Below are 56,624 nucleotides of genomic sequence, written 5' to 3' on the forward strand. Positions count from 1 at the left end.
AAATTAGCATCTAGTAAACTTAAAATTTCGGCAGCAAAAAAATAGCAAACTAAAAGTGCACACACACTTACAACAGAGAAGAAAAGCATGTAACTTTTAATATAATTTAATATGTATTTTTTATCAAATATTTTTTCTGTGAAGGCAACAAAATCCGTAGAAATAAAAACTCTTGGTAAAAATAATAAGCTAAAAGGTATTATAGAAATGTATCTGTAATTGGTTATCATTTCTTTATCATCTAATAAATAACCAATTAAAATAATATCAATTACAAAAAGTAGTTGTGTAACAACGTTAGATAAACTTGCAAAAAAACCATATTTCCAGAAAGAAAAATTAGTGATGGCTAACTTAATTTCTGAGTTAAAATTAATATTTAATTTTTTTATAAATAAGATTGATGTTAAAAGAGGAGTAATTAAAAGTGCAATTGCATAACCTGTACCTTTAAAAAAATAACTCAACCCCAAAACACTTATTAATAAAATAATACTATTGGTAAATTCTGTATAAGCAAAAGATTTATTGTTGTGTTTTAACCTAAATTGGGCTCTAATAATTTCGAAAATAAAAGAAGGTAAAATTATAAAAGACAAAATAATTACATAAAATTGTGTGTTTTCAAATTTAAAAGTGATAAAAAAACTACTAATAATTATAAGTGCTATTATAGCTAAAGAAGCCCATAAACCTTTTTTAAATACATAGATGAACAAACTATTTTTTTCGTCATCATTTTTTAGCAAAGCACCATATCTTATTAAACTTTGGTGTAATCCAAAACCACTAATAGGAATTATAAAAACCACAATATTATAAGCAAAAAGTACAACCCCTAATTCGTCATTAGAAATTAGTTTTAAAGCTAACCAAGAAGCAAGAAAAGAAAACAATCTTGCAATTATAGTTGCAGAAAAAACATAGCTGCCAGATCTACTTAAAAAATTTAATATGTAGTTTTTTAATAATTTCAACTTAGCTGTTTATAGATTTAAAATATAATTCAGAAAATTGTTTAGCAATAACATCTTTGCTAAATTTTAGTTTGATAAAATTATGCATTTCATTTATATCTAAATCAGCAAAAATGGTTTTATGATTTAAAATGGAGCTTAAGAGAGCGTCTTCATCTTTAATATTAATAACTTTACAGAAATTTTCATTTTTAAAACTAGTAGAAATACCTGTATTTGTTGCAATAACAGGCGTTCCACAAGAAATAGCTTCTGGTATTACAATACCAAAAGTTTCGTAATTACTAAAAGAAACACAAACAGTTGCTTGTTGTAAATCGTTTACAATTTCATGATGGTTTTTATGTGCAGCAAAAGATATTTTAGCATTTTTAATGTTTAAACTTTGTAAGAATTCTTGGTATTCTAAACCATTATTTCCAATAAAATTCCATTCAAAATAATCTATTTTATTACTTAAACGTGCTGCAACACGTAACATTCCTTTTATGTTTTTGTGTTCATTTTTAAGTGATGATATATGGATTATTCTTAAAATTGAATCTTCTTTTTTTTGAGGGATAAATAATGTTGAGTTCACCACATTTGCAACCACTTTGTAATTACCTTTAAGGTCTAAATCTTGTAAGTTTTTGGCCAAATAATTACTTACAGCACAAATAGCTACTGCATTTTTTGTAATAATTTTAGAAATTGATTTCTCTAAAAAATTAATTGATTTTTCTGCTTTTTTTAAATAGCCTGTCCAATGTTCAGAAATTATATAGGGTGTTTTTTTAAACCATTTTAAATAGAGGCTGAAAATTCCGAAAGGAAAAATTTCATTTAAATGAACAACATCAAAAGGTTTAATTTTATTTAAAAGCAAACGAAAAGCATTAAAAAACAAGATTGCTTTTTTTAATGGATTTTTAGAAAACTTAGTATAAGCTATAAAAGTTTCAACACCATTAATTGTGTTTTCGGTAATTATAATGTTTTTAGTCGCTTTTTTATCAGAAATTATATGAACAACAGTAACATTATGTTCTAAAAATACAGTTTCTGCATGTCTTTGGATAAAATCTCCATTTGTAGCAGAAATTTTTGAAGGATACCATCCACATAAAAATAAAACTGATAATCGCTTTTTCAAAAAATATTATTTATAACAAATATAACAACTTAAACAATTTTCATAAGCATAAAAATTTTACATTTATTGCTATGAAAATACAGCACATCTTTTTCGATTTAGATCATACCCTTTGGGATTTTGAAAAAAACTCAGCTTTGGCACTACAAAAAGTATTCGACAAGCAAAATATAAACTTAAGCTTAGATAAATTTTTAGAAGTTTATAAGCCAATAAATTTAGAGTTTTGGCGACTGTTTAGAAATGAGGAAGTAACCAAAAGTGAGTTAAGATATGGCAGACTCAAAAACACTTTTGATGCTTTAAATTATACTATTTCAGACGATTTGATAGATACAATAGCCATAGAATATATAGAGTTTTTACCTCATTTTAATTTTTTGTTTGATGGCACTTTCGAAATTTTAGATTATTTAAAAGCCAAATATAAACTGCATATTATTACCAATGGTTTTGAAGAGGTACAGCTTCTAAAGATGAAAAGTTCAAATATTATAGATTATTTTGATGTAATTGTTACCTCTGAATCTGTGGGAGTTAAAAAGCCAAATCCTAAGGTTTTTACTCATTCTTTAGAACTTGCAAATGCAAAAAAAGAAAACTCTATAATGATTGGTGATAGTATAGAAGCAGATGTTTTAGGTGCAATAAATGTAGGTATGCAAGCCATTCATTGTAATTTTGATTCTAAAGTTATAAACGCTAAAAACTTTAAAAGTGTTACCAATTTATTAGAAATAAAACAATATCTTTAGCTTTAAGTTCGTTTTGTTTTAAACACAACATTTAGAAATTTCCCCTAAAATTTATGAGATTCTCCAAATTAATATACTTTATATTAAGTTTTTTTGTCTTTACTTCTTGTGCAGAAAGTCTAGATTTTAATCAGTTAGATGATTATGTAGTTAAACCTGTTTTAACATCTTCCTTAACCTATTTTAAAGTTTCACCTATACAATTTTTTGATGAAAATGGAGTGCAACAAAATAGCAGAGAAGATATTACAGATTTTATTGTTTTTGAAAACTCTTTCTTTAGGAAGAATGTAGTTAAAATGGTTTTTAATGCAGAATTTAAAAATGAGTTTGATAGAGATGCAATGATACAAGTAGATTTTTTGGATGCTAATAATATCGCAATTTACTCATTTGCACCAATAATTGTAGAAAGTGGAGATGTAGATCCTCCACCTTACGAAGAAGATATTGTTATTGCGACCAATCCAAATATTTTAAGTGCTACAAAAGTACGGTTTAGAGCTTTTTTAGAAGATACAGGTACTCAAATGAATCCTTTAGATACAAGTGAGTTTGAGTTTAAATCTTCTGTAACCTTATTTGTAGAATCAGATTTTTAAAGATGAAAAAACTTTTATTTTTTTTACTGATTTTATGTATTCATAAAACTGTAGCTCAAAACAAACAAGTCTTGTACAATTTTGCAGAGTTGCCACAAACTCAACTATTAAATCCTGCAGCAGAAACCAATTATAAATATTATGTAGGTATTCCATTATTATCTGGTTTTTCTACAGATATTGGGTCTACAGGTTTAGTTTTAACAGACCTATTTGCAAGAGATAATATTAATATAAATGATAAAATTGCATCAGCCTTTAATAAATTAACGACACAAGATTTTGTAAAAATAAACACACAACTAGAAGTTTTTAGTGGTGGTTATCGTTTAAATGATAAAATAAATTTAAGCTTTGGTTTTTATGAAGAGGTTGATGGTATTGGGTATTATGCTAAAGATGTATACGATTTATATAGCCAAGGTAATAGTGCTCATTTGAATAGAAGTTTTAGTGTATCTCAAATTCAATACAAATTAGATGTTTTGGGAGTTTTACATTTTGGAATATCAAAAAAAGTAGATGAAAAATTAACCATTGGTGGTCGATTTAAAATTTACTCAGCCTCATTAAATTTAGAATCTAATAACAATGCAGGTACTTTTACTACAGTAGAGGGTGCAAATAATTTATATACCCATTACTTTAATAGCATAAATGCTACCTTCAGAACTTCTGGACTTGTAAATGCAGAAACAGATAGGTATAATAAAGATATAGATGAATACGTTAAAAATACTTTTTTGGCAGGTAATTTAGGTCTAGGTTTTGATGCTGGTTTTACATACAAAGTATCCCCTCAATTAGAGTTTTCTGGTAGTATTTTAGATCTTGGGTTTGTTTCTTATTCTAAAAATGTTAAAACAACTAATGTAGAAGGCGATTTTGTTTTTGAAGGTGTTAATTTTCTTTTTGGTGATGATAACGTAAATTATTGGGGAGAAATTGATGAACGTTTTAATGAAGAATTACCAAGAACAGATAATCAAGATACTTATATTTCCTGGAGACCCACTAAATTAAATGCTGCTGTAAAATATAGTTTTGGACAGAGAAGAAGTAAAGTATGTTATGATAATCGTTACAAAGATTTTTATACAGATGCAATTGGTGTACAACTTTTTAGTGTCTTTAGACCTCTAAGACCACAGTTGGCGCTAACAGCATTTTATGAAAAATCATTGTCTAATAAAATACACACTAAATTTACATATACTGTAGATGATATTTCATATGCTAACCTTGGAGCAGGACTTTCTATGCAATTAGGTAAAGTTAATTTTTATGGCATGTTCGATAATATTTTATCTTACAAAAACCTCTCATCATCAAATAGTGTATCTTTACAACTAGGTATAAATTTAATATTTAATTAAAAATGATAAAAAAAATAAGCTTTACTATTCTTTTATTTATAAGTATTTCTATTTATAGTCAAGAATATAATTTTGATCAATATCAATACATTATTGTTCATGAAAAGTTCGAAGGTTTAAAAGAAGTAGATGAATATCAAACCAGTTCATTAACTAAGTTTTTGTTAAAGAAAAAAGGATTCAAAGTTTTTTTAAGTAATGAATCTATTCCTACAGAAGTTAGTCAAAATAGATGTTTGGCATTGTTTGCAACAGTAAAAGACGAGTCTAATATGCTTTCTACCAAAAGTTATATAGAAATTAAAGATTGCACAAACAAAGTGGTTTATAAATCTCAAGTTGGTAGAAGTAAGTTAAAAGATTTCAAAAAAAGTCATCAAGATGCCATAAGAAAGGCTTATGAATCTATGGAAGATTTTGAATATACTTATAATCCAAATTCAGTTTTAACACCTAAAGTAATTCAACCAGCTCATCATCCTGTAAAAGAAGTATCAAAACCAGTAACAGTTGTGCCTAAAGTTGTAAAAAAACCGAAAGAAGAAAAAATAATTAAAGTTGATAAACCAACAAAAGCAGAAATTGTAAAAACTGCTAAACCAGCACCAGTTTTATACGCTCAGCCAAAAAATAACGGATTTCAATTGGTTAATTTGAAACCAGAAGTTGTTTTTATCATCTTAAAAACCAATAATAGTGATGTTTTTATCATTAAAGGGAAAGATGGTACACTTACTAAAAAAGGTGATAATTGGGTTGCAGAATATTATAAAAATGATCAATTAGTAAAAGAAGAATACCTGGTTAAATTCTAATAATTATATTTCGTTTTCCATCTATTTTTTAAAGTTTCTCTAAATTGATTTTCTCTAGAATTGTTACCTGGTTCGTAAATTTTTGTTCCAGAAATTTCATCAGGTAAAAATTCTTGAGCTACAAAGTTATTAGGATAATCGTGCGAATATTTATAGTTTTTGCCATAATCTAAATCCTTCATCAATTTTGTAGGCGCATTTCTTAAATGTAAAGGAATAGATAAATCACCTGTATTTTTAACCAAATTTAAAGCATTATCTATAGCAAGATAAGAAGCATTGCTTTTTGGTGAGTTTGCCAAATACACAGCACACTGACTCAAAATTATTCTAGATTCTGGATTACCAATAACAGAAACAGCCTGAAAGGTATTTGTCGCTAAAATTAAAGCTGTTGGGTTGGCATTACCAATATCTTCGGATGCAGAAATTAATAACCTTCTTGCAATAAATTTTACATCTTCACCACCCTCAATCATCCTTGCTAACCAATATACAGCTCCATTTGGGTCACTACCACGTATCGATTTTATAAATGCAGAAATAATATCATAATGTTGTTCTCCAGTTTTGTCGTAACGAACTGTATTTTTCTGTATTTTTTCTAAAACCAGTTTGTTGGTAATTTCAATTTCATCATCACTAGAAACTAACAATTCGAAAATATTTAGAAGTTTTCGAGCATCTCCACTAGAAACTTGTAAAAGTGCATCTGTTTCTAAAAGTGTAATTTTTTTGGTTGATAAAATTTCGTCTTTTTCCATTGCTCTATGTAATAAAGCAACTAAGTCATTTTTATCAAAAGAATTTAAAATGTAAACCTGACAGCGAGAAAGAAGGGCAGGAATCACCTCGAAACTCGGATTTTCTGTGGTAGCCCCAATTAAAGTAACCCAACCTTTTTCTACAGCTCCTAAAAGCGAATCTTGTTGCGATTTACTAAACCTATGAATCTCATCTATAAATAAAATAGGGTTTTTTGTAGTAAACAATCCTCCACTTTTTTTTGCTTTTTCTATTACTTCTCTTACATCTTTAACTCCAGAACTTATAGCGCTTAAAGTGTAAAAAGGTCTGTTAGATTCTTTAGCAATTATGTTTGCAAGTGTTGTTTTGCCAATTCCTGGAGGTCCCCATAAAATCAAAGACGGTATAATGCCTTGTTTAATTAAATTGGTTAAAACACCATTTTTACCTACCAAATGTTGCTGACTAATATAATCATCGAGCGTTTTAGGTCTTATTCTTTCTGCCAAAGGTTCATTCATAAAGTAAAAATAATAAAGATTTCTGACAGAATTTGCAAAATTAGTATTTGGTTAGATTATTGTTATTTTTATTTTGATGAACGAAGAGAATCAACTTAAAATATCAAAATCAATTTTTTTAGTACCAGTTGTATATGTGGTGTTTATTTGGTTTATTTATTGGGTAGAAATTCAATTTGATTTCAATTTTAATAAATTAGGTGTTTATCCTAGAACTTTAGAGGGTTTTAAAGGGGTTTTTTTAACACATTTCATCCACAGTAATACAAGTCATCTTTTTAATAATTCTATACCTCTTTTTGTGCTATTAACCAGTCTTTTTTACTTTTATAAAGATGTTGCTTTTAAGGTTTTGTTATTAGGTGGTTTTTTCTCTGGATTTTTAACTTGGTGTATTGCCAGAGAATCTTATCATATAGGCGCAAGCGGAATTGTGTATTTACTGTTTAGTTTTGTTTTTTTTAGTGGAATGATAAAAAAACACTTTAGATTGGTAGCACTTTCTTTAATTATTATTTTTCTCTACGGAAGTATGATTTGGTATGTTTTGCCAATTAAAGATGGTATGTCTTGGGAAGGACATTTATCGGGTTTTCTTGTAGGATTAGTTTTTGCTTTTTTATTTAAAAATAAAGGAATTGTTAAACAAGAACATCAATTTACAGAAACTGAGTTTGATACTATGTTTGATGAAAATGGAAATTTTGTTCCGCCAGTTTTAGATGATGAAAACGAAAAATTAGAAGAGTAGAATAGTGGTACTAAAAAAAGGACATCTTGATTGATGTCCTTTCTATTTTTATTATACTATTGCTATTTACAAATTCGGCTGAGGTGTTAACCTTAAATAAGGTTTAACTTCTTTGTGTCCTTTAGGGAACAATTCTGGAATTTGCTCATTACTTACAGCAGGAGAAATTACACAATCTTCACCGTTTTTCCAGTTTGCTGGTGTAGCAACTTTATGATAAGCTGTTAATTGTAATGAATCTATTACTCTTAATAATTCTTCGAAATTTCTACCTGTTGATGCAGGATACACAATTATCAACTTTACCTTTTTATCAGGATCAATAATAAAAACAGATCTTACAGTTAAGTTGTTATCTGCATTGGGATGAATCATATCATACAAAGTAGAAACTTTTTTATCTTCATCTGCAATAATAGGAAAATCTACTTCTGTATTTTGTGTTTCGTTAATGTCTTTGATCCAACCTTGGTGAGATGAAACACCATCTACACTTAATGCAATGGTTTTTACATTTCTTTTTTCAAATTCTGATTTATATTTGGCTACTGTACCTAATTCTGTTGTACAAACAGGAGTATAATCTGCTGGATGCGAAAATAAGATACCCCAACTATCACCTAACCATTCGTGAAAATTTATTTCTCCTAAAGAAGACTGTGTAGTAAAATTTGGTGCTGTATCACCTAATCTAATAACGCTCATATTTTTATTTTTTAAGATTAAAATCTAGTATAAAACTACAACTTATTGAATCACTTAATCAATTTTAAGCGCTAAATAGCTGTTAAAAAATTAATAAAGAAGTGTTAATGCTTAGATATAAATAGGTGTTATTAATTTATTGTAATCTTTGTCTTACAGTTTCGTACAAAAATGCACCACAGGCAACAGAAACATTTAAAGAAGCTATTTCGCCTAAAAGAGGAAGTTTAGCTTTATAATCGACCATTTTTAATATTGATGGATTTACACCTCTATGTTCAGACCCCATAATAATAGCTATAGGTTGTTTAAAGTCAATATCAAAGATAGAATCTTCTGTTTTTTCAGTAGCTGCCACAGTTTTTATTTCTGATGCTTGTAATAGAAATATAGCATCTTTTATATGATCAACTTTACATATTGGTATTTTAAAAGCGGCACCTGCAGAAGTTTTAATAGTTTCTGCGTTTACTGGTGCACTTCCATTTTTTTGAATGATAATCCCATTTACACCTGTACATTCTGCTGTTCTAATAATTGCACCAAAATTACGTACATCAGAAAGTTGATCTAACAATAAAAATAGGGGAGTACCACCTTTTTCTAAAGTAGATTCAATTAGTTTTTCTAAATCATAAAATTCTACTGGAGATATTTGAGCAACTGCACCTTGATGATTACTGTTTTTAGATAATCGATTTAATTTTTCTACAGGAACTGTACTTGTAGCAATTTTATTTTGTTTTATTAGTTTGTCTAATTCATAAAATAAGTTTCCTCTTAAGCCTTTTTGTAAATATACCTTGTTAATTGTAGATCCACTTTCTATGGCCTCTATAATTGCTCTAATACCAAATATGTTTGTAGTTTCTGTAATCATATTGCAAATGTAAGGTATTATATAATAAAAAAACCACCTCAAAAAGAGGTGGTTTATAAAAATATATATTAATATATATTTATTTATGGACAAACTACTGTAGTAGTATAAACTACACCAGCAGGAGGTATAATGCTATAAGTAAAATCACCTACACTATAAACAGTGTTTCCAGAAGCATCAAATATTGAATAAGATATTTCTTCATCATAATCTCCAGATACAAATGTAACTGTCATATCATAACCAACAGGAGCTGAAAATGATTCTAATTTATAACCTGCATCAGCTTCAGTTAAAGCCATTACAACTGGAGCTAAATCAACAGCGCCATCAAAAGTTATTTGTAACTCTGCACCATTCCAGCTATCACCCCAAGTATCGTTCATTTCTACACTCCAACTACATAGTTGTAATACATCTACATTTTGAGAAGAAACTTCAGAAGTTGATCCGTTAGCAGCCACTTCATAAACAGATACTGTTGCAACACCAATTTGGTTGTAGTTCACATTAATTTTGTGAGTAGCACCTTCAATAACCTGCATTTCTGCACCTGTTACTTCCCAAACAAAAGTAGATCCTGCTCTAGGTGTCACAGAAAATTCATCTACTTCATCCAAACTTACTAAAGTCGGTCCAGAAAAATCGAATATTTTAGCAACTATCTTGTCAGCATCAGTTCCAAAATCTTCATCATCATTACAAGCAACTAAAACAACTAAACTTAATGCTAATATTGCTAATGATTTTATATTTAAAAATTTATTAATCTTCATAATTTATATATTTTATTTTTTTATTATCTCCAACCACCAGTTGAATAATCTTCACCAGCTACACCTGTAGTACCTCCAAAAGTATAAATTTCAAAACCTCCAGATTGTAATACTTCTCCAGGAACTGGGAAATGTAAAGGAGTACCAGTTTGTAATAAATCTTTACCTCTCATTTCAAAAAATGCTAATCCCATACCAGAATTCATTAATTCAATAATTCTTTCATAATGAATAGCTTCTTCAATTTCTGATGCAGTTGCACCAATTGCAGGTAAATTACCTCTTAAAGATCTACTACCAGCATTAATTGTAGCTGCAGCACCAGCTAAATCTCCTGTTCTGTATTGTGCTTCTGCTTTATACAAATCATTTTCTGCTTTTAACATTTCTGGTGTAGCACCTGTCCAGTTAGAACCATGTGCTTGTGCATCAAATCTAGAGTGTCTATAAGTAGAGTAGTGGTAAACCCCTCTAGAAGCAATAAAATCTTGACTTGTTAAGTATTCAAAATCTGTTGCTAATCTGCTGTCATCACTAGAGCTTTCTGGGTAAACTCCTGAAGCTTCTGTAAAATAATCAGGAGTATTAGGGTCTAACATATTAATAACTCTCATGTCAGTTCTACCCCAACCTGGGTAAATTTGATAGTACACCCATTCTGTAAACCAAGTTGTCCAACCATCAGAAGTAACATTTAAATCATAACTTAAACCTTTGTTCGTGTATGCTAAAACTTTAGCCCAATCTACAGCTGCTCTTTCTGTTGCGTTTCTTGGCATATTTACCATTAAACGTGCAGCAAAAGAGTTTAAAAATTGTGCCCACTGAGTACTAGTTAAAGTCAGTCCATTTACAAAATTAGTTGGTACTTCAAAACTATTACTTTCAGCAATTGCAATTGCTAAGTCTATTTTTTCTAGACAAAATTCTAAAGCAACCTCTGGAGTTACTGAGTTTCCTTCATTTATTGGGCCATTTTCATCTTTTAACCAAACTTGGTCAAAAACCAAAGCTACAGAACCTATAGTAGCTGCTTGAGAAAATCTTGTAATAGATTCAGTTCTTCTTGGAGAAGGATCATTTGGATCATCTCCATCAGCTATAGTTTTAGCCATTAAAGCATTAATATCATTAATGTTATTATATAATGAATTAAAGTAGGCTGTAGTAGCTATAGCATTACCATAAGTAGTTTCATTGTTCCATGCTACTCTTGGTTCACTTGAGGTATCTCTCATACCTTGGTTACCCCAAGAACAAGTACCAGCATCTGCCATACCTGTTAATGCTAAACCAGGTCCATTGTATGAATTTACTGTATTATACCAATTCTGAAAAAAGGTATTAGCTGCTCCGTAAGTAGCTAATTCTGCAGAAGTAGGGTTTTCTGTATAATCTACTGCTACGTCTGTGCTTAAATCCTCACAACTTGAAAAAACAATTGTGAAAACTAGCATTATGTATAAATTTATTTTTTTCATTTTTCTAAAAATTTAAAATTTTAATGTTACTGATAATGTATAAGATGTACTTACAGGATATACACCATAGTCTACTGCATAATATTGGAAAGTATCACCATCATAAAGTTGAACTTCAGGATCCCAACCAGAATAGTCTGTAAAAGTTAAAAGGTTGTTACCTGTTAAACCAATTCTTAAAGAATTAAAGAAACCGTTTGCAACATTCTTTAATTTGTCACTATCAAGAGTATAGAAAATTGAAGCTTCTCTTAGTTTAACAAAACTAGCATCTTCTACCCAAAAACCATTGTTCTGATTTACATCATATAAACTTTGATAGTAGTTTACAGTTTTTTGTTCACCAGCTGCTTTACCACTTTGGTCTATCATTGCGTGTCTATTATCTCTTGTTAACCATTGGCCATTTCTGTTGTATAAATCACCACCTTGTTTCCAGTCCCAAAGCATATAAAAATCAAAACCTTTATAAGATATAGTGTTTCTTAAACCGATGTTAAAATCAGGAGTTGAATTACCAACATCTCCTACCCAAGTAGAACCGTCTTCGTTTTCTTTAAGAATTGCACTTTCATAAACAGTACCAATTGTAGAAGCTTCTACAACAACACCATCTGCATTAACTACATAATCACTAATATCCATACCTGTAGGTAACTGTGCAGCCATTTGATCTAAACTTCTTACAAAATCTCTACCATACATAGTACCAAATTCTACACCTTCTTCTAGTCTAAAAATTTCACCATCTGTTGGTCCTTCAATTCTTGGACTAATATCTAATTGAGTAACCTCATTAGTTGTTGTAGAGAAAACTACACCAGTATTCCATTTAAAATCTGCAGTATTAACGATTTTAGCATCTAAAACAAGTTCTAGTGTGCTAAATTCTACTGTACCAATGTTTTGAAATTGATTCGAACCAGCGCTAGATGGAGCAAATAAATCTACTAACATAAATTGATCTTCTGTTTTTGCATTAGAATAAACTCCTTCTAAATGAAATCTATCTAAAAAGTCAACATTTAAACCAAATTCTTTTTCAGTAGTTGTAGATGGTCTTAAATCTGGATTACCAACTGTTTGAGAAGTAGAAGGTATACCATTAGAGATATTTCTTCTAGTGTATTGCCAGTTATACTGAGGTCTTTGACCTGCAGTACCATAAGCAGCATGTACTTTTAATTCTTGAATACCAGGAATATCTACATCTTTAGAAATACGATAAGCTGCAGATGCTCTAAAGTAGTCATTTGTTCTATGGTTTTCACCAAATAATGAAGATTGGTCAATACGATACATTCCATCAAATATATATCTATCTTTATAATCGATTCCTAAAATAGCAAAGTAGTTGTTTGTTACTGCATTATTTTCATCAGAACCTACAAATGTATCTGTGTAATTGTCTAAAGATATTGTTCTACCACCTGCAACAGCTGTGTTACCTTGTCCATAGTAATATTCATAATCAGAATTCTCTAATAAATAACTTAATTTACCAGTAAGTGTTAAGTCATCACCAAAACTTTCTCTAAAATTAAGAGTTGTTTGTAATTTTTGAGAAGTATTTCTATAAGAACTAATAAAATAACTACCTACAGAGTAAGTTGCAAATAAGTCAGCTCTAGTTCCACCACCTGTCCAAGTTGTTGTTGGTGTATAATCTTTTAATCTACTATCTACAGATTCAATAGCATATTCGATGTCTAAATTTAACCAATCTGTAAATTTAACGTTTGTTAATAATGCACTAGAAAATTTAACATCGTTTCTGTTTTCTGGATTTGCATATAATGGGTATAATGGATTTGTTACAGTAGAAGCCCAAGTATTAGGAGCATATAAGTAAGGTTGTCCATCAGGGTTAAGAGCATTTAAATTTACATCTGGATCCATAACAGATACATCAAAGAAAACACCTGTTCCTCCACCTGGAGTGTTGTCAAAAGAACGTACAAATTGGTTTCTAGAACTAATTTTTAACCATTCATTAATTTTAAATTCACCATTAAGTCTTACCCCATTTCTTTCATAACCACCAGTGTTCTTTAAAATACCAGCTACATTATTTTTTTCAATAGATAAAAATAAATTTGAACTTTCTGTTGCTGTAGATACAGAAGCGTATAAATTTTTGTTTATACCAGAATCAAAGAATTGATCTTGATTATTGTAGTAAATTCCATAAGGGTTGTCTGCAATTCTGTCATCTTCTTCTAATCTAGCTCCAGATACATTTTGATAATTAGAACCATTATAATCACTTGGGTAAGTTACTCCAGCATATTTAGTGTAAACACCCTGTGCACTTTGCCAATCTGATGCTAACTGATAGTGATGTGAGTTATTTAAGTCGATAAAACTATTTAACTTTGAAATACCAACTTCACTTTTTAAAGTAACTTGCATTTTACCAATTTTACCTTTTTTAGTTGTAATTACAATTACACCATTACCTGCTCTAGAACCATAAAGTGCAGAAGCAGAAGCTCCTTTTACAACTTCGTAAGAAGCAATATCATCAGAGTTAATGTCTTGTAAACCATTTTCTACAATTACACCATCTACAATTACTAACGGAGATTGACTACCAAAAATATTTGTAGCACCTCTTAATTGAATTGTTGCTCCTTGACCAGGTTGACCAAAGTTTGTTACAGTAACCCCAGCTACCTTACCTTGCAAAGCATTTGCTGCAGAAGTAGTAGGAATGTTCTCTAAGTCTTTTTCACTAATTTTATTTACAGTTACAGAAAGTTTTTTTCTGCTAGTTGCACCAGCAACCCCTGTAATTACAATCTCATCTAATATCTCACCACCTTCTGTAAGAGTTACATTAATAGTGCTATTAGATCCAATTGTTTTTTCTACAGACTCATAACCTAGGTAACTAAAAACTAAAACATCACCAGTGTTCGCTTTAATAGTATACTTACCGTCAAAATCTGTGTCTGTACCTTTATTGGTACCCTTAATTAAAATACTTACTCCTGGTAAAGCACCTGATTCATCAGAAACAGTTCCAGAAATAGTTTTTTCTTGCGCAAAAGAAATTTGCACCACCAACGCTAAAAAAAGCGTTAAAATTCCATTAAACTTTGTCTTCATTTGTATAATTATTTGAATTAATTAGTGCCAAAAGTCTTAAATTAAACTTAAAAAAACAATTAATTAACAGAAAAAAACCAATATTTTGTTAATTAATGTTAATATACCAATAAAGTTCTGTTAATAATATCATTTTAATTTTTAAGACAGTTTAAAAAGAATTTTTCTCTTTTTTTTAACTTTTTTAGAGAAAAGTTAAAAATTGGTTTTCCAATTAATAATGATTTTACTTTCATTAATATTCAGGTTTTGTTGGGGTTTTTTGCCTATAGCTGTGCTTATTTTTATCTGAGATTTATTAATAGTAAACAAATAACCTAGACCTATGCTTAAGAAATTTTGGTAAGTAGAATTTAACTTTAAATAACCTAAATCAGTTATTGTATATAAATAGGATTCCTTATTTGTTAAAAATCTATATTCTGTGTTAAAAAAACTAAAACTAGGTGAAAAAATACTCTGTTCGTTAAAACCTCTTATTGAGTTTGCGCCTCCTAGTCTAAAAAATTCATTGTCTAGATAGGTGTTAGAGTTTAAATGTCCTGATGTGTTTTTTATGTAGAAACTGTTTCTTTGGTTTATGTCCCAAATATAAGTGGCTGATGTTTTAATCTTTATTTGATTTGTTGAAGTATTATCATACTTCCTTGTCCCAAACGTGGGGTTAATTTTAAAAGAAAACTTATCATTAAAAAAATAATCATTTTTTGCGATTCTGTAATTGATTTCAATACCGAAAAAAACACTTTTAAATGTTTCTATGTTATTGTTTGTTGATTCAATTAGGTTTTCCGATGATTCTGAGTAATATGTTGCAGCAATTTTAACGTTTGGGTTGATGTTGTAGAATAATTTTGAGTCAAAATTTGTGTTTAAAAAAGTAGAGTCTTGTTTGTAAATGGATAGAGATATTAAAGGTGTTAATTTAGAATTGAAAATGAATGGTATTTCTGTACTAAGTTTTAATTCTTGTCTTTCATCTCCAATACTATTCCAAAATAGTTCAAATTTTTCTCCACTGTTTAAAATATTATGTAGTTTAAAGTCTATGTTACCATTAAGTAAAACACCACCATCTTCTTGAGATGCAAAATTTACAATACCGTCAAAACTGTTTTTTTGCAATTTTTTAAGATACATATATATATAAGTAGAATCTTTTGTAAATAAAACTTCAGGAGGGTTTACTTCTTTTATAAAGTCTAGATTTTTAGAGTTGTTTGATATTTGTTTTAATTTTTTTTGATTGAATAGAGTGTTGGTTTTGATTTTAAAATAATTTTTCAAATAAGATTTAGGGAAATCTTCATATCCTTTTATAATTATTTTATTGATGGTTCTTTTTTTAGTTTGATTAACATCTAAATCCGCATATAAGATGTCTTTTTTTATTACAATATTTTTTAATTGAACTTTTGAAAATGATTTGCCATCTTTTTCAAGTTTCTTAGTAATATTTGAAAGTACGGTTTTTAATTCTCTAATTTGAATTGAAATAGTTCCACTATCTATATTATTGTCTTTTAAAACTAAATCAGAAAATTGATGTGTTTTTATAATCACCTTTTCGATTTTAGTTTTTAGAGAAATGCAAACTGTGTAGTGTTGTTTTTCTTTTTTTATACTGTCTATGGTATTTGTAAAATATCCAATATTTTTTAGGTGTTCAGATATTTTATCAATCTCTTTAAAAATGGAAACTGAATCATCGTGTTTTTTTTGATATTCTAATTGTTGTATTGTTGAGAGTTCTCTTTTTTCTATAGGAATAATTTTTATTAATAACTCTTGTGCTAAAAAATCATTTATTATAAGAAAAGTAAAAAAAGTTATTAAATATGTAGATTGTTTTAGTTTCAATATGATTGTGATATGTAGTTCAAATGTAATTTAAATTCATAAAAAACTATGAATAAAAAATCATTAACAAAAAATAACTCACTGATATTTGAATAATTAGAAAATATTCGTACATTTGCGGACTCTTAAAAAAGAGCAAAGTTTAATTATAAACGAAAAACAGTAATTATTTAGTATGCCAACTATTCAACAATTAGTTCGTAAAGGAAGAACCAAAATAACTAAGAAGAGTAAATCGGCTGCTTTGTCGTCTTGTCCTCAAAGACGTGGAGTTTGTACTCGTGTTTATACTACAACACCAAAGAAACCTAATTCAGCAATGCGTAAAGTTGCCAGAGTTAGATTGACAAATGGTAATGAGATAAACGCATACATTCCAGGTGAAGGACATAACTTACAGGAGCACTCGATAGTATTAGTTAGAGGTGGAAGGGTAAAAGATTTACCAGGTGTTAAATATCACGTGGTACGTGGAGCATTAGATACAGCAGGTGTTGAGGGAAGAACTCAGCGTAGGTCTAAGTATGGTGCAAAACGCCCAAAAAAGTAAAATTAGTAACTTTTTTAATGTAAAGACATGAGAAAAAGAGCAGCAAAAAAAAGAGTCTTATTACCAGATCCAAAGTTTAATGATCAGTTAGTAACACGTTTCGTGAATAACTTGATGTGGAGTGGTAAGAAGTCAGTAGCGTTTAAAGTATTTTATGATGCAATGGATATCGTAGAGGAAAGAAAAGGTGAAGGAGAAGAAAAAACAGCCTTAGAAATTTGGAAAGAAGGTTTATCTAATGTAATGCCTCATGTAGAAGTAAGATCTCGTAGAGTGGGTGGTGCAACATTCCAGATTCCAATGCAAATTAGACCAGATCGTAAAGTATCTATGGCTATCAAATGGATGATTTTGTATACTCGTAAGAGAAACGAAAAAACTATGGCACAGCGTTTAGCTGCTGAAATTTTAGCTGCGGCTAAAGAAGAAGGAGCTGCTGTTAAGAAAAGAGTAGATACACATAAAATGGCAGAAGCCAATAAAGCATTCTCACACTTTAGATTTTAATAATAATGGCTAGAAATTTAAAATTTACTCGTAATATAGGAATTGCAGCACATATTGATGCTGGTAAAACTACAACTACAGAGCGTATTTTGTATTATACAGGTGTTTCTCATAAAATAGGAGAAGTACATGATGGTGCAGCAACTATGGACTGGATGGAGCAAGAGCAAGAAAGAGGTATTACAATTACTTCTGCAGCTACAACTTGTACGTGGGAATTTCCAATTGAAAATGGAGCAAAAACACCAGATACTAAAGGGTATCACTTTAATATAATTGATACTCCTGGTCACGTTGATTTTACTGTAGAAGTAAATAGATCTTTACGTGTATTAGATGGTTTAGTTTTCTTATTTTCAGCTGTTGATGGTGTTGAGCCACAATCTGAAACTAACTGGAGACTTGCAGATAACTACAAAGTGCCAAGAATTGGTTTTGTTAACAAAATGGATCGTCAAGGTTCAGACTTTTTAGGTGTTTGTCAACAAGTAAAAGACATGTTAAAATCAAACGCAGTGCCAATCGTTTTAAATATTGGTGACGAAGATGAGTTTAAAGGTGTTATTGATTTAGTAAAGAATCGTGCTATTGTATGGCATGACGAAACTCAAGGAGCAACATTCGATGTTATCGATATTCCTGAGGATATGAAGGAAGAAGCTCGTAAGTATCGTGCACTTTTAATTGAAGAAGTAGCAAGTTATGATGAGAATCTTTTAGAGAAATTTATGGAAGATGAAGATTCAATTACAGAAGAAGAAGTGCATGCTGCACTTAGAGCTGCTGTAATGGATATGGCTATCATTCCTATGATTTGTGGATCTGCGTTTAAAAATAAAGGTGTTCAGTTCTTGTTAGATGCTGTTTGTCGTTATTTACCATCTCCTACAGATAAAGAAGGTATTGTGGGGACAAACCCTGATACTGGTTTAGAAGAATTGCGTAAGCCGGATGTAAAGGAGCCGTTTGCTGCTTTAGCATTTAAAATTGCAACTGACCCTTTTGTAGGTCGTTTAGCATTTTTTAGAGCGTATTCAGGTCGTTTAGATGCAGGTTCTTATGTGCTAAACAATCGTTCAGCTAAAAAAGAACGTATTTCTCGTATATATCAAATGCATGCTAATAAGCAAAATGCAATTGATTATATCGAAGCTGGTGATATTGGTGCTGCTGTAGGTTTCAAATCTATTAAAACAGGAGATACTTTAACTGATGAAAAGCATCCAATTGTGTTGGAATCTATGGATTTTCCAGATCCAGTAATTGGTATCGCTGTTGAACCTAAAACGAAAGCCGATGTTGATAGATTAGGTATTGGTTTAGGTAAATTGGCTGAAGAAGATCCAACTTTTACAGTTCGTTCTGACGAAGCTTCTGGACAAACTATTATCTCTGGAATGGGTGAATTACACTTAGATGTAATTGTAGATCGTTTAAAGCGTGAATTTAAGGTAGAAGTTAACCAAGGTCAACCTCAAGTAGAATATAAGGAAGCTATTACAGCTGCTGCAGATCATAGAGAAGTTTATAAGAAACAATCAGGTGGTCGTGGTAAATTTGCTGATATTGTATTTACAATGGAGCCAGCTGATGAAGGTGTTCAAGGATTACAATTTGAATCTATTATTAAAGGTGGTAATGTTCCTAGAGAGTTTGTGCCTTCTGTAGAAAAAGGATTCAAAGAAGCAATGAAGAATGGTCCTTTAGCAGGTTATGAGATGGATTCAATGAAAGTAACATTAAAAGATGGTTCTTTCCACGCAGTGGATTCTGATCAATTATCTTTTGAGTTAGCTGCAAAATTAGGTTACAAAGCTGCTGCAAAAGCTGCTAGAGCTAAAATTATGGAGCCTTTGATGAAGTTAGAAGTATTAACTCCTGAGGAAAATATGGGAGATATTGTTGGAGATTTAAATAGAAGAAGAGGGCAAGTTAACGATATGAGTGATCGTAATGGGTCTAAAGTTGTGAAAGCATTAGTGCCGTTATCAGAAATGTTCGGTTATGTTACTGCTTTAAGAACTATGTCTTCTGGTAGAGCAACTTCTACAATGGAATTTTCACATTATGCTGAAACTCCTTCAAATGTATCTGAAGAAGTAATTGCAAAATCTAAAGGTTAATCGACTAAATAATATAAGATGAGTCAAAAAATTAGAATAAAATTAAAGTCTTACGATTATAATTTAGTAGATAAATCTGCTGAAAAAATCGTAAAGACCGTAAAAAGTACTGGTGCTGTTGTAAACGGACCAATACCTTTACCAACACATAAAAAGATTTTTACAGTTTTACGTTCTCCACACGTAAACAAAAAATCTAGAGAGCAATTTCAATTAGCTGCGTACAAAAGATTGTTAGACATTTATAGTTCTTCTTCGAAAACTATTGATGCTTTAATGAAGCTTGAGTTACCAAGTGGTGTTGAAGTTGAGATTAAAGTTTAAGTATTAGAATATTAACTTTCGGTTTAATTTTGTTAAACCGAAAGTTTTTTGTACTTTTGCAACCCGAAATAGAGTAGGGTACCCTATTTTTTGATGTAAAAATCAATAATAGATACATGTCCAGAGCGTTTCGCGAAGGAAAAACGGAAAAACAAAATCAGCGTTGAATTTGTTTGCGCTGTTTTTTTTTAAGTGAAATTTTACGGATTAAGAGTGAAACAATTGTTTCAAAACAAATAATTATTAATAATAGACGCGCTGGATAAATATATCTATCGTCTAAAATTTTAACTAAATGTCTGGGTTAATAGGTAGAAAAATTGGAATGACCAGCTTATTCGACGAAAATGGGAAGAATATTCCTTGTACAGTAATCGAAGCAGGTCCTTGCGTTGTTACCCAAGTCAGAACCGAAGAGGTTGACGGATACAATGCGTTACAACTTGGTTTCGATGACAAAAAGGCGAAGAGTTCTAACAAAGCGTTAGATGGTCACTTTAAAAAAGCTGGCACCACTGCTAAGAAAAAAGTCGTTGAATTCCAAGGGTTTGAAGAGGAGTATAAATTAGGAGATGCTATTACAGTAGAGCATTTTGAAGAAGGCGAATTCGTTGATGTATCAGGTGTGTCTAAAGGTAAAGGTTTTCAAGGTGTTGTAAAACGTCACGGTTTTGGTGGTGTTGGTCAAGCAACTCACGGTCAGCATAACCGTTTAAGAGCTCCTGGTTCAATTGGTGCTGCTTCTTATCCTGCAAGAGTATTCAAAGGAATGCGTATGGCAGGAAGAATGGGTGGAGAAAAAGTGAAAGTACAAAACTTAAAGGTATTAAAAGTAGTTGCTGAAAAGAACTTACTTGTTGTTAAAGGAGCTATTCCTGGACACAAAAATGCTTTTGTAACTATTCAGAAATAATGGAATTAGCAGTTTTAGATATTACAGGAAAAGATACAGGTAGAAAGGTTGAGCTTTCTAATGATGTATTTGGTATTGAGCCTAATGATCATGCAATTTATTTAGATGTTAAACAATACTTGGCTAATCAACGTCAAGGAACTCATAAATCTAAAGAAAGAGCAGAAATTACTGGTTCTACAAGAAAGATAAAAAAGCAAAAAGGAACTGGTACTGCAAGAGCAGGTTCTATCAAGTCTGGTGTTTTTAGAGGTGGAGGTCGTATGTTCGGTCCAAGACCAAGAAATTATTCTTTTAAATTGAATAAAAACTTAAAGCGTTTAGCACGTAAGTCTGCTTTAAGTATTCAAGCAAATGATAAGAATTTAGTAGTAATCGAAGATTTAAACTTTGAGACTCCAAAGACTAAGAACTTTGTAGATGTTTTAAAAGCTTTAGAATTAGATACAAAAAAATCTTTATTTGTTTTAGGTAATGATAATGCAAATGTGTATTTATCATCACGTAATTTAAAAAATTCTAAAGTTGTAAAAGCTTCAGAAATTAATACTTATGGTGTTTTAAATGCTAATAAAGTTGTGATTACTGAAAGTTCTTTAGAGGGAATTAACTTAAATTTAAGCAAATAGGGATATGAGTATTTTAATTAAACCTATTATTACGGAAAAAGCTACAAACGATAGTGAAGTATATAATCGTTATACATTTGTAGTAGATAAAAAAGCTAATAAAATAGAGATTAAAGATGCTGTTGAAGCAGCTTATGGAGTTTCTATATCAAGCGTAAAAACTTTAAATTACCCTATTCAAAGAAACACTAAGTTTACTAAAAAAGGTTTAGTAACTGGTGTTAAGAGCGGGTATAAAAAAGCGATTGTGCAGTTAGCAGAAGGAGAAAGTATTGATTTTTATAACAATCTTTAAGAAAAGACAGAATGTCAGTTAGAAAATTAAAACCAATAACACCAGGTCAGCGTTTTAGAGTTGTAAATGGGTTCGACACCATAACAACTGATAAGCCGGAAAAGTCATTATTGGCACCGAAAAAAAGATCTGGAGGTCGAAACAATCAAGGTAGAATGACAACTCGTAATATTGGAGGTGGTCATAAACAAAGATATCGTATTATCGATTTTAAAAGAGATAAGAATGATATGCCTGCAACAGTTAAAACTATAGAGTACGATCCAAATCGTACTGCATTTATTGCTTTACTTAGTTATGCTGATGGTGAAAAACGTTATATAATTGCTCAAAACGGTTTAAAAGTAGGTCAAACTATTGTATCAGGTAGTGGTGTTGCTCCGGAAATTGGAAACGCTATGCCTTTAAGTGAAATTCCTTTAGGAACTACAATTTCTTGTATAGAATTACACCCAGGCCAAGGAGCTGTTATGGCTCGTTCTGCTGGTTCTTTTGCTCAATTAATGGCAAGAGATGGTAAATATGCAACAGTTAAGTTACCTTCTGGTGAAACAAGATTAATTCTTTTAACTTGTTCTGCTACTATAGGAGTTGTATCTAACTCAGATCATCAATTATTAGTATCTGGTAAAGCAGGTAGAAGAAGATGGTTAGGTAGAAGACCAAGAGTTAACGCTGTAAGAATGAATCCAGTTGATCACCCAATGGGTGGTGGAGAAGGACGTTCTTCTGGAGGTCATCCAAGATCTAGAAATGGTATTCCTGCTAAAGGATTTAAGACTAGGTCTAAGACTAAAGCTAGTAATAAGTATATTATAGAACGTAGAAAGAAATAATAAGTTATGGCAAGATCATTAAAAAAAGGACCTTACGTTCACTATAAGTTAGAGAAAAAAGTGTTAGCTAATGTAGAGGCTGGTAACAAAACTGTAATCAAAACTTGGTCAAGAGCAAGTATGATTACTCCAGATTTTGTAGGACAAACTATTGCTGTTCATAATGGACGTCAGTTTGTACCAGTATATGTTACAGAAAACATGGTAGGGCATAAATTAGGCGAATTTTCACCAACTCGTTCTTTTAGAGGACACGCTGGTGCAAAAAATAAAGGAAAAAAATAGTAGGAAATGGGAGTTCGTAAAAAAAATATGGCAGATCAGTTAAAAGCAGATAGAAAGCAACGTGCTTTCGCTAAGCTTACTAACTGTCCTACATCACCAAGAAAAATGCGTTTAGTAGCAGATCAAGTAAGAGGAGTAGAAGTTGAAAAAGCTTTACAAATCTTAAAGTTTAGCCCTAAAGAAGCATCCATCAATTTAGAGAAATTGTTATTGTCTGCAATTGCAAACTGGCAAGCTAAAAATGAAGATGCAACTATTGAAGACGCAGGTTTATATGTGAAATCTATTTGTGTAGATAGCGCAGGAATGTTAAAAAGATTAAGACCAGCTCCACAAGGTCGTGCTCATAGAATTCGTAAGCGTTCTAATCACGTTACTTTAGAGTTAGGTAGCAAAAAATTAAGTAATTAATCAAAGTAGAAATGGGACAAAAAACTAATCCAATAGGAAATCGTTTAGGAATCATCAGAGGTTGGGAATCTAACTGGTATGGTGGAAATGACTACGGAGATAAAATTGCTGAAGATGATAAGATAAGAAAGTATATTAATGCTAGATTATCTAAAGCAAGTGTTTCTAGAGTAATTATTGAGCGTACGCTTAAACTTGTAACTGTAACTATTACTACTGCACGTCCAGGTATCATTATTGGTAAAGGTGGTCAAGAGGTAGACAAGTTAAAAGAAGAGCTTAAAAAAATTACTGGTAAAGAAGTTCAAATTAATATTTTTGAAATTAAACGTCCAGAATTAGATGCAAAATTAGTTGCAACTAGTGTAGCACGTCAAATTGAAAATAGAATTTCTTACAAGAGAGCTATCAAAATGGCTATCCAAGCAACTATGAGAATGAATGCTGAAGGGATTAAAATCCAAATTTCAGGTCGTTTAAATGGAGCAGAAATGGCACGTTCAGAACATTTTAAAGAAGGTAGAATTCCTCTATCTACTTTTAGAGCTGATATTGATTATGCACTTGTTGAGGCTCATACTACTTACGGAAGATTAGGTATAAAAGTATGGATCATGAAGGGTGAAGTTTATGGTAAAAGAGAATTATCTCCATTAGTTGGCTTGTCTAAAAAACAAGGTGGTAAAGGTGGTGACAGATCTAAACGTGGACCTCGTAGAAGAAAATAATTTTTAAAATTAGAAATTAAAAATGTTACAGCCAAAAAGAGTAAAATACCGTAAGGTACAGAAGGGCAAGGGAAATATGTCTGGTAATTCTCAAAGAGGAAATCAACTTTCTAATGGGATGTTTGGTATTAAATCCATAGATCAAAACTTATTAACTTCTCGTCAGATAGAGGCAGCTCGTATTGCAGCAACTCGTCATATGAAAAGAGAAGGTCAGTTATGGATTAAAATATTTCCAGATAAACCTATTACCAAAAAACCTTTAGAGGTACGTATGGGTAAGGGTAAAGGAGCACCAGATCATTTTGTTGCAGTTATTAAGCCAGGTAGAATTTTGTTTGAGGTTGGTGGTGTACCAATGCACGTAGCAAAAGAAGCTTTACGTTTAGCTGCTCAGAAACTTCCAGTAAAAACGAAGTTTGTAATAGCAAGAGATTTTGATATTAACGCATAATTCTAAATAAAATGAAACAATCAGAAATAAAAGAATTATCTATAGCAGATCTTAATGAGAAATTGGGAGCGTTGCAAAAGAATTATACCGATCTTAAGATGGCTCACGCAATAACTCCAATGGAGAATCCATTGCAATTGAGAAGCTTAAGAAGAACTGTAGCAAGAATTGCAACAGAATTAACAAAAAGAGAATTACAATAATTCTATAGTCAGTTTTAAAGATGGAAAAAAGAAATCTTAGAAAAGAGAGAATTGGTGTTGTTTCTAGTAGCAAAATGGAGAAATCTATTGTTGTATCTGAAACTAAAAGAGTTAAGCACCCAATGTACGGTAAATTCGTTTTAAAAACGAAAAAGTATGTTGCACACGACGAACAGAATGATTGCAACGAAGGAGATACTGTAAGGATAATGGAAACTAGACCTATGAGTAAATCTAAACGTTGGAGATTAGTAGAAATCCTAGAAAGAGCTAAATAATATGTTACAGACAGAATCAAGATTAAAAGTAGCAGATAATACTGGAGCTAAAGAAGTTTTAGTAATTAGAGTTTTAGGAGGAACAAAAAAACGTTACGCAAGTATTGGAGACAAGATTGTTGTATCAGTAAAAGCTGCAACTCCTAACGGAACTGTAAAAAAAGGTCAAGTATCTAGAGCAGTTGTTGTAAGAACAAAAAAAGAAGTTAGACGTAAGGATGGATCATACATTAGATTTGATGATAATGCTTGTGTACTTTTAAATCCTACTGAGGAGATGAGAGGAACACGTGTATTTGGTCCTGTAGCTCGTGAACTTCGTGAGAAACAATTCATGAAAATAGTATCATTAGCACCTGAAGTGCTTTAAATCATTATATAAGATGAAGAAGTTCAAATTAAAATCAGGAGATACTGTAAAAGTAATTGCAGGAGACAACAAAGGATCTGAAGGTAAAGTTTTACAAATTATCAAGGATAAAGATAGAGTATTAGTAGAGGGTGTAAACTTAGTATCTAAGCATACAAAACCTAGTGCTCAAAATCCTCAAGGAGGTATTGTAAAAAAAGAAGCATCTTTACACATCTCTAACGTTATGTTAGTAGAAGAAGGTGTTGCTGTAAGAGTTGGTTATAATGTTGATGGAGATACTAAAACTAGAATCTCTAAAAAAACTAAAAAATAGTAGTAATCATGAGTTACGTACCAAGATTAAAAGCAGAATACAAAGAAAGAGTTATAAAGGCTCTTACTGATGAATTCAGTTATAAGAATGTAATGCAAGTGCCTAAATTAGAAAAAATAGTTGTTTCTAAAGGTGTTGGTGCTGCTATTGCAGATAAGAAATTAATAGATTATGCTGTAGAAGAATTGACTAAAATTACTGGTCAAAAAGCAATTTCTACTATGTCTAAAAAAGATGTTGCATCATTTAAATTACGTAAAGGTATGCCTATAGGTGTAAAAGTTACGTTAAGAGGTGATAAAATGTATGAGTTTTTAGATAGATTAGTTACTGCATCTTTACCACGTGTTAGAGATTTTAACGGTATAAAAGCTAATGGATTTGATGGGAGAGGTAATTATAATTTAGGTATTACTGAACAAATCATCTACCCAGAAATAAATATTGACCAAGTTAAAAAAATTAACGGTATGGATATTACATTTGTAACATCTGCAAATACTGATAAGGAAGCAAAGTCACTATTAGGAGAATTAGGTTTACCATTCAAAAAAAATTAAGAAATGGCTAAAGAATCAATGAAAGCTCGCGAACGTAAAAGAGCAAAAACAGTTGCAAAATATGCAGAAAAGAGAAAAGCTTTAAAAGAAGCTGGAGACTATGAAGCATTGCAAAAATTACCAAAAAACGCTTCACCAATTAGAATGCATAACAGATGTAAGTTAACTGGTCGTCCAAAAGGATATATGAGACAATTTGGTATCTCTCGTGTAACGTTCAGAGAAATGGCAAATCAAGGATTAATACCAGGTGTTAAAAAAGCAAGTTGGTAGAAATTTTAAATAAAGCTTAAAAATAAAAATAGAATGTGTATCTTTGCACGCTCTATTTTTTTTGAGTATAAGAATTTTAACTGATTATAGGTTCATTTATCACAGAGAAATCTGTAGCATAAATAGAGGTATTTGAAAACCGTAATCGCAATTTTATATTAATATGTATACAGATCCAATCGCGGATTTTCTTACTAGAGTAAGAAATGCAATCGCAGCAGGACACAGAGTAGTAGAAGTGCCAGCTTCTAATTTGAAGAAGGCAATGACTAAAATTTTGTTCGATCAAGGGTATATTTTAAGTTACCAGTTCAATGACAATAAAGTGCAAGGAACTATTAAGATAGCTTTAAAATATGACAGAGACACAAAAGAGTCAGTAATTAGAAAAATTCAACGAATCAGTACACCAGGTTTGCGTAAGTACGTGGGGTCTTCAGAGATGCCAAGGGTATTAAACGGACTTGGAATTGCTATTGTTTCTACATCTAAAGGTGTAATGACAAATAAAAAAGCACGTCAAGAAAATGTTGGAGGAGAAGTTTTATGTTACGTTTATTAAACCTTGAAAGATGAGTAGAATTGGAAAAAACCCAGTTAGCATCACACAAGGTGTAGATGTAAACATTAAAGAAAACGTAATCACTGTTAAAGGGAAATTAGGAGAGCTATCTCAAACTATTTCTAACGGAATTTCAGTGAAAATAGAAGATGCAACTATCACTTTAGAGAGAGCATCAGAAAGTAAAGACCATAAAGCACAACATGGTTTAATGAGAGCTTTAATCGCTAATATGATTGAAGGTGTTTCTAAAGGATGGACTAAAGAATTAGAATTGGTTGGTGTAGGTTATAGAGCCTCTAATCAAGGGCAAAAATTAGACTTAGCTTTAGGTTTCTCTCATAATATTGTTTTAAACTTAGCTCCAGAAGTAAAAGTTGAAACTGTATCAGAGAAAGGGAAAAACCCAATCATTAAATTATCTTCATTTGACAAACAATTAGTAGGTCAAGTTGCTGCAAAGATTCGTTCTTTCAGAGCTCCAGAGCCATATAAAGGTAAAGGTGTGAAGTTTGTTGGTGAAGTATTAAGAAGAAAAGCAGGTAAATCTGCATAAGATATAGCACTATGGCATTATCAAAATTACAGAGAAGAGCTAGAATTAAGCGTAGAATTAGAAAGATTATTTCTGGTACAGCTACTAAACCAAGATTGTCGGTTTATAGAAGTAACAAAGAAATTTACGCTCAATTAATAGATGATGTAAACGGAGTAACATTAGCTTCAGTTTCATCAAGAGATATAAAAGCAGCTACTAAAGCTGAAGCAGCAACTGAAGTTGGTAAAACAATAGCAGAAAAAGCTGTTAAAGCAGGAGTAGAAACAGTTGCTTTCGATAGAAATGGTTATTTATACCATGGTAGAGTTAAAGTATTAGCAGATGCTGCAAGAGAAGCTGGTTTAAAATTTTAAGAAATTATGCAAGGTTATAAAAACGTAGAAAGAGTTAAACCAAGTGGATTAGAGCTTGTAGATAGATTAGTTGGTGTACAACGTGTAACCAAAGTAACAAAGGGTGGTAGAGCATTTGGTTTCTCTGCTATTGTTGTTGTTGGCGATGGTAATGGTGTTGTTGGTCACGGATTAGGAAAATCTAAAGATGTTTCTTCTGCTATTGCAAAAGCAGTAGAAGATGCTAAGAAAAATTTAGTAAGAATACCAATTTTAGAAGGTACTTTACCTCACGAACAAAAAGGTAAATTTGGTGGTGCAAAAGTATTCATCAAACCAGCTTCTCCTGGTACAGGGGTGATAGCTGGTGGTGCAGTTCGTGCAGTGTTGGAGTCTGTAGGTGTACATGATGTATTATCTAAATCTCAAGGATCTTCTAACCCTCATAATGCAGTAAAAGCAACTTTCGATGCTTTATTACAATTACGTAGTGCAGCTGCAATTGCGAAACAAAGAGGTGTTTCTTTAGAAAAAGTATTTAACGGATAAATCTAAGAACGATGGCAAAAATTAAAGTTACACAAGTAAAAAGTCAAATCGGGCGTCTTAAGAATCAAAAGAGAACTTTAGAGGCATTAGGTTTACGTAGATTAAACCAGACAGTTGAGCATGAGGCAACTCCTTCAATTGTTGGTATGGTAAATAAAGTTTCACATTTAATTTCTGTAGAGGAATTAAAATAAGATATTTAAAATGAGTAGTTTACATAACTTAAAACCAGCAGAAGGATCTGTTAAAAAAGAGAAAAGAATCGCACGTGGTGAAGGTTCTGGTCATGGAGGTACTTCTACAAGAGGTCACAAAGGGGCAAAATCTCGTTCAGGTTATTCTAGAAAAATTGGTTTTGAAGGTGGGCAAATGCCACTTCAAAGACGTGTTCCAAAATTTGGTTTCACTAATATAAACCGTAAAGAATATCAAGGTATCAACTTAGACAAGTTACAAGCTTTAGTTGATAGTGGTAAGATAACTGATACAGTAAATTTAGATATTTTAATTGCTAATAGATTAGCAGGAAAAAACGACCTAGTTAAAATTTTAGGTAGTGGAGAGTTAAAAACTAAATTAAACATAACTGTACATAAATATACAGCATCAGCAAAGGCAGCTATTGAAGCAGCTGGAGGAGAAGCTGTAACTTTATAACATTCCGTAAATGATGAATTTAATTAATAAATTAAAAGAGATTTTTAGTATTGAAGAATTAAAAAATAAAATTCTTCTGACTATCGGTTTAATTGCTGTATATCGTTTTATGGCATCAGTTCCTTTACCAGGGATTGATCCATTACAGTTAGCAGCTTTAAAAGATAGTGCTTCAGATGGTCTTTTAGGATTATTGAATGCATTTACTGGAGGGGCATTTGCACGAGCGTCTGTTATGGCTCTTGGTATTATGCCTTATATTTCTGCTTCTATTGTAGTTCAATTAATGGGAATTGCTGTTCCTTATTTACAGAAATTACAAAAAGATGGGGAAAGTGGACGTAAAAAGATTACACAGATCACAAGATGGTTGACTATTGGTATTACTTTGGTGCAAGCACCAACGTATATTACAGCTATTAAAACTCAATTTGGTTTAGGACCAGAAGCATTTTTAGTTTCTGGCCCGACTTTTTGGGTTTCTTCTATTGTTATACTTACTGCAGGTACAATATTTGCTATGTGGTTAGGTGAGCGTATTACAGATAAAGGAATTGGTAATGGAATATCATTATTAATTACTGTAGGTATTATTGCTAACTTTCCTGCAGCATTTTTACAAGAGTTTGTGGCTAAAACTACTAACGCAGGTGCTGGTGGTATTATGATGGTTTTAATTGAAATCATAGTTTGGTTTGTTGTAATTTTATTATCTGTATTATTGGTTACTGCTGTTAGAAAAATAGCAGTTCAATACGCCAGAAGAACTGTTGCAGGTAATGTGCAAAATGTTGCTGGATCATCTAGAGATTATATTCCTTTAAAATTAAATGCAGCTGGGGTAATGCCAATTATATTTGCTCAAGCAATAATGTTTTTACCTGTTGCTTTAGCTCAAAAGTTTCCATTTATGGCAAGCTTACAAGATATTAATGGGTTAGGATATAATATTATTTTTGCTTTATTAATTATCATTTTTAGTTATTTCTATACTGCTATTACTATTCCCACAAATAAAATGGCAGATGATTTAAAAAGAAGTGGTGGTTTTATACCAGGTATCAGACCAGGTAAAGACACCGCAGATAGATTAGATTCTGTATTATCAAGAATTACATTACCAGGATCTATATTTTTAGCAGTATTATCAATATTACCAGCAGTTGTAGTTCAGTTTGGAGTACAACAAAGTTGGGCAATGTTTTATGGAGGTACATCATTAATTATTATGGTTGGTGTTGCAATTGATACCTTACAACAAATAAATTCATATTTATTAAATCGTCATTATGATGGTTTAATGAAACCAGGAAATAGTAACAGAAAATCGAATAAGTAAGATGGCTAAACAACCCGCAATTCAACAAGATGGAACTATTACAGAAGCATTGTCAAATGCTATGTTTCGTGTAGAGTTAGAAAACGGACATATTGTAACGGCTCACATTTCAGGAAAGATGCGTATGCATTATATCAAATTATTACCTGGTGATAAAGTGAAATTAGAAATGAGTCCTTATGATTTAACAAAAGCAAGAATTACTTACAGATACTAAAAAAATATACAGATGAAAGTTAGAGCATCAGTTAAAAAAAGAAGTGCCGACTGCAAAATAGTACGCAGAAAAGGTAGATTATATGTGATTAATAAACAAAATCCTAGATTTAAACAAAGACAAGGGTAATGGCAAGAATAGCAGGTATTGATATTCCAAAGAATAAAAGAGGAGTTATTGCTTTAACTTACATCTTTGGTATAGGAAACAGTAGAGCTAAAGAAGTTTTAGCTAACGCAGAGGTTGACGAAAGTATTAAAGTTCAAGATTGGACAGATGATCAAATCGCAGCAATTAGAGAGCAAGTAGGTACTTTTACCATTGAAGGTGAATTACGTTCAGAAGTTCAAATAAACATCAAACGTTTGATGGATATTGGATGTCAAAGAGGAATCCGTCATAGAATGGGATTACCTTTAAGAGGTCAAAGAACAAAAAATAACTCTCGTACTAGAAAAGGTAAGAGAAAAACTGTTGCTAACAAGAAAAAATAAGTTAGTGATTAACCTAGTTATGGTTTAGTGTGCCGTATTTATAAATACAATTTACTAAACATAATAACTAAACATTTAATATTATGGCAAAAGCAAGTGCAAAAAAACGTAAAGTAATAATTGATGCAATAGGTGAAGCTCATGTAACAGCATCTTTTAATAACATCATTATTTCTTTAACAAATAAAAGAGGAGACGTAATTTCTTGGTCTTCTGCAGGTAAAATGGGTTTTAGAGGTTCTAAAAAGAATACTCCTTATGCAGCTCAATTAGCAGCAGAAGATTGTGCAGGTGTTGCAAAAGAAGCAGGTTTACGTAAAGTAAAAGTTTATGTAAAAGGGCCTGGTAATGGTAGAGAATCTGCTATTAGGTCTTTACACAATGCAGGTATCGAAGTAACAGAAATTATTGATGTTACTCCTATTCCACATAATGGATGTCGTCCACCTAAAAGAAGAAGAGTATAATTTATATTCTTATAAAAAAAGATACTGAACAATGTTTCAGCATCTTTTTTAAACAATTAATATTATTTTTTAACTTGATAGGATAAAGATTAGCGAAGGATAAGCCTTAATTCATAATCCCTATCTATAACACAAAAGAAATGGCAAGATATACAGGACCAAAAACTAAAATTGCTCGTAAATTTGGTGAAGCAATTTTTGGAGAAGACAAAAACTTCGAAAAAAGAAATTTCCCTCCAGGACAGCATGGAAATGCAAGAAGAAGAGGGAAGAAATCTGAATATGCTACTCAATTAATGGAGAAGCAAAAAGCAAAATATACTTATGGTATTTTAGAGCGCCAATTCAGTAACTTATTTAAAAAAGCATCAGCTTCTCAAGGGATTACTGGTGAAATTTTATTACAATTATGTGAATCTCGTTTAGATAACGTAGTTTACAGAATGGGTGTTTCTAACTCTAGAAGTGGAGCTCGTCAATTAGTATCTCACAGACACATTACTGTTAACGGAGAAATTGTTAACATACCTTCTTATAGTTTAAAAGATGGTGATGTTGTTGCTGTAAGAGAAAAGTCTAAATCATTAGTAGCAATCGAAGATGCATTAGCATCTAATAGTACTGTTTATGAATGGTTAACTTGGAATAATGATACTAAATCTGGAACTTTTGTAAAAGCACCAGAAAGACTACAGATTCCAGAAAACATCAAAGAACAATTAATAGTAGAATTATATTCTAAATAATAATTTAATCATATTGGTATTTAGCCAAAGGGTTAGTTTGTTTTTCTTCACTCTTACAAACCGCGCAACTAAATAACAATTAAAACGAAGAAATAAATGGCAATTTTAAATTTTCAGAAACCTGATAAAGTAATTATGATAGAATCTACTGATTTTAAAGGTAGATTTGAATTCAGACCATTAGAACCAGGTTTTGGTTTAACAGTGGGTAATGCTTTAAGAAGAGTTTTATTATCTTCTTTAGAAGGTTTTGCAATTACATCATTAAGAGTAGATGGTGTAGAGCATGAGTTTTCTACAGTACCAGGTATTGTAGAAGATGTTACAGAAATTATCTTAAACTTAAAACAAGTTCGTTTTAAGAAACAAATAGATGAAACTGATAGAGAAACTGTATCTGTTTCAATATCTGGTCAAGAGCAGTTTACTGCTGGAGATTTACAGAAGTTTATTTCTGGTTTTCAAGTATTAAACCCAGATTTAGTTATTTGTAACATGGATAAATCTGTAAAATTAAATGCAGAAATTACCATAGAAAAAGGTAGAGGATTTGTACCTGCAGAAGAAAATAAAAAATCTTCAGCACCAATTGGTACAATCTTTACAGATTCTATCTACACACCAATTAAGAATGTAAAATATTCAATCGAAAATTATCGTGTAGAACAAAAAACGGATTATGAAAAATTAGTTTTCGATATTGATACTGATGGTTCAATTAATCCTAAAGATGCATTAACAGAAGCTGCAAAAATATTAATTCACCACTTTATGTTATTCTCTGATGAGCGTATCACTTTAGAGGCTGATGAAATTGCACAAACTGAAACATATGATGAAGAATCTTTACATATGCGTCAATTATTAAAAACTAGATTAATTGATATGGATTTATCTGTTAGAGCTTTAAATTGTTTAAAAGCAGCAGAGGTAGATACATTAGGAGATTTAGTTTCTTTTAACAAAAGTGATTTAATGAAGTTTAGAAACTTTGGTAAAAAGTCATTAACAGAACTAGAAGAACTAGTTATAGTTAAAGGTTTAAGTTTCGGAATGGATTTAACAAAATACAAATTAGATAGAGATTAACCTTTCATATTTTGCTCCTCAAAAAGGGTAGATGCAAGATGAAAGCATAAAACAAACGTCAAAATGAGACACGGAAAAAAACACAATCATTTAGGTAGAAAAACAGCGCACAGAAAGGCGATGTTAGCTAATATGGCTTGTTCTTTAATAGAACATAAACGTATTAACACTACAGTAGCAAAAGCAAAAGCATTAAGAGTTTTTGTAGAGCCATTAATTACAAAGTCTAAGTCAGATACAACTCACAATAGACGTGTTGTATTCTCTTATCTACGTGATAAATATGCAGTAACTGAGCTTTTTAGAGAAGTTTCTGTTAAAGTTGCAGACAGACCAGGAGGTTATGTTCGTATTATTAAATTAGGAAATCGTCAAGGAGATAATGCTCCTATGGCAATGGTTGAATTAGTTGATTACAACGAAATTTATAACCCTAAAGGTAAACAAGCTAAGAAAACTACTCGTAGAAGTAGAAGAGGTAGTTCTAAAACTGAAGCAACTGCTCAAGTAGAAGAAACTTCAGCTGAACAAAAATCAGAAGAATAAAAAATGAAAATTTTTTAGTTTAAATATTTTAAAAAGGGATAAGCATTTATGTTTATCCCTTTTTTATTGTCAAAAAAAACTAATAACTCTTTGACTTAAAAAAAGATGATAATTCTTATTTTTGCAAAGTCAGAAAAATTATCAAAACAAGAATGAAATATCAACAAAGAAAGAAAGCACTAGTACTATTAGCAGACGGAACAATTTTTTATGGAAAATCTGTTGGTATAGAAGGAACTTCTACAGGAGAAATCTGTTTTAATACAGGTATGACAGGTTATCAAGAAATATTTACAGATCCATCTTATTTTGGACAATTAATGGTGGCTACAAATGCACACATTGGTAATTATGGAATAAATAACGATGAAGTTGAATCTGATGGAATTAAAATTTCAGGTTTAATTTGTAGAAATTTCAGTTTTACACACTCAAGAGTAGATTCTGATGGAAACCTAAAAGACTGGTTTATAAAACATAATTTAGTTGCAATCTCAGATGTAGATACTAGGGCATTAGTATCGTATATTAGAGATAATGGTGCAATGAATGCTATTATTTCTACTGAAGTTGATAAAATTGATGAATTAAAAAGTCAATTAGCAGCTGTACCTAGTATGGAAGGTTTAGAGTTGGCTTCTAAAGTATCAACCAAAGAACCATATTTTATAGGTGATGAAAATGCTGATATAAAAATTTCTGCTTTAGATATTGGTATTAAAAAGAATATCTTAAGAAATTTAGCTAAAAGAGGAGCTTATATTAAAGTATATCCATATAATTCAACGTTTTTAGAATTAGAAAATTTTAATCCTGATGGATATTTTATTTCTAATGGACCTGGTGATCCTGAACCTTTAGTGGAAGCACAAGAAGTTGCAAAAGAAATTATAAAAAGAGATTTACCATTATTTGGTATTTGTTTAGGTCATCAAGTAATTGCCTTATCACAAGAAATTTCTACTTATAAAATGCACAATGGTCATAGAGGTATTAACCATCCAGTTAAGAATCTATTAACAGGTAAAGGAGAAATTACATCTCAAAATCACGGTTTTGCTATCAATAGAGAAGAAACAGAAGCTAATGAGAATGTAGAAATTACACATTTGCATTTAAATGATCATACTGTAGCTGGTATTCGTATTAAAGATAAAAATGCTTTTTCTGTACAATACCATCCAGAAGCTAGTCCAGGACCACATGATTCAGAATATTTATTTGATCAATTTATTTCAAATATTAAGGAATCTAAAAAAGTTTTATCGTAACATTTTTGCAGATGGTCTATGCAAAATCGTTATTTATCTATTTTATGGTATTTTAATAAATATTTGAAGTATATTTGAACTGTGGTTGAGAAATCACATTCTTTTTCATAGCAATTTTCCCACTCAGTTTCTGAGTGGGTTTTTTTTATTCTAATAATAGCAAACGTTTTCGTAATTAATCAAATACATATCATATATAACTTGTTTCATTTTTGTAAATTAGCACTGTAGTAAAAGATTCAATTAATTAAACAAAAAATATTAAAATGAGCATTATTATTAGCGTTCACGCACGTCAGATTTTTGATTCAAGAGGAAACCCAACTGTAGAAGTAGATGTAACTACTGAAAATGGAGTTTTAGGTAGAGCAGCAGTTCCTTCTGGAGCATCTACAGGAGAACATGAAGCAGTAGAGTTAAGAGATGGTGGTAAAGATTATATGGGTAAAGGAGTTCTAAAAGCTGTAGATAATGTAAATAGCATTATTGCAGAAGAACTTTTAGGAGTTTCTGTTTTTGAGCAAAATGCAATAGACAAATTAATGATAGATTTAGATGGTACTCCAAATAAATCTAAATTAGGAGCTAATGCAATATTAGGAGTTTCTTTAGCTGTTGCAAAAGCAGCTGCAAATGAATTAGGTATGCCTTTGTATAGATATGTAGGTGGTGTTTCTGCAAACACTTTACCATTACCAATGATGAATATCATTAATGGTGGTTCTCATTCAGATGCACCTATTGCTTTTCAAGAATTTATGGTTATGCCAGTTAAAGCTGAAACATTTACAGAAGCTATGAAAATGGGTTCTGAAATTTTTCATAACTTAAAGAAAGTTTTACACGATAGAGATTTATCTACAGCAGTAGGAGACGAAGGTGGTTTTGCACCAACTTTAGATGGTACAGAAGATGCACTAGATACAATTGCTTTAGCAGTTAAAAATGCAGGTTATTCTTTTGGTGATGAAGTTAAGATTGCTTTAGATTGTGCTGCAGCAGAATTTTATGTTGATGGAGCTTACGACTATACTAAATTTGAAGGTAGTAAAGGTGTAGTAAGAACTAGCCAAGAGCAGGCTGATTATTTAGCTGAATTAGCAGCTAACTATCCTATTATTTCTATTGAAGATGGTATGGATGAAAACGATTGGGAAGGTTGGAAATACTTAACTGAAAAGATTGGTGATAAAGTTCAATTAGTTGGTGATGATTTATTTGTAACAAATGTAGAGCGTTTAGGTAGAGGAATCGAAAATGGAATTGCAAATTCAATTTTAATTAAAGTAAACCAAATTGGTAGTTTAACAGAAACTATTGCAGCTGTAAATATGGCTAAAAATGCTGGTTATACTTCTGTAATGTCTCATAGATCTGGTGAAACAGAAGATAATACTATTGCAGATTTAGCTGTAGCATTAAACTGTGGGCAAATAAAAACAGGTTCAGCTTCACGTTCAGATAGAATGGCTAAATACAATCAATTATTAAGAATTGAAGAAGAATTAGCAGAAACTGCATATTTTCCAAAAGAAAATGCTTTTAAAATATAAATAGATAATATACTTATCAGTTTTAAAACCTTACTTTTTAGTAAGGTTTTTTTTATATTCTTTAAATTTTTGCTTAATCGATTAACCTTATTTGATAATATCGAAAATCTATATGTTACATCTTTCAAAATCCTTTATATTTTGGTATATTCGCAAAAACAAAAATCATTACTAAATGTCAGAAACTGCTAAATTACAGATAGCCGATAAAACTTACGAGTTTCCATTAATTAAAGGAACAGAAGATGAAGTTGCAATTAATATTAAAACATTAAGAGGAGCAACTGATGGTGTAATTACAATAGACCCTGGTTATAAAAACACAGGTTCTTGTGAAAGCGCTATAACGTTTTTAGATGGAGAAAAAGGTATTTTAAGATATAGAGGTTATTCTATTGAAGAATTAGCAGAAAAAGCAGATTTTTTAGAAGTAGCTTATGCTTTAATATTTGGAGATTTACCAAATAAAGAACAATTAGAAAAATTTCACGCAGATATTAAAGAACACTCTTTAGTAGATGATGATGTGAGAAAGATTTTAGAAGCATTTCCAAAGAATGCTCATCCAATGGGTGTACTTTCTTCTTTAACGAGTGCATTAACAGCTTTTAATCCTGCTTCTGTAAATATAGAATCTAGAGAAGATATGTATAATGCAATCGTTAGAATTATGGGTAAATTCCCAGTTTTAGTTGGTTGGACAATGCGTAAGAAAAAAGGAATGCATTTAAACTATGGTAAAAAATCATTGGGCTATGTAGAAAACATTATGTATTTAATGTTTAAGCAACCAAATGAAGAGTTTAAAATGAACCCTGTAATAAAAAATGCTTTAGATAAATTATTAATTTTACATGCAGATCATGAACAAAACTGTTCTACATCTACAGTAAGAATTGTAGGTTCATCTCATGCAGGTTTATTCGCTTCTTTATCTGCAGGTATTTCTGCACTTTGGGGGCCATTACATGGTGGTGCAAACCAAGCTGTATTAGAGATGTTAGAAGATATTAAAGCAGATGGTGGAGATACTAAAAAATATATGGCAAAAGCTAAAGATAAAAACGATCCTTTTCGTTTAATGGGCTTTGGTCATAGAGTTTATAAAAACTTCGATCCTAGAGCTAAGATTATTAAAGTTGCAGCTGATGAAGTTTTAAATGATTTAGGTGTTAATGACCCTATTTTAGATATTGCAAGAAGTTTAGAGCAAGAAGCATTAAACGATCCTTATTTTGTTGATAGAAAATTATATCCAAATGTAGATTTCTATTCTGGTATTATTTATAGAGCTATGGGTATTCCTGTAGAGATGTTTACTGTAATGTTTGCTTTAGGGCGTTTACCAGGTTGGATTGCACAATGGAAAGAAATGCGTCTTAAAAAAGAACCAATAGGTAGACCTCGTCAAATTTATACTGGTGAAACACAAAGACCTTTTGTTGAATGTGAAAAAAGATAATACTTAGTATTTATTTAATAAAAATTTAAAAGCTTCATAATTTAATTATGAAGCTTTTTTTATAGCTTTGATGCTATGATAAAATTAAATGTAAATAACGAAACGTCTAGATTAAGAGCAGTAGTTTTAGGAATAGCAAATAGCAATGGTAAAACACCTAAAGTTAAAGATTGTTATGACCCTAAGAGTATAGAACACGTTTTAGCAGGTACTTATCCTAGTGAGTCTGATATGATTCCAGAAATGGAAGAAGTTGCAGCTGTTTTTAAGAAATACGATGTAAACGTATTTAGACCAAACGTTATCGAAAACTACAACCAAATTTTTTCTAGAGATATTGCGTTTGTAATAGAAGACAAATTAATAAAAGCTAATATTTTACCTTATAGAGAAAAAGAATATTTAGCAATACAGCATGTTTTAGATCAAATAAACCCAGATAATTTAATTCAGCTACCAGAAGAATGTCATGTAGAAGGAGGTGATGTTATGCCTTGGAATGATTATATATTTGTTGGTACTTATACAGGAGATGATTATCCAGATTATATTACAGCACGTACAAATTTAGAAGCTGTAAAAGAACTACAAAAAATATTTCCAAATAAAACAGTTAAATCTTTCGAATTAAGAAAGTCGAATACAATTGCTAAAGACAATGCACTTCATTTAGATTGCTGTTTTCAACCAATAGGAAAAAACAAAGCCATCATCCATAAAAATGGATTTTTAATAGAAGAAGAATACGACTGGTTAATAAATTTTTTCGGAAAAGAAAATGTTTTTGAAATTACTAAAGACGAAATGTATAACATGAATAGTAATGTGTTTTCTATTTCTGAAGAAGTAATTATTTCTGAGAAAAATTTTACAAGATTAAATACTTGGTTAAGATCAGAAGATTTTATAGTAGAAGAAGTAAATTATTCAGAAATTGCTAAGCAAGAAGGGTTATTGCGTTGTTCTACAATGCCATTAATTAGAGATTAATTTAATTTACCATTTTGTTTTATCAACAGCCATTGTGTGATTGGCAATCAAGATACATTTACCATTTTTTTCAGAATAAGTTCTCATAAAATGATAAATTACTGGTTTAGCATCCTTAGTTTTTAGAACAACTGTAAAACCATTTACAATGCCTGTTTTGCCATAAATAACAGTAGATACATCCTCAGTAGTTCTAGAATAAGAGTATTTAATTTTATTTTTTAAATACCTTTTAGCTCTGTTAATAACAGCATCTTTATTGTCAATAGTTTTTGCGTTATTATGTGTCCAAACAAAGTTTTTAGACAAGTTATTCTCAAAAAAATCAACATCAGAATTCAATTGTGCTTTTTCCCAAGCTAAATCTATTTGTTTTAAATTTTTGTTACTCAAACAACTTTCTTGTGCAGTTAAAGAGTTAAATGAAATCAAACAAAATAAGAATATGATTTTTAGAATTTTCATTCTGATTTTTAGTTATTTAGGTCAGTATTATAATAATGCCTACAATTTAAAATTTTCTAAGTTTAGACGCAAGTAAAATTATTTTAAAGTGATAAAATTATGTCATAAAAAAGCCTAATTTTACCCTTTTTATAAAATAGATATGCAACAAACTACAAATACAATCTTAATGGTTCGTCCTGTAAGTTTTAGGATGAATGAGCAAACTGCTGTAAATAATTATTACCAAGAAGAAATTGATTTAAAGAATTCAGAAATTAATTATAAAGCACAAAAAGAGTTTGATGAATATGTAGATATTTTAAGAAGTTTTGGAGTAAATGTAGTTGTAGTTTCAGATAACAAAGAATTTGATACTCCAGATTCTATTTTTCCTAACAATTGGATTTCTTTTCATGCTGATGGTACTGTTGCAATATACCCAATGTTTGCGGAGAATAGACGTTTAGAAAGAAGAGAAGATATTCTAGAAGAGATAGAAAATCAAGGTTTTTTAATAGATAATATTGTTGATTATACAAGTGCAGAAGAAGATAATATCTTTCTAGAAGGCACAGGAAGTATGATTTTAGATAGAGAAAATAAAAAAGCATATTGTGCATTATCTCCAAGAGCAGACGAAGAATTATTCATAGAATTTTGTGAAGATTTTGAGTATACACCTGTTATTTTTACAGCAAATCAAACAGTAAACAATACAAGAGAAGCAATATATCATACCAATGTTATGATGTGTGTTGCAGAAACTTTTGCAGTAGTTTGTCTTTCTTCTATAGATGATAAAAAAGAACGTAAAAACCTTTTAAAGCATTTAAAAGAAGATAAAAAACAAATTATTGATATTACAGAAGAACAAGTAACTCATTTTGCAGGTAATATGCTACAAGTTAAAGGCAAAAATAACGAACGATTTTTAGTAATGAGCCAAGCAGCAAATGATTGTTTAACAGACAGCCAAAAAGCTAAAATAAAAAATCATTGTAATATAATATCTAGTTCATTACATACCATAGAAACTTGTGGAGGAGGAAGTGCACGTTGTATGATGGCAGAAGTTTTTTTACCTAAAGCAATTAAAAATTAAAATAAAATGAAGTTATTACTACTTGCAGTTGCACCAGTAATGATTGTGGTTATTTTTATTTACCTAAAGGATAAATATGAAAAAGAACCCATTCATTTCTTAATTAAGAATTTTTTGTTAGGTGCAATTGTTAGTGTTTTTGTAACATTACTTTTAGGTGCTGTTGCCAATGCAATTTTTCCTGTAACAGATTACACAAATATTTTTCAACAATTTGTAAAAGCATTTTTTGTAGTTGCTTTGGTAGAGGAGTTTTCTAAATATATTATTGTGAAATTTTATGCTCAAAAAAACAAAGAATTTAATGAACCTTTTGATGGTATTGTGTATGCAGTAATGGTTTCTATGGGTTTTGCAGCCTTAGAAAACATAATGTATGTATATCAATTTGGTTTTACAACAGGTTTATTAAGAGCATTTACAGCTGTACCTGCACACGCAACTTTTGGTATTTTAATGGGCTATTTTATGGGGAAATCTAAGTTTTCTGATAAAAAAGTACAAAACAATTTAATAGGTTTAGTAGCAGCAACAATTTTTCATGGAGCTTACGACTTCTTTTTGTTTATTAATTTTATACCAGGTATGATAATAGAAGCAATATTGTCTTTACTAGTTGGAATTTTTTTAGCAAATAAAGCCATAAAAAAACATCAATTAAGTTCTCATTTTAAATAGAACCTAATTGATGCTTAAAAAAATAATACTTTTTTATTTTAAAGCCTCTTCAACAATTTTTCCTGAGGATGAATTTGGAGCCTCTATTTTTAGTAAGTTGGCTATTGTAGGTGCAATATCTGTAATATTATAACGCTTTTTAGAAACACCTTTTTTAATTCCATTTCCATAAAAAAGTATAGGAACGTGAGTGTCATAAGAATAACCAGAACCATGAGATGTACCTGTTTTTCCACCAGTTAAAGTTGCAGGAAAAGGAATCATTAGCACATCACCAGAAAATTTTTGATTGTATCCATTTTGTAAAGAGTTCATAATTCCGTCAGAAAAATGAGAGCTTTGTAATGTTTTTGCAGTTACAGCTTTATAAATGCCATCAAAATTTACAATTTCTTCAGCTATTTTCTCAGCTACCTTATTTTTATTTAAACCTAAAGATTCAATTTTCTTTTTATCTAAAAATACTTGATAGTTAGATACGTTTTCGATTAATTCTTTTGAGTTAAAATATTTTTCTGTAATAGCTAAAATGTTATTTCTAAGCTGTTTTGTTTTTAAATAATGAGCAGGAATTTTTAAAGATTGCAAATAAGCTGGTACATGAACGGCTGCATGATCTGCTGTTAAAAAAATTGTGTATTTGTCTTTTCCAACTTGTTGGTCTAAAAAAGAAAATAGGTCAGCTAAATCTTTATCTAAACGTAAATATGTATCTTCAATTTCTTTTGATGCAGGCCCAAATTGATGTCCAACATAATCTGTAGAAGAATAACTTACAGCTAAAAAATCAGTATGCGTATTTTTACCTAAATTTTCACCAATAATTGCAGCCTTAGCAAAATCTGTAGTAAAAGAATTTCCATTAGGTATTGCCTTTAAAATATCTAAATTCCCATTTTTTTCTTTAATTTCTGGAATATTATGAGGAAAAGTACTTGTAGATTCTCCTTTAAATTTTCCTTCAAAAATATTATCATCAACAATACTATTTGTATACGTTTCAATATTATATAAAGTTTCCCAAGGGGTTTTAACATAACTTTCAGCTTTATCAGAGTCATTAAAGTCTAAAACCCATTTAGGCAACTCATCAATATAAAAAGAAGACGAAATAAAATCACCTTTATCTTTACCATAATACCAATAAGCTGCATTTGCTGTATGACCTGCAGGTAAAATTGCAGATCTATCTTTTAAGGCAATACCTATGGTTTTACCATTCATGTTTTGTGCTAATTTTAATTGATCTGTAACAGTTGTAGAATACATTCTGTGTGGCGATTTTTTACCATCATTACTATCATTACCAATGGTTTTATAATTAGCATCATCTACACAATAAATAGATTTTTTTAAAAATTTATCATACCAATTGTTAGATATTATTCCGTGATTAGAAGGTGTTGTTCCTGTATAAATAGAAGAATGACCAACAGCTGTATATGTAGGTATTAGGTTATAATGTGCATTTTCTAAAGAAAATCCATTATTTAATAATCTTTTAAAACCATTTTCACTGTATCTATCATAGAATCGAGTTAAATAGTCATAGCGCATTTGATCTATTACAATTCCCACTACAAGTTTTGGTTTTGTTTGTTTTTTTTCTTTCACCTCACACCCAATAAAAAGTAAAAGGAAAAAAGTAAAAAACAGAATATTATTTTTCATAAAGAGTATATATGTTTATTTATTGCAAAAATAATTAAATTTTTATTTTGATTCGAGTAATTTTATATTGTCTAAATGTTATTTATTAATTTAGCATAAAATTTATTTTGTGAATTATATAGAGCATATTGGTAAATATTTTATAATGCTAAAGCAAGTTTTTAAAAAACCTCAGAAAGGCAGAATATTTTATGAATCTTTATTAAAAGAAATTGAAGAACTAGGTTTAAAATCTTTAGGGATTATTATGTTTATTTCTTTCTTTATTGGAGGTGTAATTGCTTTGCAAACCGCTTTAAATATAGATAGTGCATTTATACCCAAATCTTTAATTGGTTTTGCCACTAAAAGGTCTATTATATTAGAGTTTGCACCTACTTTTTGTTCTATTATCTTAGCAGGTAAAGTAGGCTCTTATATAACATCTAGTATTGGTACTATGAGAGTTACAGAGCAAATAGATGCTCTAGATGTTATGGGTATAAACTCATTAAATCATTTAGTATTACCAAAAGTAATTGCAACAGTTTTCTTTTACCCATTTTTAATTTTATTAGGAATGATGTTAGGCCTTTTTGGAGGATGGATTGCAGGTGTATTATCAGATTTATTTAGTGGTGTAGATTATATAGAAGGTTTACAAACAGAATTTAAACCGTTTTTAATTTTTTATGCAATGCTTAAAACTTTGGTTTTTGCCTTTCTAATTGCAACTGTACCATCTTACCATGGTTATTATGTAAAAGGTGGTTCTATTGCTGTTGGTAAAGCAAGTACACAATCTGTTGTTTGGACAACTATTTTAATAGTTATTGCAAATTATTTTTTAACTCAAATGATGCTTACATAAATGATAGAAGTTAAAAATTTACATAAAGGTTTTGGAGATGTAAAAGTTTTAAAAGGAATTACTACCTCTTTTCATCCAGGAAAAACAAGTCTAATTATTGGGCAAAGTGGTTCTGGAAAAACAGTTTTTCTAAAAACTTTAATTGGTTTGCATCAACCAGAAGAAGGCACAATTTCTTTTGATGGTAGAGTAAATACAGAATTTACAATTGAAGGGAAAAGACAATGGAGGCAAGAAATTGGTATGGTTTTTCAAGGAAGTGCTTTATTTGACTCTCAAACTGTAGAGGAAAATGTTATGTTTCCTTTAAAAATGTTTACCAAACAACCACTTTCAGAAATGTTAGATCGAGTAAATTTTGTTTTACAAAGGGTAAACTTAGATAACTCAAATAAAAAATTACCAGGAGAATTATCTGGAGGTATGCAAAAACGAGTTGCGATAGCAAGAGCAATTGTAATGAACCCAAAATATTTGTTTTGTGATGAACCAAATTCTGGTTTAGACCCTGAAACAGCCATAGTAATTGATAATTTGATACAAGAAATTACAGATGAATATAAAATTACAACTGTAATAAATACTCATGATATGAATTCTGTAATGGAAATTGGAGAAAAAATATTATTTCTTAAAAATGGAACAAAAGCATGGGAAGGAAGTAATAAAGAGATTTTTAAAACTGATAATGAGTCTGTTGTGAAATTTGTTTATTCTTCTAATTTATTCAAGAAAGTTAGAGAAGCATATTTAAATGAAATAAATTAAAAATAGATTTGTTTTATTGAAAATAACTTATATATTTGCACCCGCTAAAAGGAAAAAATAATTGACCTGGTAGCTCAGTTGGTAGAGCATCTCCCTTTTAAGGAGAGGGTCCTGGGTTCGAGCCCCAGCCCGGTCACAGAAAATTATAAAAACTCTGCAGTATTTTGCAGAGTTTTTTTGTTTTTATATCTTTTTTATTAATACAAAAAATAATTCTACTTTTTTGTATCTTTCCAAAGTATTCAATTTATATCAATGCAAGAAAATTCGGAAAATAAATCAACTGAAAAAGAAAAAATAGCTAGCCCTTTAGAAAGTATAAGTAGTTTTTTAATGGAGCTTTTTGATTTTAGAGAAGATACAGATCATACAGCAACAATAGATGCAATTAAAGCAGATATCCCTTTTAAAGGAGCTACAGCTTGGATTTTAATTTTTGCAGTTTTTGTAGCTTCTATAGGTTTAAATGCAGATTCTACTGCTGTTGTTATTGGTGCCATGCTTATATCTCCATTAATGGGGCCTATTTTAGGTTTAGGGATGTCTTTTGCGTTAAATGATATAGATACATTTAAGAAATCTCTTTCCAATTTAGGTATTATGATTGGTTTGAGTCTTTTTGCTTCATTTATGTTTTTTTACTTTTTTCCTTTAAGTGAAGATACTTCTGAGTTATTAGGTAGAGTTAGTCCAGATATTAGAGATGTTTTAATAGCATTTTTTGGAGGTTTAGCATTAATGGTAGCAAGAACAAAAAAAGGGACAATAGCTTCTGTAATTTTTGGTGTTGCAATTGCAACAGCTTTAATGCCTCCTTTATGTACTGCAGGTTATGGTTTAGCAAAAGGTAATTTCCCTTACTTTTTTGGTGCTTTATATCTATTTACTATTAACACGATTTTTATTGCTTTAGCAGCATTTATAGTATTAAAAATGCTGAATTTTCCAATGCATAAATATGCAAATACAGCAAAAAGAAAAAGATATGCAACTATTGCAACTATTGTTGGTGTTGCAGTAATGATACCTGCAATATTTACTTTTTTAACTGTATTTAAAGAAAGTCAAATAAAGTTGCAAGTAAATTCTTTTGTTAAAAATGAAATTAAAGCTATAGATAACTTTCAGCTTATAGAAAACTCTTATGATGCTAATGAAAAAATACTAAAATTAAGTTTTTTTAATGAGGTTACAGAAGGAGAAAGAAATCTATTAAAAAATCAACTTAACAAACAAGAATATAGTAAAATAAAAGACTTTGCTATAAAAATAAAAGGAAGTGATACCAAAACTTTCGATTTAATTTCTTCTGCGTACAAAGAAAACAGAGAAGAGTTGCAACAGAGTAAAAATATAATTGATGGTTTACAGAAAGAAATTACTGATTTAAAAGAAACCATTTCTACATTAAATAATAGAATAGAGCAAGATGCTTTAAATAAAAATCAAAATGTAGTTGCATTTAGTAGTATTGCTAAAGATGCAAAAATTAGATATTCTGATATTGAAGCTATAGGTTTTGCGAGTGTATTGTCATCAAAAGATTTTATTAAAATAGATACAATTCCTGTGGCAACAATAAAATGGAATTTGAGGTTGCCAGACAGTATTATATCACCTAAAGAAAGAGAACTAAGAAGCTGGCTTCAATCAGAAATGAAATTAGATACTTTATTTATTAAAAGAGAATAAGCTAAATTTATTTTAACAACTCTATTTCTACATTCTGATTGAATAAATACACTCTTTTATTCGTAGTATTTAAGCATTCAATTCTTGTTCTTCGTTTATTACCTCGTTTGTAAACCACATTTTTAAAATTAAATAAACTACCAACAGGAATTTCGAATATAAAATGTTTACCTATTTCTGGTTTGTTTTCTCTTAACGCTAAAGATAAATTTACATCAGAATCTGTACTTGCTTTAGGATTTTTTAAATAATTAGCCAAATGATTTAACATGATAACAGGGTAAATGTCAGGCCTTAAAAAGGGTAACATTAAATGCTGAAAAACTGTTTTCCATTCTTTTCCATGAGGTTGTACTCTTCCAAATTTTTGATGGGTAACATGATGTGCAATTTCATGGACTAGAGTTAATAAAAATTGATGCTTATTTAGATTATTATTTACTGTAATTTGAAATTTACCATTGGGTAATTTTCTGAAATCGCCATGTTTTGTTTGACGTTGTTTTACGATAAATAAATCAAAAGAATGTTTATCAATTAAAAATTGAACAAAAGGAATTGCTTTTTGAGGTATGTAATTGTGGTAGCTATTACTCAATTTTAATAAATTTCTCTTATGGTGTTGAGTTAGAAACTTGTAATACTTTACCATTATAAAATTGATTTCCTGTTAAAGAGAAATCAAAAATATAATTAGCCATTTCTGTAGCAGAAAGTGGTGCTTTATAATCAGGAAATGCTTCTGCTAACATTTCAGTTTGTACAGCACCTAAAGCCAAAACATTAAAAGCAATTTGTTGTTCTTTGTATTCTTCTGCTAATAATTCTGATAAAGTGATAACAGCTCCTTTTGCGGATGAATAAGCAGCTAAACCTGGAAATTTCATGCTTCCTTGAATTCCACCCATAGAACTTATGGTAACAACATGGCTTCCTTTTTGTAAAAACGGAATTAAATTTTTAGTGATTTCTGCAACTCCAAAAACGTTCACTTTATAGACTTCTAAAAAATCTTCCGAAGTTAATTCTGTAAAAGGTTTATTGATTAATTTACCTGCGTTATTAATTAAAATATCAACTTGTTTCCAGTTGTTTTTAATGAAATTAGAAACTTTTTCTAAATCAGTACTGTTAGAAATATCAACAGAAAGTACTTTAATATTTTTATGGTTTTCTGTTTCTAAAGGTTTTGTATTTCTAGAAAGTGCTAACACGTTATGGTTGTTATTTGCAAATAACTTTGCCAATTCAAAACCAATCCCTCTACTTGTACCAGTAATTACTACGTTTTTCATTTAAAATTGAAATATTTAAAGGAGCAATCTACTTAAATTTCCATACATTTAAGAATTAATATCAAACAAAAGAAGAAAACAATTTTATTTTTTACAGCATTTGTTTTTATGCAAAATATAATCGGATAAACTACTTATATTTTATGCGATATATTCATTGATATGAAGTCTAGTAAGGTTAGAGCTGAAGAAAAAAATTTAATAAACGAAAATAAATTATTAACCTTAAAGCGGTTTACATAATGCTAAAAGGCAGGAATTTAATCGATTTTCATTTAAATATAGAACAAGAATAGATTTATTTTGCACTTGGCTTCTTTTTTAATTCAATAGTTTGCATCGCTTTTTTTGTTATTGTAAAAATGTATGTTTCATCCTCAATTTTAAAAGATAATTCAGTTTCTTCATCATTATTATTGAAAACTACAATTGCAATAGAACCATCTGTATTTTTTGCAGCCGTATAAATTAATCCATCTATCGTATTTCCATTTAAGTCAATTCTTACAGCATCTGGACGAATAAATTTACTAAAGTGACTTAATAAATAATACAAAGGCGTATAAATTACTTCATCCGTTTCTGGGTTTATTAAAATAGGAGCACTATTAAAATTATCATAAGGATTTGGTTGACCTTTATGGCTTAAAATACTACACCATTCTACATATCCTTGTGTACCATGATTTAAATCGGTAATAATATCATAAGCATAGGTTTCAAAAGGAACAAAAGTACCTGCATAATCTGTACTTTTTCTAAAATATTGATCAATAGGTTCTTTGTCATCAATATCTATACTAGACTCTGTATGAATCATAGCTTTTTGAGGCCAGTTCTTCTGTAATTTATCTAGTTCTTCAGCATAAAAATTATTTTCATTTAATTCAGAATTTGCGTACCAATGAAATCCTGTTCCCCAAGCATATTTTGCAGCTTCAGGATCAGAATATGTTGGATTTACGTAATCATTCATCACAGATTTATTATGATCGTAAATTAACACTTTAAGACCAGCGTTTAAATCGTCTGTATTAAGAAGACCATCTTTAACTAGTTGTGGCCCTAAATGGTCTTTTAAAAAATCACGACCTTGTTCTGGTGTAAAACCATTACTGTCCCATCTAGCTTCATGATAATGAAGTGGTTCATTCTGTGGGGTAATTGCCCAAATATTAATTCCTTTTTCCTTATATGCGCTTACATATTTTGATAAATATTTTGCCCAAACAGGATAGTATTTAGGTAATAAACTACCATTTGTCATTGTACTTGTTTCACCAGATTTCATCCAAGAAGGAGGGCTCCATGGAGATGCAATTATTTTAAAATCTGCTCCAGGAATTTTAGAAGCTTCTAAAATCATAGGAATAAGATCGTAAGTAGCATCAACTAACTCAATGTTTTTAACTTGTTCGTTTTCATCTCCAGAAAATCCTTTTAAATCTTCGTTTAAACTAAACGTTGATAAATCTTCATCACCTTCTTCTATGTAAGTGTAATGAGTGTTAGAATAATCGCTACTGTTTATATGAGTTCTAGTTAAAGAAAAGCCAGCACCTTCTGTTGGACTAAACATTTTGGTAAGTACCTCTTTACGAAGATTAACAGGAATTGCAGCTAAATTCCATGCAGAAGATTCTGTAAATGAAGCTCCGAAACCATAATATTTTTGAAATTCTTTATTAGGAAGTAATTCTAAAGTTACTTTTTTTATTTCTTTATCAGTTGTCTTAAGATTGTTGGTATTTATTAATTTTAGATTATCACCAGCATAAGAAGTTTGATATACTTGTGAGGTGTACTTGTATTCTTGATTGGTTTGTTTGGAGGAACATCCAGCCAAAACAAGAAACAATATTAAGAATGATAAACATACAATTTTAGGAAAATTAGTTTTACTAAGTTTTGATTGCATTTTAATTGTTTTAGGATAGTAGTTTGATTTTTTAGGATTACACTTTTTTGTTTTGTGTAATTTACTAGTATTTTAAAGCTTAGTTTTTTGCTAAATTTATCGAGCTAAAATAACTCTTTAAATTTTAGTTTCAAACAAAAATTGGTTTTGTGATTACTGTAAACCTCAATTAAAATGATTAAGCCTTAATTTTATTTTAAGCTGTGTTGTTTTAACGAAATTTTAAAATAGTTTTATTTTATCCAATTTCTCCACGTTGAGGTTTTAATGCATCTCTATAAATTTTCATGTCTTGTTCATCAACTGTAATAAAAGCAGAAAATAACATTTCATTTTTTTCTTGAATATCAATTTCATGAAAAGCTAAATTTTCAATTGTTGCAAATTCTTTTAAATGAATAGTGTGATGTTTTGCAGTTTCTTTTGCATCAGGACCTCTAAAGTCCCATAATAATTTTATTTTTCTATTCATTTTGTTGTTATTTATGGTTGATAAAAATAAATAAATTGCCAGTTTTATAAGTAATAATTACTTTGTCTTCTATGGATTTATTACGAGTTCCTATTCTATTACCAAGAGTTAAATCTTCATTTTTTAACGGATATTGTAGGCCTTTTGTAGTAATATTTATAGCTTGATGAAAAGGGATTAAAGAAACTATTTTGCCTTTACAGTTATTGATTTCTGTATTTTTATCTGCTAAAAAAAAACGGCTATATTCATCAAAAAAAGTAAGATTTAACTCATTTTTCCATTGAATTGCTGTGTGTAAGTTTCCTAAAAAATGATCTTGTTCTTTACCACTTGCACCATAAACATCAATCTGAGTAAAGTCTTTGTCGAATAAAATTTGAAGAATTTTATCAAAATCTGTAAAATCTTGATTTGGGGTATGAATTATTTCTATATCAGTTGGCAGATCGTCTATCGAATCAAAATCGCCACTAATAAAATTTGGCACAATATTGTTTTGTTTTAAATATTGATAAGCGCCATCTGTTGCACAAATGATATCATATTTTGATATATCTGGAACTTTGTTTGGAGTTTCTCCATTCAATAATAAAAAAACTTGTTTGTTTTTCATTTTTACAAAAATACAAACAAAAAAGCATCATTTCTAAATTTTAGAAACGATGCTTTTTAATGAAAAGAATAAATTGATTTTACTTTTTCATCGAAGTCAAAATAATAGTAAACAATTTTCCTATTAAAAAAATCACCATTCCAAAAGTAGGGGAAAGTAAGCCGATTTTAAATCCACCAGCTAAAACTTGAGGTGCAATATTATTTGCGTGAGATATATCGTCTAGAGCTCCTAACATACCAATTACAAAACCTAAAACTCCAAATACGAAGGAAAATAATGCTAAAGAATTAATGAGTTTGTGAGTTTTTTCTGTGTTATTTTTTAATCCTTTTGCAAATAAAATAATAATAACAATCATTAAAGTTAATAAAGGAACCATAAAAATTGGTCCACCATCCATAATAAAATTCATAATAAAGTTTTTATAATTATGCTGCTAAAGTATTTGTTAAAGCTAAGCAATATTTTATAATGCGACCAGTAACCGATTTTTAAAAGGATTTAGCAGAAATTCTATAGAGATTCAAAAACAGCTTTAATTTGGTAGAATAGGGGTTTAAAACTAAAATTCATCTATATTTAAAGTGTATAGAAATTAATAATAGTTACTTTGTAAGATGAAGCATCACATAAACCGAACGTTAAAAAAGATTCCTTTGCACCTGTTGTTTTGGTTAGTGGTTTGGTTCTTTTTCTTTGTGTTTTTTAGTGTGGGTTCAGAGAATAAAAATTTTATTTTTTGGTTTTCTACAATTTTAAGCGTCATTACCATAGCTGCGTCTTATGTGGTTGTTTATCAATTAATTCCTGATTTTTTACTTACAAAAAAATACAAATCATTTGTGTTATATGTTTTTTATGCACTTGTATTTATAGCCTGTGCAGTGTTAATGACAGTGGTTTTTGGCTTTGTGTTTTTCTACAATTTAGAATTTCAGAAAATGCCAGGTTTAACTAAAAATTCAGGAGTAATTATAGTTTGTAGCTTGCTCATTATTGCGCTTGCAGGCGGATTTAAAATTCTAAAACACAATTATCAATCAATAGAAGAAAAAAAAGCATTAGAAAACAGATTTCTTCAAACGCAACTCGAACTAAAAGAACAAGAGTTGAGGTTTTTAAAGATGCAAATTCACCCACATTTTTTGTTCAATACATTAAATACCTTGTATGGTTTTGCTTTAAAAAAATCGGATCAAGCTCCAGAAATGATTTTAAAATTATCGAGTCTGTTAGATTATATTTTATATCAAGTAGAAAAACCTTTTGTATTTTTAAAGGATGAAATCAATCATATAGAAGATTACATAATGCTAGAAAAAAGTAGATTTCAAGATAGTGTAGAGATTGCTATTATTAAAGATAATTTTGATGATGCATTGCAGATACCACCTATGTTATTATTACCATTTGTAGAAAATGCATTTAAACATGGATCGCAAATTGATGGTAGATTAAAAGTGAATATTAGTTTACAGGTTGATGATAAATTTATATGTTTTAATGTCGAAAATTCAGCCAAACAAAAAGTCCGTTCAAAAAAAGGAATTGGTTTGCAAAACATTAAAAAAAGATTAGACATGTTGTATGGTAAATATGGTTTTTTAAAAATTACTGAGGATGAAAATTTGTTTATTATCGATTTAAAAATACCCATAAAAAATGAAGCATAAAATGAGATGTGTTATTGTTGATGATGAACCAATGGCAAGAGAAATCTTAGCTTCTTACATAGAAAAAACTGCTAATTTACAATTAATAAAAAGTTGTAAAAATGCTTCAGAAGCCTTGGTTTTTATGCAAGAAAACGAAGTTGATGTGTATTTTTTAGACATTAATATGCCAGAAATATCTGGGTTAAGCTTGGCAAAAATCATCAATAAAAAAGCACAAATTATTTTTACAACAGCTTATAGAGATTATGCTGTAGATGGTTTCGATTTAATGGCGGCAGATTATTTGTTAAAACCGATTTCTTATGATCGTTTTTTGGCAGCTGTAGAGAAAGTGAACCCTATAAAAGATTCAAAAAACAACAACCATTTTATGTTTGTAAGAGCAGACAGAAAAATGGTAAAAATTGATTTTGAATCCATTTTATACATCGAAAGTTTAAGTGATTATGTAAAAATATTTACATCAAAAAAGAGTATTATAACCAGAGAAACCATTTCTAATTTAGAGCAAAAATTAGAGGGTAAATCATTTATTAGAATTCATAGATCTTATATTGTTTCTTTTGATAAAATTACTTCTTACACCAACGAATTTATTGAAATTGATAAAAAAGCCCTGCCCATAAGTAGGAGTTATAAAGAAAGCGTTTTGCAAAAATTAGCAGAAGTGTAGTTGAAACTTTATCTTTGTCATAAATTTTCAGACCTTGAATACAGATCAATTTTTAGTAAAATCCGATTTAAAATTTGTTGACAAAACCAGTTATACTTGGCAAACTCCAAGCAACATTGCTTTGGTAAAATATTGGGGAAAAAGCAATCCGCAAATACCAAAAAATGCATCCATTAGTTTTACGCTAAACAATTGCCATACAATAACTACAATACAATTTGAACGAAAACTGACCAAAGACAGACGTGTTATTTTTGATTTGTTTTTCGAGGGCAAAGAAAAAGAAGAATTTAAACCAAAAATTGCAGAATTCTTTAAAAGAATTCAAGAATATTGTCCTTATATTTTTGATTATAAAATGACAATTAATTCAGAGAATTCTTTTCCGCATTCAAGTGGAATAGCTTCTTCTGCAAGCGGTTTAAGTGCTATTGCAAGATGTTTACTAAGTTTAGAAAATGAAATTATCTCAGGATTGTCTGACGAATATATCAACAAAAAAGCATCTTTTTTAGCAAGGTTAGGTTCTGGATCTGCAAGTAGAAGTATAGAAGGCCCTTTAGTTGTTTGGGGAAAACATCCAGAAATTGAAGGAAGCTCAGATTTATTTGGTGTGCAATTTCCATATCAAGTACATCCAATTTTTGAGAATTATCAAGATGCAATTTTATTGGTAGATAAAGGCGAAAAACAAGTATCAAGTACAGTTGGGCATAACTTAATGCACAATCATCCTTATGCAGAAAGTCGTTTTGTACAAGCCAATGAAAATTTGGGTAAGATGTCTAAAATACTTCAAGAAGGAAACCTAAAAGAGTTTATCAGTTTAGTAGAAAGTGAAGCTTTAACATTGCATGCTATGATGTTGACCAGCAATCCGTATTTTATTTTGATGAAACCAAACACCTTAGAGATTATCAATAAAATTTGGGAATATCGAAAAGAACAAAACAGTAATATTTGTTTTACATTAGATGCTGGTGCAAACGTGCATGTTTTATATCCTTTTAAAGAAAAAGAAAACGTGAATCAATTTATTGAAAATGAGCTTTCTAAATTCTGTCAGAAAAATCATTATATTTGTGATGCTGTTGGTTTTGGAGCAAAAATGATCTAAAATTGAAGTAGTAAAAACATAACGTATTATGAGAGGTTCAACTTTAATTTTAGGATTCATAGTTATTTTTTTAACATCATCTTTTACAGTTCAAGAAACGGTTTGGTTAGATAAAAACTTAAAAGTTACAAGTCAGGCAAAAGCTGTTTATTACAAAATAGGAAATAAAAGAGATGGTGGTGTTTCTTATTTTTATAAAAGCAAAACCGTTTACAGGAAAACTTATTTTGTTGATGGTAAATTGGATGGAAAATTCAATGAATATTATGCTTCCGGAAACTTAAAAGTAGATGGAAAGTATAAAAACGGAACAAAAGACGGCAATTGGAAAACGTATTATAAAAACGGAAAAATAAAATCTAAAGGAAGATATAAAGATGGGGAAAAAGTCGGGATTTGGAAATTTTTCTACAAAAATGATTGATAATCTTACTTTTAGATATTAATTCGTATTTTTGTACTTTAATTGAAAAAGAAATGAAAGGACCCTTATTTTATGCTAAAATTCTACTTTTTGGAGAATATGGAATTATAAAAGATTCTAAAGGTTTAGCAATTCCTTACAATACCTATAGAGGTGCTTTAAAAACTTCAGAAAATTTAGAAGGTATTTCTAAAACTTCTAATCAAAACTTATATAAATATTACGATTATATCTCTAATTTAAAATCAGATTTAGTTACATTTAATGTAAATGAATTTAAATCAGATTTAGAAAACGGAATGTATTTTGACTCTTCCATTCCACAAGGCTATGGAGTAGGTAGTTCTGGTGCTTTAGTTGCTTCTATTTATGATAAATATGCAAATGATAAAATTACAGTTTTAGAGAATTTAACCAGAGAAAAACTACTAAAATTGAAAGCTGTTTTTTCTTTAATGGAATCTTTTTTTCACGGAAACAGTTCTGGTTTAGATCCTTTAAATTCTTATTTAAGTTTACCAATTTTAATCAATTCTAAAGAAAATATAGAGCCAGCTGGTATTCCATCTCAAAAAGAAGGTAAAGGTGCTGTTTTTCTATTAGATTCTGAACAAGCAGGAGAAACTGAACCAATGGTTAACATTTTTATGAATAAGATGAAAAACGAAGGGTTTAGAAAAATGTTAAGTGAAGAATTTTCCATTCATACAGATGCATGTATAGAAGATTTTTTACAAGGCAATGTAAAATCTTTATTTAGCAATGTTAAAAGTTTATCCAAAGTAGTACTTAAAAACTTTAAACCAATGATTCCTGATGCTTTTCATAAAGTATGGGCCAAAGGAATTAGCACAAATGATTATTATTTAAAACTTTGTGGTTCTGGTGGTGGAGGTTATATTTTAGGGTTTACTCAAGATTATGAAAAAGCACAAAAAAGTTTAGAAAATTATAAATTAGAATTGGTTTATAGATTCTAAAAAAGCATTTATGAGTGCTTCAAAAACGAAGACTTTTTTTAAAAAAATATTCAGCTTATTATCTGTTGTAAGAGGTTACAATATTTTAGTACTGATTTTTGCCCAATATTTAGCTTCTATATTTATTTTTTCTTCGCAAAATTCGGTGACTTCCGTTGTTTTTGATTTACACCTTTTTTATATTGTAATTGCCACTGTTTGTGTTGTAGCTTCTGGCTATATTATCAATAATTTTTACGACAGTCAAGTAGATAGAATTAACAGACCATTTAAATCGGGTTTGGATAATTACATAAAACAAGAAACCAAATTATCGCTTTATTTTACTTTAAACTTTATAGGTTTTGTATTTGGCTTTTTAGTTTCTTGGAAAGCCGCTTTATTTTTTGGAATTTATATTTTTGCCATTTGGTTTTATTCTCACAATTTAAAGAAACATCCTTTTAGAGGGTTACTAGCAGCAACAATACTCACAATTTTACCTTTTTTTGCCATTTTTGTGTATTATAAAAATTTCTCAAAAATTATTTTTGTGCACGCTGTTTTCTTGTTTTTAGTGATTATGCTCAGAGAATTAATTAAAGAATTAGAGAATTTAACAGGTGCAATTGCAAATAATTACAAAACTTTTACGGTTTCTTATGGAGAGAAGATTACAAAAAAACTATGTTTTGCACTTCTCTTTTTAACTATTTTCCCTGTTGTAATTTTGTTTAGTTATCCTGAATTGAGTTATATGAAATATTATTTTTATTTTGCTTTAATAACTTTAATTTTTGTGGGTTTTTATCTTTTAAAATCAACTAAAAGAAGTCAATATAGATTTTTACACAACATTTTAAAATTATTACTTCTTGTA

The 56,624-nt window shown here is 30.0% G+C and carries 69 protein-coding genes and 1 tRNA gene (2 of these 70 running past the window's edge); 53 read left to right on the plus strand and 17 right to left on the minus strand.

Going from position 1 to position 56,624, the window contains the following annotated elements; all coding sequences use genetic code 11:
• Positions 1-977, minus strand: the 5' portion of a protein-coding gene (locus KO506_RS00435) for a polysaccharide biosynthesis C-terminal domain-containing protein (protein ID WP_215992955.1). Its footprint begins 289 nt before the window's first position; only the first 977 of its 1,266 coding nucleotides appear in the window; its start codon is at positions 975-977; its stop codon lies beyond the left edge, outside the window.
• A gap of 1 nt (position 978) precedes the next feature.
• Positions 979-2,112 carry a glycosyltransferase family 4 protein gene (locus KO506_RS00440; protein WP_215992956.1) on the minus strand — a complete coding sequence of 378 codons (1,134 nt, stop codon included), beginning with the start codon at positions 2,110-2,112 and terminating at the stop codon, positions 979-981.
• 71 nt (positions 2,113-2,183) lie between these two features.
• On the opposite strand from KO506_RS00440, the gene KO506_RS00445 reads away from it, so the two are divergent.
• The 4 genes from KO506_RS00445 to KO506_RS00460 are packed head-to-tail and all read left to right on the plus strand — an operon-like array spanning position 2,184 to position 5,660.
• Positions 2,184-2,867 carry a YjjG family noncanonical pyrimidine nucleotidase gene (locus KO506_RS00445; protein WP_215992957.1) on the plus strand — a complete coding sequence of 228 codons (684 nt, stop codon included), beginning with the start codon at positions 2,184-2,186 and terminating at the stop codon, positions 2,865-2,867.
• Positions 2,868-2,920: 53 nt separating this feature from the next.
• A complete protein-coding gene (locus tag KO506_RS00450; protein WP_215992958.1) occupies positions 2,921-3,469 on the plus strand; it encodes a hypothetical protein in 549 nt (182 codons plus the stop codon).
• A gap of 2 nt (positions 3,470-3,471) precedes the next feature.
• Positions 3,472-4,845, plus strand: coding sequence for a DUF5723 family protein (locus tag KO506_RS00455; RefSeq protein WP_215992959.1), 1,374 nt, complete (start codon positions 3,472-3,474; stop codon positions 4,843-4,845).
• 2 nt (positions 4,846-4,847) lie between these two features.
• On the plus strand, positions 4,848-5,660 hold the full coding sequence (locus KO506_RS00460) for a hypothetical protein (protein ID WP_215992960.1): 813 nt from the start codon (positions 4,848-4,850) through the stop codon (positions 5,658-5,660).
• On the opposite strand, the gene KO506_RS00465 is transcribed toward KO506_RS00460, so the two are convergent.
• Entirely contained in the window at positions 5,657-6,928 is a 1,272-nt protein-coding gene (locus KO506_RS00465) for a replication-associated recombination protein A (RefSeq protein WP_215992961.1), read from the minus strand. The two genes, KO506_RS00460 and KO506_RS00465, sit on opposite strands and share 4 nt — an antisense overlap.
• A gap of 76 nt (positions 6,929-7,004) precedes the next feature.
• On the opposite strand from KO506_RS00465, the gene KO506_RS00470 reads away from it, so the two are divergent.
• Positions 7,005-7,679: a rhomboid family intramembrane serine protease gene (locus tag KO506_RS00470; RefSeq protein ID WP_215992962.1), complete on the plus strand. Its 675-nt coding sequence runs from the start codon at positions 7,005-7,007 to the stop codon at positions 7,677-7,679.
• Between the two features lie 66 nt (positions 7,680-7,745).
• Here the strand turns inward: KO506_RS00470 and KO506_RS00475 are convergent, their stop codons facing one another.
• From KO506_RS00475 to KO506_RS00500, 6 genes are all read right to left on the minus strand, one after another.
• Positions 7,746-8,384 (minus strand): peroxiredoxin, encoded by a 639-nt coding sequence (locus KO506_RS00475; protein ID WP_215992963.1) that lies wholly within the window; start codon positions 8,382-8,384, stop codon positions 7,746-7,748.
• A gap of 136 nt (positions 8,385-8,520) precedes the next feature.
• Complete coding sequence (gene rlmB, locus KO506_RS00480) at positions 8,521-9,264, minus strand: 23S rRNA (guanosine(2251)-2'-O)-methyltransferase RlmB (protein WP_215992964.1); 744 nt, start codon at positions 9,262-9,264, stop codon at positions 8,521-8,523.
• Positions 9,265-9,347: 83 nt separating this feature from the next.
• Positions 9,348-10,043, minus strand: coding sequence for a hypothetical protein (locus KO506_RS00485; RefSeq protein ID WP_215992965.1), 696 nt, complete (start codon positions 10,041-10,043; stop codon positions 9,348-9,350).
• Between the two features lie 23 nt (positions 10,044-10,066).
• Entirely contained in the window at positions 10,067-11,524 is a 1,458-nt protein-coding gene (locus tag KO506_RS00490; protein WP_215992966.1) for a hypothetical protein, read from the minus strand.
• Positions 11,525-11,536: 12 nt separating this feature from the next.
• Entirely contained in the window at positions 11,537-14,635 is a 3,099-nt protein-coding gene (locus KO506_RS00495) for a SusC/RagA family TonB-linked outer membrane protein (protein ID WP_215992967.1), read from the minus strand.
• A gap of 195 nt (positions 14,636-14,830) precedes the next feature.
• Positions 14,831-16,495 carry a POTRA domain-containing protein gene (locus KO506_RS00500; protein WP_215992968.1) on the minus strand — a complete coding sequence of 555 codons (1,665 nt, stop codon included), beginning with the start codon at positions 16,493-16,495 and terminating at the stop codon, positions 14,831-14,833.
• 175 nt (positions 16,496-16,670) lie between these two features.
• On the opposite strand from KO506_RS00500, the gene rpsL reads away from it, so the two are divergent.
• From rpsL to KO506_RS00680, 36 genes are all read left to right on the plus strand, one after another.
• Entirely contained in the window at positions 16,671-17,045 is a 375-nt protein-coding gene (gene rpsL / locus KO506_RS00505; protein ID WP_018943587.1) for a 30S ribosomal protein S12, read from the plus strand.
• 27 nt (positions 17,046-17,072) lie between these two features.
• Positions 17,073-17,552 carry a 30S ribosomal protein S7 gene (gene rpsG / locus KO506_RS00510; RefSeq protein ID WP_068363273.1) on the plus strand — a complete coding sequence of 160 codons (480 nt, stop codon included), beginning with the start codon at positions 17,073-17,075 and terminating at the stop codon, positions 17,550-17,552.
• Between the two features lie 5 nt (positions 17,553-17,557).
• A complete protein-coding gene (fusA, locus tag KO506_RS00515) occupies positions 17,558-19,675 on the plus strand; it encodes an elongation factor G (RefSeq protein ID WP_215992969.1) in 2,118 nt (705 codons plus the stop codon).
• A gap of 18 nt (positions 19,676-19,693) precedes the next feature.
• Positions 19,694-19,999 carry a 30S ribosomal protein S10 gene (rpsJ, locus tag KO506_RS00520; RefSeq protein ID WP_068363283.1) on the plus strand — a complete coding sequence of 102 codons (306 nt, stop codon included), beginning with the start codon at positions 19,694-19,696 and terminating at the stop codon, positions 19,997-19,999.
• Positions 20,000-20,294: 295 nt separating this feature from the next.
• Positions 20,295-20,912, plus strand: a complete 618-nt coding sequence (gene rplC, locus KO506_RS00525; protein WP_215992970.1) for a 50S ribosomal protein L3 — start codon at positions 20,295-20,297, stop codon at positions 20,910-20,912.
• Complete coding sequence (rplD, locus tag KO506_RS00530) at positions 20,912-21,541, plus strand: 50S ribosomal protein L4 (protein WP_215992971.1); 630 nt, start codon at positions 20,912-20,914, stop codon at positions 21,539-21,541. The genes rplC and rplD overlap by 1 nt, the downstream gene beginning before the upstream one ends.
• Before the next feature lie 4 nt (positions 21,542-21,545).
• On the plus strand, positions 21,546-21,836 hold the full coding sequence (rplW, locus tag KO506_RS00535; protein ID WP_215992972.1) for a 50S ribosomal protein L23: 291 nt from the start codon (positions 21,546-21,548) through the stop codon (positions 21,834-21,836).
• Positions 21,837-21,847: 11 nt separating this feature from the next.
• Positions 21,848-22,672 (plus strand): 50S ribosomal protein L2, encoded by an 825-nt coding sequence (gene rplB / locus KO506_RS00540; RefSeq protein ID WP_215992973.1) that lies wholly within the window; start codon positions 21,848-21,850, stop codon positions 22,670-22,672.
• 6 nt (positions 22,673-22,678) lie between these two features.
• Positions 22,679-22,957: a 30S ribosomal protein S19 gene (gene rpsS, locus KO506_RS00545; protein WP_015482224.1), complete on the plus strand. Its 279-nt coding sequence runs from the start codon at positions 22,679-22,681 to the stop codon at positions 22,955-22,957.
• 6 nt (positions 22,958-22,963) lie between these two features.
• Positions 22,964-23,368 (plus strand): 50S ribosomal protein L22, encoded by a 405-nt coding sequence (gene rplV, locus KO506_RS00550; RefSeq protein WP_215992974.1) that lies wholly within the window; start codon positions 22,964-22,966, stop codon positions 23,366-23,368.
• An 11-nt stretch (positions 23,369-23,379) separates the two neighbouring features.
• Positions 23,380-24,096, plus strand: coding sequence for a 30S ribosomal protein S3 (rpsC, locus tag KO506_RS00555; protein ID WP_068363302.1), 717 nt, complete (start codon positions 23,380-23,382; stop codon positions 24,094-24,096).
• Between the two features lie 22 nt (positions 24,097-24,118).
• On the plus strand, positions 24,119-24,550 hold the full coding sequence (gene rplP / locus KO506_RS00560) for a 50S ribosomal protein L16 (RefSeq protein WP_068363304.1): 432 nt from the start codon (positions 24,119-24,121) through the stop codon (positions 24,548-24,550).
• Positions 24,551-24,561: 11 nt separating this feature from the next.
• Positions 24,562-24,753, plus strand: a complete 192-nt coding sequence (rpmC, locus tag KO506_RS00565; protein WP_087565044.1) for a 50S ribosomal protein L29 — start codon at positions 24,562-24,564, stop codon at positions 24,751-24,753.
• A 20-nt stretch (positions 24,754-24,773) separates the two neighbouring features.
• On the plus strand, positions 24,774-25,031 hold the full coding sequence (gene rpsQ / locus KO506_RS00570) for a 30S ribosomal protein S17 (RefSeq protein ID WP_015482229.1): 258 nt from the start codon (positions 24,774-24,776) through the stop codon (positions 25,029-25,031).
• A gap of 1 nt (position 25,032) precedes the next feature.
• Positions 25,033-25,401 (plus strand): 50S ribosomal protein L14, encoded by a 369-nt coding sequence (rplN, locus tag KO506_RS00575; RefSeq protein ID WP_068363309.1) that lies wholly within the window; start codon positions 25,033-25,035, stop codon positions 25,399-25,401.
• 13 nt (positions 25,402-25,414) lie between these two features.
• Positions 25,415-25,717: a 50S ribosomal protein L24 gene (rplX, locus tag KO506_RS00580; protein ID WP_068363312.1), complete on the plus strand. Its 303-nt coding sequence runs from the start codon at positions 25,415-25,417 to the stop codon at positions 25,715-25,717.
• Between the two features lie 8 nt (positions 25,718-25,725).
• Positions 25,726-26,277 carry a 50S ribosomal protein L5 gene (rplE, locus tag KO506_RS00585; RefSeq protein WP_215992975.1) on the plus strand — a complete coding sequence of 184 codons (552 nt, stop codon included), beginning with the start codon at positions 25,726-25,728 and terminating at the stop codon, positions 26,275-26,277.
• Positions 26,278-26,280: 3 nt separating this feature from the next.
• Positions 26,281-26,550: a 30S ribosomal protein S14 gene (gene rpsN / locus KO506_RS00590; protein WP_091891535.1), complete on the plus strand. Its 270-nt coding sequence runs from the start codon at positions 26,281-26,283 to the stop codon at positions 26,548-26,550.
• Positions 26,551-26,713: 163 nt separating this feature from the next.
• On the plus strand, positions 26,714-27,112 hold the full coding sequence (rpsH, locus tag KO506_RS00595; protein ID WP_215992976.1) for a 30S ribosomal protein S8: 399 nt from the start codon (positions 26,714-26,716) through the stop codon (positions 27,110-27,112).
• A gap of 10 nt (positions 27,113-27,122) precedes the next feature.
• Positions 27,123-27,668 (plus strand): 50S ribosomal protein L6, encoded by a 546-nt coding sequence (gene rplF / locus KO506_RS00600; protein WP_068363329.1) that lies wholly within the window; start codon positions 27,123-27,125, stop codon positions 27,666-27,668.
• Positions 27,669-27,679: 11 nt separating this feature from the next.
• Positions 27,680-28,024: a 50S ribosomal protein L18 gene (gene rplR, locus KO506_RS00605; protein WP_215992977.1), complete on the plus strand. Its 345-nt coding sequence runs from the start codon at positions 27,680-27,682 to the stop codon at positions 28,022-28,024.
• 3 nt (positions 28,025-28,027) lie between these two features.
• Complete coding sequence (rpsE, locus tag KO506_RS00610; RefSeq protein WP_076686301.1) at positions 28,028-28,552, plus strand: 30S ribosomal protein S5; 525 nt, start codon at positions 28,028-28,030, stop codon at positions 28,550-28,552.
• 11 nt (positions 28,553-28,563) lie between these two features.
• Positions 28,564-28,746: a 50S ribosomal protein L30 gene (rpmD, locus tag KO506_RS00615; protein ID WP_215992978.1), complete on the plus strand. Its 183-nt coding sequence runs from the start codon at positions 28,564-28,566 to the stop codon at positions 28,744-28,746.
• Between the two features lie 10 nt (positions 28,747-28,756).
• Entirely contained in the window at positions 28,757-29,209 is a 453-nt protein-coding gene (rplO, locus tag KO506_RS00620) for a 50S ribosomal protein L15 (RefSeq protein WP_215992979.1), read from the plus strand.
• A 13-nt stretch (positions 29,210-29,222) separates the two neighbouring features.
• Entirely contained in the window at positions 29,223-30,548 is a 1,326-nt protein-coding gene (gene secY / locus KO506_RS00625) for a preprotein translocase subunit SecY (protein ID WP_215993017.1), read from the plus strand.
• A gap of 1 nt (position 30,549) precedes the next feature.
• A complete protein-coding gene (gene infA, locus KO506_RS00630) occupies positions 30,550-30,765 on the plus strand; it encodes a translation initiation factor IF-1 (protein WP_068206835.1) in 216 nt (71 codons plus the stop codon).
• A gap of 12 nt (positions 30,766-30,777) precedes the next feature.
• Positions 30,778-30,894, plus strand: coding sequence for a type B 50S ribosomal protein L36 (gene ykgO / locus KO506_RS00635; RefSeq protein ID WP_004568720.1), 117 nt, complete (start codon positions 30,778-30,780; stop codon positions 30,892-30,894).
• Complete coding sequence (rpsM, locus tag KO506_RS00640) at positions 30,894-31,259, plus strand: 30S ribosomal protein S13 (protein ID WP_215992980.1); 366 nt, start codon at positions 30,894-30,896, stop codon at positions 31,257-31,259. Before ykgO ends, rpsM begins: the two co-directional genes overlap by 1 nt.
• A gap of 83 nt (positions 31,260-31,342) precedes the next feature.
• The gene (gene rpsK, locus KO506_RS00645) at positions 31,343-31,726 is read left to right on the plus strand and encodes a 30S ribosomal protein S11 (protein WP_068363343.1); all 384 of its coding nucleotides are present in this window, start codon (positions 31,343-31,345) and stop codon (positions 31,724-31,726) included.
• A gap of 140 nt (positions 31,727-31,866) precedes the next feature.
• A complete protein-coding gene (rpsD, locus tag KO506_RS00650) occupies positions 31,867-32,472 on the plus strand; it encodes a 30S ribosomal protein S4 (RefSeq protein WP_068363346.1) in 606 nt (201 codons plus the stop codon).
• A 96-nt stretch (positions 32,473-32,568) separates the two neighbouring features.
• Entirely contained in the window at positions 32,569-33,561 is a 993-nt protein-coding gene (locus KO506_RS00655) for a DNA-directed RNA polymerase subunit alpha (protein ID WP_215992981.1), read from the plus strand.
• Between the two features lie 63 nt (positions 33,562-33,624).
• Complete coding sequence (gene rplQ / locus KO506_RS00660) at positions 33,625-34,107, plus strand: 50S ribosomal protein L17 (protein WP_215992982.1); 483 nt, start codon at positions 33,625-33,627, stop codon at positions 34,105-34,107.
• A 152-nt stretch (positions 34,108-34,259) separates the two neighbouring features.
• Positions 34,260-35,378, plus strand: a complete 1,119-nt coding sequence (carA, locus tag KO506_RS00665) for a glutamine-hydrolyzing carbamoyl-phosphate synthase small subunit (protein WP_215992983.1) — start codon at positions 34,260-34,262, stop codon at positions 35,376-35,378.
• Between the two features lie 266 nt (positions 35,379-35,644).
• Positions 35,645-36,931, plus strand: coding sequence for a phosphopyruvate hydratase (gene eno / locus KO506_RS00670; RefSeq protein ID WP_215992984.1), 1,287 nt, complete (start codon positions 35,645-35,647; stop codon positions 36,929-36,931).
• A 175-nt stretch (positions 36,932-37,106) separates the two neighbouring features.
• The gene (locus KO506_RS00675) at positions 37,107-38,393 is read left to right on the plus strand and encodes a citrate synthase (RefSeq protein WP_215992985.1); all 1,287 of its coding nucleotides are present in this window, start codon (positions 37,107-37,109) and stop codon (positions 38,391-38,393) included.
• 75 nt (positions 38,394-38,468) lie between these two features.
• Positions 38,469-39,383 (plus strand): dimethylarginine dimethylaminohydrolase family protein, encoded by a 915-nt coding sequence (locus KO506_RS00680; RefSeq protein ID WP_215992986.1) that lies wholly within the window; start codon positions 38,469-38,471, stop codon positions 39,381-39,383.
• 6 nt (positions 39,384-39,389) lie between these two features.
• Here KO506_RS00680 and KO506_RS00685 read toward each other — a convergent pair whose 3' ends face one another.
• Entirely contained in the window at positions 39,390-39,848 is a 459-nt protein-coding gene (locus KO506_RS00685; protein ID WP_215992987.1) for a nuclear transport factor 2 family protein, read from the minus strand.
• A gap of 142 nt (positions 39,849-39,990) precedes the next feature.
• Between KO506_RS00685 and ctlX the strand changes: the two genes are divergently transcribed.
• Both ctlX and KO506_RS00695 read left to right on the plus strand, forming a co-directional pair.
• On the plus strand, positions 39,991-40,932 hold the full coding sequence (ctlX, locus tag KO506_RS00690) for a citrulline utilization hydrolase CtlX (protein ID WP_215992988.1): 942 nt from the start codon (positions 39,991-39,993) through the stop codon (positions 40,930-40,932).
• Between the two features lie 6 nt (positions 40,933-40,938).
• On the plus strand, positions 40,939-41,610 hold the full coding sequence (locus KO506_RS00695) for a PrsW family intramembrane metalloprotease (protein WP_215992989.1): 672 nt from the start codon (positions 40,939-40,941) through the stop codon (positions 41,608-41,610).
• Between the two features lie 33 nt (positions 41,611-41,643).
• Here the strand turns inward: KO506_RS00695 and pafA are convergent, their stop codons facing one another.
• Positions 41,644-43,281, minus strand: a complete 1,638-nt coding sequence (pafA, locus tag KO506_RS00700; RefSeq protein WP_215992990.1) for an alkaline phosphatase PafA — start codon at positions 43,279-43,281, stop codon at positions 41,644-41,646.
• Between the two features lie 109 nt (positions 43,282-43,390).
• On the opposite strand from pafA, the gene KO506_RS00705 reads away from it, so the two are divergent.
• From KO506_RS00705 to KO506_RS00720, 4 genes are all read left to right on the plus strand, one after another.
• Positions 43,391-44,131, plus strand: coding sequence for an MlaE family ABC transporter permease (locus tag KO506_RS00705; RefSeq protein WP_215992991.1), 741 nt, complete (start codon positions 43,391-43,393; stop codon positions 44,129-44,131).
• Positions 44,132-44,899 carry an ABC transporter ATP-binding protein gene (locus KO506_RS00710; protein ID WP_215992992.1) on the plus strand — a complete coding sequence of 256 codons (768 nt, stop codon included), beginning with the start codon at positions 44,132-44,134 and terminating at the stop codon, positions 44,897-44,899.
• 63 nt (positions 44,900-44,962) lie between these two features.
• Positions 44,963-45,035, plus strand: a tRNA-Lys gene (locus KO506_RS00715).
• Positions 45,036-45,154: 119 nt separating this feature from the next.
• Entirely contained in the window at positions 45,155-46,591 is a 1,437-nt protein-coding gene (locus KO506_RS00720) for a TIGR00341 family protein (protein ID WP_215992993.1), read from the plus strand.
• A 7-nt stretch (positions 46,592-46,598) separates the two neighbouring features.
• Here the strand turns inward: KO506_RS00720 and KO506_RS00725 are convergent, their stop codons facing one another.
• The 6 genes from KO506_RS00725 to KO506_RS00750 form a co-directional block, all read right to left on the minus strand.
• Complete coding sequence (locus KO506_RS00725) at positions 46,599-47,189, minus strand: SprT-like domain-containing protein (RefSeq protein WP_252726739.1); 591 nt, start codon at positions 47,187-47,189, stop codon at positions 46,599-46,601.
• A gap of 16 nt (positions 47,190-47,205) precedes the next feature.
• On the minus strand, positions 47,206-47,886 hold the full coding sequence (locus KO506_RS00730) for an SDR family NAD(P)-dependent oxidoreductase (RefSeq protein ID WP_215992995.1): 681 nt from the start codon (positions 47,884-47,886) through the stop codon (positions 47,206-47,208).
• A gap of 298 nt (positions 47,887-48,184) precedes the next feature.
• Positions 48,185-49,804: a glycoside hydrolase family 30 protein gene (locus tag KO506_RS00735; RefSeq protein ID WP_215992996.1), complete on the minus strand. Its 1,620-nt coding sequence runs from the start codon at positions 49,802-49,804 to the stop codon at positions 48,185-48,187.
• Positions 49,805-50,042: 238 nt separating this feature from the next.
• Entirely contained in the window at positions 50,043-50,276 is a 234-nt protein-coding gene (locus KO506_RS00740; RefSeq protein ID WP_215992997.1) for a hypothetical protein, read from the minus strand.
• Between the two features lie 7 nt (positions 50,277-50,283).
• A complete protein-coding gene (locus KO506_RS00745; protein WP_215992998.1) occupies positions 50,284-50,892 on the minus strand; it encodes a thiamine diphosphokinase in 609 nt (202 codons plus the stop codon).
• Positions 50,893-50,971: 79 nt separating this feature from the next.
• Complete coding sequence (locus KO506_RS00750; RefSeq protein WP_215992999.1) at positions 50,972-51,307, minus strand: MotA/TolQ/ExbB proton channel family protein; 336 nt, start codon at positions 51,305-51,307, stop codon at positions 50,972-50,974.
• Between the two features lie 205 nt (positions 51,308-51,512).
• Between KO506_RS00750 and KO506_RS00755 the strand changes: the two genes are divergently transcribed.
• From KO506_RS00755 to KO506_RS00780, 6 genes are all read left to right on the plus strand, one after another.
• Complete coding sequence (locus KO506_RS00755) at positions 51,513-52,568, plus strand: sensor histidine kinase (RefSeq protein ID WP_215993000.1); 1,056 nt, start codon at positions 51,513-51,515, stop codon at positions 52,566-52,568.
• On the plus strand, positions 52,558-53,244 hold the full coding sequence (locus KO506_RS00760) for a LytR/AlgR family response regulator transcription factor (RefSeq protein WP_215993001.1): 687 nt from the start codon (positions 52,558-52,560) through the stop codon (positions 53,242-53,244). The genes KO506_RS00755 and KO506_RS00760 overlap by 11 nt, the downstream gene beginning before the upstream one ends.
• Before the next feature lie 34 nt (positions 53,245-53,278).
• Positions 53,279-54,361 (plus strand): diphosphomevalonate/mevalonate 3,5-bisphosphate decarboxylase family protein, encoded by a 1,083-nt coding sequence (locus KO506_RS00765; protein WP_215993002.1) that lies wholly within the window; start codon positions 53,279-53,281, stop codon positions 54,359-54,361.
• A gap of 28 nt (positions 54,362-54,389) precedes the next feature.
• Positions 54,390-54,785 carry a toxin-antitoxin system YwqK family antitoxin gene (locus KO506_RS00770; protein ID WP_215993018.1) on the plus strand — a complete coding sequence of 132 codons (396 nt, stop codon included), beginning with the start codon at positions 54,390-54,392 and terminating at the stop codon, positions 54,783-54,785.
• 53 nt (positions 54,786-54,838) lie between these two features.
• The gene (locus tag KO506_RS00775) at positions 54,839-55,765 is read left to right on the plus strand and encodes a mevalonate kinase family protein (RefSeq protein ID WP_215993003.1); all 927 of its coding nucleotides are present in this window, start codon (positions 54,839-54,841) and stop codon (positions 55,763-55,765) included.
• A 145-nt stretch (positions 55,766-55,910) separates the two neighbouring features.
• Positions 55,911-56,624: the 5' portion of a geranylgeranylglycerol-phosphate geranylgeranyltransferase gene (locus KO506_RS00780; protein WP_436836406.1), read on the plus strand. 69 nt of this gene lie beyond the right edge of the window; 714 of the gene's 783 nt are visible here — the first part of the coding sequence; its start codon is at positions 55,911-55,913; the stop codon falls past the right edge of the window.

The organism is Polaribacter vadi, assembly GCF_018861005.1.
Classification (GTDB): domain Bacteria; phylum Bacteroidota; class Bacteroidia; order Flavobacteriales; family Flavobacteriaceae; genus Polaribacter; species Polaribacter vadi_A.

Bases quoted from the DNA above. Each gene is read 5' to 3' on its own strand.
- KO506_RS00485 (WP_215992965.1), bottom strand. From the start codon at position 10,043: ATGAAGATTAATAAATTTTTAAATATAAAATCATTAGCAATATTAGCA.
- rpsM (WP_215992980.1), top strand. From the start codon at position 30,894: ATGGCAAGAATAGCAGGTATTGATATTCCAAAGAATAAAAGAGGAGTT.
- infA (WP_068206835.1), top strand. From the start codon at position 30,550: ATGGCTAAACAACCCGCAATTCAACAAGATGGAACTATTACAGAAGCA.
- rplQ (WP_215992982.1), top strand. From the start codon at position 33,625: ATGAGACACGGAAAAAAACACAATCATTTAGGTAGAAAAACAGCGCAC.
- rpsL (WP_018943587.1), top strand. From the start codon at position 16,671: ATGCCAACTATTCAACAATTAGTTCGTAAAGGAAGAACCAAAATAACT.
- KO506_RS00460 (WP_215992960.1), top strand. From the start codon at position 4,848: ATGATAAAAAAAATAAGCTTTACTATTCTTTTATTTATAAGTATTTCT.
- secY (WP_215993017.1), top strand. From the start codon at position 29,223: ATGAATTTAATTAATAAATTAAAAGAGATTTTTAGTATTGAAGAATTA.
- KO506_RS00475 (WP_215992963.1), bottom strand. From the start codon at position 8,384: ATGAGCGTTATTAGATTAGGTGATACAGCACCAAATTTTACTACACAG.
- KO506_RS00495 (WP_215992967.1), bottom strand. From the start codon at position 14,635: ATGAAGACAAAGTTTAATGGAATTTTAACGCTTTTTTTAGCGTTGGTG.
- ctlX (WP_215992988.1), top strand. From the start codon at position 39,991: ATGCAACAAACTACAAATACAATCTTAATGGTTCGTCCTGTAAGTTTT.
- KO506_RS00745 (WP_215992998.1), bottom strand. From the start codon at position 50,892: ATGAAAAACAAACAAGTTTTTTTATTATTGAATGGAGAAACTCCAAAC.
- rpsQ (WP_015482229.1), top strand. From the start codon at position 24,774: ATGGAAAAAAGAAATCTTAGAAAAGAGAGAATTGGTGTTGTTTCTAGT.
- KO506_RS00730 (WP_215992995.1), bottom strand. From the start codon at position 47,886: ATGAAAAACGTAGTAATTACTGGTACAAGTAGAGGGATTGGTTTTGAA.
- rplD (WP_215992971.1), top strand. From the start codon at position 20,912: ATGGAATTAGCAGTTTTAGATATTACAGGAAAAGATACAGGTAGAAAG.
- fusA (WP_215992969.1), top strand. From the start codon at position 17,558: ATGGCTAGAAATTTAAAATTTACTCGTAATATAGGAATTGCAGCACAT.
- KO506_RS00755 (WP_215993000.1), top strand. From the start codon at position 51,513: ATGAAGCATCACATAAACCGAACGTTAAAAAAGATTCCTTTGCACCTG.
- KO506_RS00760 (WP_215993001.1), top strand. From the start codon at position 52,558: ATGAAGCATAAAATGAGATGTGTTATTGTTGATGATGAACCAATGGCA.
- KO506_RS00445 (WP_215992957.1), top strand. From the start codon at position 2,184: ATGAAAATACAGCACATCTTTTTCGATTTAGATCATACCCTTTGGGAT.
- KO506_RS00655 (WP_215992981.1), top strand. From the start codon at position 32,569: ATGGCAATTTTAAATTTTCAGAAACCTGATAAAGTAATTATGATAGAA.
- rplX (WP_068363312.1), top strand. From the start codon at position 25,415: ATGAAGAAGTTCAAATTAAAATCAGGAGATACTGTAAAAGTAATTGCA.
- KO506_RS00455 (WP_215992959.1), top strand. From the start codon at position 3,472: ATGAAAAAACTTTTATTTTTTTTACTGATTTTATGTATTCATAAAACT.
- KO506_RS00450 (WP_215992958.1), top strand. From the start codon at position 2,921: ATGAGATTCTCCAAATTAATATACTTTATATTAAGTTTTTTTGTCTTT.
- KO506_RS00680 (WP_215992986.1), top strand. From the start codon at position 38,469: ATGATAAAATTAAATGTAAATAACGAAACGTCTAGATTAAGAGCAGTA.
- rpmD (WP_215992978.1), top strand. From the start codon at position 28,564: ATGGCAAAAATTAAAGTTACACAAGTAAAAAGTCAAATCGGGCGTCTT.
- rplO (WP_215992979.1), top strand. From the start codon at position 28,757: ATGAGTAGTTTACATAACTTAAAACCAGCAGAAGGATCTGTTAAAAAA.
- rpsK (WP_068363343.1), top strand. From the start codon at position 31,343: ATGGCAAAAGCAAGTGCAAAAAAACGTAAAGTAATAATTGATGCAATA.
- rplC (WP_215992970.1), top strand. From the start codon at position 20,295: ATGTCTGGGTTAATAGGTAGAAAAATTGGAATGACCAGCTTATTCGAC.
- KO506_RS00465 (WP_215992961.1), bottom strand. From the start codon at position 6,928: ATGAATGAACCTTTGGCAGAAAGAATAAGACCTAAAACGCTCGATGAT.
- rplF (WP_068363329.1), top strand. From the start codon at position 27,123: ATGAGTAGAATTGGAAAAAACCCAGTTAGCATCACACAAGGTGTAGAT.
- KO506_RS00685 (WP_215992987.1), bottom strand. From the start codon at position 39,848: ATGAAAATTCTAAAAATCATATTCTTATTTTGTTTGATTTCATTTAAC.
- rpmC (WP_087565044.1), top strand. From the start codon at position 24,562: ATGAAACAATCAGAAATAAAAGAATTATCTATAGCAGATCTTAATGAG.
- rpsJ (WP_068363283.1), top strand. From the start codon at position 19,694: ATGAGTCAAAAAATTAGAATAAAATTAAAGTCTTACGATTATAATTTA.
- rplV (WP_215992974.1), top strand. From the start codon at position 22,964: ATGGGAGTTCGTAAAAAAAATATGGCAGATCAGTTAAAAGCAGATAGA.
- KO506_RS00470 (WP_215992962.1), top strand. From the start codon at position 7,005: ATGAACGAAGAGAATCAACTTAAAATATCAAAATCAATTTTTTTAGTA.
- rlmB (WP_215992964.1), bottom strand. From the start codon at position 9,264: ATGATTACAGAAACTACAAACATATTTGGTATTAGAGCAATTATAGAG.
- carA (WP_215992983.1), top strand. From the start codon at position 34,260: ATGAAATATCAACAAAGAAAGAAAGCACTAGTACTATTAGCAGACGGA.
- KO506_RS00720 (WP_215992993.1), top strand. From the start codon at position 45,155: ATGCAAGAAAATTCGGAAAATAAATCAACTGAAAAAGAAAAAATAGCT.
- rpsS (WP_015482224.1), top strand. From the start codon at position 22,679: ATGGCAAGATCATTAAAAAAAGGACCTTACGTTCACTATAAGTTAGAG.
- rplB (WP_215992973.1), top strand. From the start codon at position 21,848: ATGTCAGTTAGAAAATTAAAACCAATAACACCAGGTCAGCGTTTTAGA.
- KO506_RS00770 (WP_215993018.1), top strand. From the start codon at position 54,390: ATGAGAGGTTCAACTTTAATTTTAGGATTCATAGTTATTTTTTTAACA.
- pafA (WP_215992990.1), bottom strand. From the start codon at position 43,281: ATGAAAAATAATATTCTGTTTTTTACTTTTTTCCTTTTACTTTTTATT.
- KO506_RS00750 (WP_215992999.1), bottom strand. From the start codon at position 51,307: ATGAATTTTATTATGGATGGTGGACCAATTTTTATGGTTCCTTTATTA.
- rpsC (WP_068363302.1), top strand. From the start codon at position 23,380: ATGGGACAAAAAACTAATCCAATAGGAAATCGTTTAGGAATCATCAGA.
- eno (WP_215992984.1), top strand. From the start codon at position 35,645: ATGAGCATTATTATTAGCGTTCACGCACGTCAGATTTTTGATTCAAGA.
- ykgO (WP_004568720.1), top strand. From the start codon at position 30,778: ATGAAAGTTAGAGCATCAGTTAAAAAAAGAAGTGCCGACTGCAAAATA.
- rpsN (WP_091891535.1), top strand. From the start codon at position 26,281: ATGGCTAAAGAATCAATGAAAGCTCGCGAACGTAAAAGAGCAAAAACA.
- rplE (WP_215992975.1), top strand. From the start codon at position 25,726: ATGAGTTACGTACCAAGATTAAAAGCAGAATACAAAGAAAGAGTTATA.
- KO506_RS00490 (WP_215992966.1), bottom strand. From the start codon at position 11,524: ATGAAAAAAATAAATTTATACATAATGCTAGTTTTCACAATTGTTTTT.
- KO506_RS00695 (WP_215992989.1), top strand. From the start codon at position 40,939: ATGAAGTTATTACTACTTGCAGTTGCACCAGTAATGATTGTGGTTATT.
- rplN (WP_068363309.1), top strand. From the start codon at position 25,033: ATGTTACAGACAGAATCAAGATTAAAAGTAGCAGATAATACTGGAGCT.
- KO506_RS00775 (WP_215993003.1), top strand. From the start codon at position 54,839: ATGAAAGGACCCTTATTTTATGCTAAAATTCTACTTTTTGGAGAATAT.
- rplP (WP_068363304.1), top strand. From the start codon at position 24,119: ATGTTACAGCCAAAAAGAGTAAAATACCGTAAGGTACAGAAGGGCAAG.
- KO506_RS00710 (WP_215992992.1), top strand. From the start codon at position 44,132: ATGATAGAAGTTAAAAATTTACATAAAGGTTTTGGAGATGTAAAAGTT.
- KO506_RS00675 (WP_215992985.1), top strand. From the start codon at position 37,107: ATGTCAGAAACTGCTAAATTACAGATAGCCGATAAAACTTACGAGTTT.
- rpsG (WP_068363273.1), top strand. From the start codon at position 17,073: ATGAGAAAAAGAGCAGCAAAAAAAAGAGTCTTATTACCAGATCCAAAG.
- KO506_RS00735 (WP_215992996.1), bottom strand. From the start codon at position 49,804: ATGCAATCAAAACTTAGTAAAACTAATTTTCCTAAAATTGTATGTTTA.
- rpsD (WP_068363346.1), top strand. From the start codon at position 31,867: ATGGCAAGATATACAGGACCAAAAACTAAAATTGCTCGTAAATTTGGT.
- rplW (WP_215992972.1), top strand. From the start codon at position 21,546: ATGAGTATTTTAATTAAACCTATTATTACGGAAAAAGCTACAAACGAT.
- rplR (WP_215992977.1), top strand. From the start codon at position 27,680: ATGGCATTATCAAAATTACAGAGAAGAGCTAGAATTAAGCGTAGAATT.
- rpsH (WP_215992976.1), top strand. From the start codon at position 26,714: ATGTATACAGATCCAATCGCGGATTTTCTTACTAGAGTAAGAAATGCA.
- KO506_RS00740 (WP_215992997.1), bottom strand. From the start codon at position 50,276: ATGAATAGAAAAATAAAATTATTATGGGACTTTAGAGGTCCTGATGCA.